The organism is Achromobacter spanius, assembly GCF_002812705.1.
GTDB lineage: Bacteria > Pseudomonadota > Gammaproteobacteria > Burkholderiales > Burkholderiaceae_B > Achromobacter > Achromobacter spanius.
On record NZ_CP025030.1, the window covers coordinates 1,595,793 to 1,651,634 of the forward strand.

Annotated in this window: 54 protein-coding genes and 1 riboswitch (2 of these 55 running past the window's edge); of the genes, 24 read left to right on the top strand and 30 right to left on the bottom strand. The window is 65.8% G+C overall.

The window, feature by feature from the left end; translation table 11 throughout:
- On the bottom strand, positions 1-142 hold the start of the coding sequence (locus CVS48_RS07220; RefSeq protein WP_100853854.1) for a substrate-binding domain-containing protein. The gene continues 671 nt to the left of window position 1, outside the view; the window shows 142 of its 813 coding nt (coding positions 1-142); the start codon lies at positions 140-142; its stop codon lies beyond the left edge, outside the window.
- Positions 143-497: 355 nt separating this feature from the next.
- Between CVS48_RS07220 and lipA the strand changes: the two genes are divergently transcribed.
- Positions 498-1,526: a lipoyl synthase gene (gene lipA, locus CVS48_RS07225; protein WP_100853855.1), complete on the top strand. Its 1,029-nt coding sequence runs from the start codon at positions 498-500 to the stop codon at positions 1,524-1,526.
- An 80-nt stretch (positions 1,527-1,606) separates the two neighbouring features.
- On the opposite strand, the gene CVS48_RS07230 is transcribed toward lipA, so the two are convergent.
- Complete coding sequence (locus CVS48_RS07230) at positions 1,607-2,161, bottom strand: cob(I)yrinic acid a,c-diamide adenosyltransferase (protein ID WP_100857545.1); 555 nt, start codon at positions 2,159-2,161, stop codon at positions 1,607-1,609.
- 199 nt (positions 2,162-2,360) lie between these two features.
- On the opposite strand from CVS48_RS07230, the gene CVS48_RS07235 reads away from it, so the two are divergent.
- Positions 2,361-2,666 (top strand): copper-binding protein, encoded by a 306-nt coding sequence (locus tag CVS48_RS07235; RefSeq protein WP_006216414.1) that lies wholly within the window; start codon positions 2,361-2,363, stop codon positions 2,664-2,666.
- Positions 2,667-2,798: 132 nt separating this feature from the next.
- Here the strand turns inward: CVS48_RS07235 and hslU are convergent, their stop codons facing one another.
- The 5 genes from hslU to CVS48_RS07260 all read right to left on the bottom strand — a co-directional run bounded on the left by hslU (position 2,799) and on the right by CVS48_RS07260 (position 7,429).
- Positions 2,799-4,133: an ATP-dependent protease ATPase subunit HslU gene (hslU, locus tag CVS48_RS07240; RefSeq protein WP_100853856.1), complete on the bottom strand. Its 1,335-nt coding sequence runs from the start codon at positions 4,131-4,133 to the stop codon at positions 2,799-2,801.
- A gap of 84 nt (positions 4,134-4,217) precedes the next feature.
- On the bottom strand, positions 4,218-4,757 hold the full coding sequence (gene hslV / locus CVS48_RS07245; protein WP_006216412.1) for an ATP-dependent protease subunit HslV: 540 nt from the start codon (positions 4,755-4,757) through the stop codon (positions 4,218-4,220).
- 132 nt (positions 4,758-4,889) lie between these two features.
- Positions 4,890-5,354, bottom strand: a complete 465-nt coding sequence (gene dksA, locus CVS48_RS07250) for an RNA polymerase-binding protein DksA (RefSeq protein WP_006216410.1) — start codon at positions 5,352-5,354, stop codon at positions 4,890-4,892.
- A gap of 126 nt (positions 5,355-5,480) precedes the next feature.
- A complete protein-coding gene (locus CVS48_RS07255) occupies positions 5,481-6,602 on the bottom strand; it encodes a CobW family GTP-binding protein (protein WP_100853857.1) in 1,122 nt (373 codons plus the stop codon).
- 323 nt (positions 6,603-6,925) lie between these two features.
- On the bottom strand, positions 6,926-7,429 hold the full coding sequence (locus tag CVS48_RS07260) for a Fur family transcriptional regulator (RefSeq protein WP_100853858.1): 504 nt from the start codon (positions 7,427-7,429) through the stop codon (positions 6,926-6,928).
- A 250-nt stretch (positions 7,430-7,679) separates the two neighbouring features.
- Here CVS48_RS07260 and CVS48_RS29350 point away from each other — a divergent pair, with 250 nt between their 5' ends.
- From CVS48_RS29350 to CVS48_RS07285, 6 genes are all read left to right on the top strand, one after another.
- On the top strand, positions 7,680-7,850 hold the full coding sequence (locus CVS48_RS29350) for a hypothetical protein (RefSeq protein WP_167400960.1): 171 nt from the start codon (positions 7,680-7,682) through the stop codon (positions 7,848-7,850).
- Entirely contained in the window at positions 7,847-8,569 is a 723-nt protein-coding gene (locus CVS48_RS07265; protein WP_100853859.1) for a metal ABC transporter ATP-binding protein, read from the top strand. Before CVS48_RS29350 ends, CVS48_RS07265 begins: the two co-directional genes overlap by 4 nt.
- On the top strand, positions 8,566-9,432 hold the full coding sequence (locus CVS48_RS07270) for a metal ABC transporter permease (RefSeq protein WP_100853860.1): 867 nt from the start codon (positions 8,566-8,568) through the stop codon (positions 9,430-9,432). The genes CVS48_RS07265 and CVS48_RS07270 overlap by 4 nt, the downstream gene beginning before the upstream one ends.
- 19 nt (positions 9,433-9,451) lie before the next feature.
- Positions 9,452-10,441 (top strand): metal ABC transporter substrate-binding protein, encoded by a 990-nt coding sequence (locus tag CVS48_RS07275; protein ID WP_100853861.1) that lies wholly within the window; start codon positions 9,452-9,454, stop codon positions 10,439-10,441.
- Positions 10,402-11,085: a DUF1007 family protein gene (locus CVS48_RS07280; protein ID WP_100853862.1), complete on the top strand. Its 684-nt coding sequence runs from the start codon at positions 10,402-10,404 to the stop codon at positions 11,083-11,085. The genes CVS48_RS07275 and CVS48_RS07280 overlap by 40 nt, the downstream gene beginning before the upstream one ends.
- A gap of 71 nt (positions 11,086-11,156) precedes the next feature.
- Positions 11,157-12,248, top strand: coding sequence for a nickel/cobalt transporter (locus tag CVS48_RS07285; RefSeq protein WP_242001403.1), 1,092 nt, complete (start codon positions 11,157-11,159; stop codon positions 12,246-12,248).
- Between the two features lie 77 nt (positions 12,249-12,325).
- Here CVS48_RS07285 and xerC read toward each other — a convergent pair whose 3' ends face one another.
- Genes xerC through CVS48_RS07310 form a run of 5 tightly spaced genes read right to left on the bottom strand, consistent with a single transcriptional unit; the run spans position 12,326 to position 16,792 of the window.
- Entirely contained in the window at positions 12,326-13,330 is a 1,005-nt protein-coding gene (gene xerC / locus CVS48_RS07290; RefSeq protein ID WP_100853864.1) for a tyrosine recombinase XerC, read from the bottom strand.
- Positions 13,331-13,352: 22 nt separating this feature from the next.
- The gene (locus tag CVS48_RS07295) at positions 13,353-14,030 is read right to left on the bottom strand and encodes a DUF484 family protein (protein ID WP_100853865.1); all 678 of its coding nucleotides are present in this window, start codon (positions 14,028-14,030) and stop codon (positions 13,353-13,355) included.
- Between the two features lie 4 nt (positions 14,031-14,034).
- On the bottom strand, positions 14,035-14,946 hold the full coding sequence (gene dapF, locus CVS48_RS07300) for a diaminopimelate epimerase (protein ID WP_100853866.1): 912 nt from the start codon (positions 14,944-14,946) through the stop codon (positions 14,035-14,037).
- Between the two features lie 28 nt (positions 14,947-14,974).
- Positions 14,975-15,865 carry a lysophospholipid acyltransferase family protein gene (locus CVS48_RS07305; RefSeq protein ID WP_100853867.1) on the bottom strand — a complete coding sequence of 297 codons (891 nt, stop codon included), beginning with the start codon at positions 15,863-15,865 and terminating at the stop codon, positions 14,975-14,977.
- Positions 15,866-15,895: 30 nt separating this feature from the next.
- Positions 15,896-16,792, bottom strand: a complete 897-nt coding sequence (locus tag CVS48_RS07310) for a lysophospholipid acyltransferase family protein (RefSeq protein ID WP_100853868.1) — start codon at positions 16,790-16,792, stop codon at positions 15,896-15,898.
- Between the two features lie 275 nt (positions 16,793-17,067).
- Here CVS48_RS07310 and metK point away from each other — a divergent pair, with 275 nt between their 5' ends.
- Positions 17,068-18,231, top strand: coding sequence for a methionine adenosyltransferase (gene metK, locus CVS48_RS07315; RefSeq protein ID WP_046802994.1), 1,164 nt, complete (start codon positions 17,068-17,070; stop codon positions 18,229-18,231).
- A gap of 353 nt (positions 18,232-18,584) precedes the next feature.
- On the opposite strand, the gene CVS48_RS07320 is transcribed toward metK, so the two are convergent.
- Together CVS48_RS07320 and CVS48_RS07325 are read right to left on the bottom strand one after the other, a co-directional pair.
- The gene (locus CVS48_RS07320) at positions 18,585-20,192 is read right to left on the bottom strand and encodes an amidase (RefSeq protein WP_100853869.1); all 1,608 of its coding nucleotides are present in this window, start codon (positions 20,190-20,192) and stop codon (positions 18,585-18,587) included.
- A 171-nt stretch (positions 20,193-20,363) separates the two neighbouring features.
- Positions 20,364-21,683, bottom strand: a complete 1,320-nt coding sequence (locus tag CVS48_RS07325) for an MFS transporter (RefSeq protein ID WP_100853870.1) — start codon at positions 21,681-21,683, stop codon at positions 20,364-20,366.
- An 81-nt stretch (positions 21,684-21,764) separates the two neighbouring features.
- On the opposite strand from CVS48_RS07325, the gene CVS48_RS07330 reads away from it, so the two are divergent.
- Positions 21,765-22,772 (top strand): Lrp/AsnC family transcriptional regulator, encoded by a 1,008-nt coding sequence (locus tag CVS48_RS07330; RefSeq protein ID WP_100853871.1) that lies wholly within the window; start codon positions 21,765-21,767, stop codon positions 22,770-22,772.
- 128 nt (positions 22,773-22,900) lie between these two features.
- Here CVS48_RS07330 and CVS48_RS07335 read toward each other — a convergent pair whose 3' ends face one another.
- Genes CVS48_RS07335 through CVS48_RS07345 form a run of 3 tightly spaced genes read right to left on the bottom strand, consistent with a single transcriptional unit; the run spans position 22,901 to position 27,489 of the window.
- Positions 22,901-25,393: a branched-chain amino acid ABC transporter ATP-binding protein/permease gene (locus tag CVS48_RS07335; protein ID WP_100853872.1), complete on the bottom strand. Its 2,493-nt coding sequence runs from the start codon at positions 25,391-25,393 to the stop codon at positions 22,901-22,903.
- A complete protein-coding gene (locus tag CVS48_RS07340; RefSeq protein WP_100853873.1) occupies positions 25,393-26,271 on the bottom strand; it encodes a branched-chain amino acid ABC transporter permease in 879 nt (292 codons plus the stop codon). Before CVS48_RS07340 ends, CVS48_RS07335 begins: the two co-directional genes overlap by 1 nt.
- Positions 26,272-26,298: 27 nt before the next feature.
- Positions 26,299-27,489: an ABC transporter substrate-binding protein gene (locus CVS48_RS07345; RefSeq protein WP_100853874.1), complete on the bottom strand. Its 1,191-nt coding sequence runs from the start codon at positions 27,487-27,489 to the stop codon at positions 26,299-26,301.
- 232 nt (positions 27,490-27,721) lie between these two features.
- Between CVS48_RS07345 and CVS48_RS07350 the strand changes: the two genes are divergently transcribed.
- From CVS48_RS07350 to CVS48_RS07360, 3 genes are all read left to right on the top strand, one after another.
- Complete coding sequence (locus CVS48_RS07350) at positions 27,722-28,684, top strand: polysaccharide deacetylase family protein (protein ID WP_172616205.1); 963 nt, start codon at positions 27,722-27,724, stop codon at positions 28,682-28,684.
- An 80-nt stretch (positions 28,685-28,764) separates the two neighbouring features.
- Positions 28,765-29,541 (top strand): GntR family transcriptional regulator, encoded by a 777-nt coding sequence (locus CVS48_RS07355; protein ID WP_100853875.1) that lies wholly within the window; start codon positions 28,765-28,767, stop codon positions 29,539-29,541.
- A gap of 1 nt (position 29,542) precedes the next feature.
- The gene (locus tag CVS48_RS07360; RefSeq protein ID WP_050446162.1) at positions 29,543-30,184 is read left to right on the top strand and encodes a flavin reductase family protein; all 642 of its coding nucleotides are present in this window, start codon (positions 29,543-29,545) and stop codon (positions 30,182-30,184) included.
- Positions 30,185-30,310: 126 nt separating this feature from the next.
- On the opposite strand, the gene CVS48_RS07365 is transcribed toward CVS48_RS07360, so the two are convergent.
- The 3 genes from CVS48_RS07365 to CVS48_RS07375 form a co-directional block, all read right to left on the bottom strand.
- Entirely contained in the window at positions 30,311-31,645 is a 1,335-nt protein-coding gene (locus CVS48_RS07365; protein WP_100853876.1) for a type II toxin-antitoxin system HipA family toxin, read from the bottom strand.
- Between the two features lie 3 nt (positions 31,646-31,648).
- Complete coding sequence (locus tag CVS48_RS07370; protein ID WP_050446164.1) at positions 31,649-31,906, bottom strand: helix-turn-helix domain-containing protein; 258 nt, start codon at positions 31,904-31,906, stop codon at positions 31,649-31,651.
- 72 nt (positions 31,907-31,978) lie between these two features.
- Entirely contained in the window at positions 31,979-32,902 is a 924-nt protein-coding gene (locus tag CVS48_RS07375; protein WP_100857547.1) for a LysR family transcriptional regulator, read from the bottom strand.
- 157 nt (positions 32,903-33,059) lie between these two features.
- Here CVS48_RS07375 and CVS48_RS07380 point away from each other — a divergent pair, with 157 nt between their 5' ends.
- From CVS48_RS07380 to metF, 9 genes are all read left to right on the top strand, one after another.
- Positions 33,060-34,043, top strand: a complete 984-nt coding sequence (locus tag CVS48_RS07380) for a tripartite tricarboxylate transporter substrate binding protein (RefSeq protein WP_100853877.1) — start codon at positions 33,060-33,062, stop codon at positions 34,041-34,043.
- Between the two features lie 70 nt (positions 34,044-34,113).
- The gene (gene leuC / locus CVS48_RS07385; protein WP_100853878.1) at positions 34,114-35,535 is read left to right on the top strand and encodes a 3-isopropylmalate dehydratase large subunit; all 1,422 of its coding nucleotides are present in this window, start codon (positions 34,114-34,116) and stop codon (positions 35,533-35,535) included.
- On the top strand, positions 35,532-36,188 hold the full coding sequence (gene leuD, locus CVS48_RS07390; RefSeq protein ID WP_100853879.1) for a 3-isopropylmalate dehydratase small subunit: 657 nt from the start codon (positions 35,532-35,534) through the stop codon (positions 36,186-36,188). Before leuC ends, leuD begins: the two co-directional genes overlap by 4 nt.
- 21 nt (positions 36,189-36,209) lie before the next feature.
- Positions 36,210-37,097: an alpha/beta fold hydrolase gene (locus CVS48_RS07395; protein WP_100853880.1), complete on the top strand. Its 888-nt coding sequence runs from the start codon at positions 36,210-36,212 to the stop codon at positions 37,095-37,097.
- A 79-nt stretch (positions 37,098-37,176) separates the two neighbouring features.
- On the top strand, positions 37,177-37,413 hold the full coding sequence (locus CVS48_RS07400; protein WP_100853881.1) for a DUF1289 domain-containing protein: 237 nt from the start codon (positions 37,177-37,179) through the stop codon (positions 37,411-37,413).
- Between the two features lie 141 nt (positions 37,414-37,554).
- A complete protein-coding gene (locus tag CVS48_RS07405) occupies positions 37,555-38,613 on the top strand; it encodes a glycosyltransferase family 4 protein (protein WP_100853882.1) in 1,059 nt (352 codons plus the stop codon).
- A gap of 73 nt (positions 38,614-38,686) precedes the next feature.
- Positions 38,687-38,844, top strand: a riboswitch (S-adenosyl-L-homocysteine riboswitch).
- Between the two features lie 100 nt (positions 38,845-38,944).
- Positions 38,945-40,363 (top strand): adenosylhomocysteinase, encoded by a 1,419-nt coding sequence (ahcY, locus tag CVS48_RS07410; RefSeq protein ID WP_100853883.1) that lies wholly within the window; start codon positions 38,945-38,947, stop codon positions 40,361-40,363.
- A 123-nt stretch (positions 40,364-40,486) separates the two neighbouring features.
- Positions 40,487-40,822, top strand: coding sequence for a phage holin family protein (locus CVS48_RS07415; protein WP_050446250.1), 336 nt, complete (start codon positions 40,487-40,489; stop codon positions 40,820-40,822).
- Entirely contained in the window at positions 40,822-41,664 is an 843-nt protein-coding gene (gene metF / locus CVS48_RS07420; RefSeq protein ID WP_100853884.1) for a methylenetetrahydrofolate reductase [NAD(P)H], read from the top strand. Before CVS48_RS07415 ends, metF begins: the two co-directional genes overlap by 1 nt.
- Positions 41,665-41,751: 87 nt before the next feature.
- On the opposite strand, the gene CVS48_RS07425 is transcribed toward metF, so the two are convergent.
- From CVS48_RS07425 to CVS48_RS07450, 6 genes are all read right to left on the bottom strand, one after another.
- The gene (locus CVS48_RS07425) at positions 41,752-42,750 is read right to left on the bottom strand and encodes a tripartite tricarboxylate transporter substrate-binding protein (protein ID WP_100853885.1); all 999 of its coding nucleotides are present in this window, start codon (positions 42,748-42,750) and stop codon (positions 41,752-41,754) included.
- Between the two features lie 313 nt (positions 42,751-43,063).
- Positions 43,064-43,927: a proteasome-type protease gene (locus CVS48_RS07430; protein ID WP_100857548.1), complete on the bottom strand. Its 864-nt coding sequence runs from the start codon at positions 43,925-43,927 to the stop codon at positions 43,064-43,066.
- A 54-nt stretch (positions 43,928-43,981) separates the two neighbouring features.
- The gene (locus tag CVS48_RS07435) at positions 43,982-44,785 is read right to left on the bottom strand and encodes a transglutaminase family protein (protein WP_050446175.1); all 804 of its coding nucleotides are present in this window, start codon (positions 44,783-44,785) and stop codon (positions 43,982-43,984) included.
- 15 nt (positions 44,786-44,800) lie between these two features.
- Complete coding sequence (locus CVS48_RS07440) at positions 44,801-45,775, bottom strand: alpha-E domain-containing protein (protein ID WP_100853886.1); 975 nt, start codon at positions 45,773-45,775, stop codon at positions 44,801-44,803.
- Between the two features lie 2 nt (positions 45,776-45,777).
- Positions 45,778-47,208 carry a circularly permuted type 2 ATP-grasp protein gene (locus CVS48_RS07445; RefSeq protein WP_100853887.1) on the bottom strand — a complete coding sequence of 477 codons (1,431 nt, stop codon included), beginning with the start codon at positions 47,206-47,208 and terminating at the stop codon, positions 45,778-45,780.
- Between the two features lie 219 nt (positions 47,209-47,427).
- A complete protein-coding gene (locus CVS48_RS07450) occupies positions 47,428-48,102 on the bottom strand; it encodes a 5-formyltetrahydrofolate cyclo-ligase (protein WP_100857549.1) in 675 nt (224 codons plus the stop codon).
- 162 nt (positions 48,103-48,264) lie between these two features.
- Between CVS48_RS07450 and CVS48_RS07455 the strand changes: the two genes are divergently transcribed.
- Positions 48,265-50,403, top strand: a complete 2,139-nt coding sequence (locus CVS48_RS07455; RefSeq protein ID WP_100853888.1) for a lytic transglycosylase domain-containing protein — start codon at positions 48,265-48,267, stop codon at positions 50,401-50,403.
- The gene (locus CVS48_RS07460) at positions 50,403-51,533 is read left to right on the top strand and encodes a tRNA nucleotidyltransferase/poly(A) polymerase-related protein (protein WP_100857550.1); all 1,131 of its coding nucleotides are present in this window, start codon (positions 50,403-50,405) and stop codon (positions 51,531-51,533) included. The genes CVS48_RS07455 and CVS48_RS07460 overlap by 1 nt, the downstream gene beginning before the upstream one ends.
- A 9-nt stretch (positions 51,534-51,542) precedes the next feature.
- Here CVS48_RS07460 and CVS48_RS07465 read toward each other — a convergent pair whose 3' ends face one another.
- The 4 genes from CVS48_RS07465 to nhaA all read right to left on the bottom strand — a co-directional run.
- Positions 51,543-52,730, bottom strand: coding sequence for a class I SAM-dependent methyltransferase (locus tag CVS48_RS07465; RefSeq protein WP_100857551.1), 1,188 nt, complete (start codon positions 52,728-52,730; stop codon positions 51,543-51,545).
- A gap of 142 nt (positions 52,731-52,872) precedes the next feature.
- The gene (locus tag CVS48_RS07470) at positions 52,873-54,669 is read right to left on the bottom strand and encodes a DEAD/DEAH box helicase (protein WP_100853889.1); all 1,797 of its coding nucleotides are present in this window, start codon (positions 54,667-54,669) and stop codon (positions 52,873-52,875) included.
- A gap of 278 nt (positions 54,670-54,947) precedes the next feature.
- Complete coding sequence (locus CVS48_RS07475; protein ID WP_100853890.1) at positions 54,948-55,709, bottom strand: uracil-DNA glycosylase; 762 nt, start codon at positions 55,707-55,709, stop codon at positions 54,948-54,950.
- Between the two features lie 38 nt (positions 55,710-55,747).
- Positions 55,748-55,842, bottom strand: partial view of a Na+/H+ antiporter NhaA gene (gene nhaA / locus CVS48_RS07480; RefSeq protein ID WP_100853891.1) — the final stretch only. Its footprint extends 1,135 nt past the window's final position; the window shows 95 of its 1,230 coding nt (coding positions 1,136-1,230); its start codon lies off the right edge, out of view — the gene reads right to left on this strand; it ends in the stop codon at positions 55,748-55,750.

Sequence of the window (55,842 nt, forward strand, 5' to 3'; positions counted from 1 at the left end):
GGTCATGCCAAGGGCCCGCCGTCAGGAAGTAGCCCTCGGGCGCCAGGCGCTGCGCACACGCTTGAATGGCGCGGCTGGCGGGTCCGGCGTCCAGGCGGGGGGCGATCAGGGCGACAAGGCGCGGCGGGGGAAGGAGGGCCATAAGAAGGGAATTCAGCAAATTTGTCAGGCAAGACGATAACCCAGCCGGTCATGCCTCGTGAGGGACCGGTGGGCATCCGTGACCCTTGCGGCGCCTGTGCCATCCGATGAGGTCGGTAGGTATCCGCGACACCTGGGGGGGCCTCGGCCGTTGGGGCAGGAAGCTATCCGCAACACCTGCGGCGCCTTTGTCGGCTTTTGAAGCCGGCAGCCGTCCGGAGCTCCTGCGGGGCTTGCCTCATCCGTTGGGGCAGGGAGCCCTCCGTACCCCCTGCGGCGCACCGGAGCGGCGAAGGGTAAAATGCCATTTTTGTCTCAAACCGGGCCGTCCTGCGCGCCGGTTGCGAAGGTGCCCAATGTCTACGCTCGCCGAGTCCGCTGTTCCCCCGAACGAATCCGCCGCTGCATCCGCTTCCGCCACCGCCTCGGCCACTGCGCAAGCCGTCTACGATCCGACGCAAAAGCAGAAGTCGCAGGCCAAGACGGCACGCATTCCCATCAAGATCGTTCCGGCCGAACGCCTGAAGAAGCCCGAGTGGATCCGCGTGAAGGCCGCCGCGCCCGGCTCGCGCTTCTACGACATCAAGCGCATCCTGCGCGAACACAATCTGCACACGGTCTGCGAAGAAGCCTCTTGCCCGAACATCGGTGAATGCTTCGGCAAGGGCACCGCCACGTTCATGATCATGGGCGACAAGTGCACGCGCCGCTGCCCGTTCTGTGATGTGGGCCATGGCCGCCCCGACCCGCTGGACACCAAAGAACCCGAGAACCTCGCGCGCACCATCGCCGCGATGAAACTGTCGTACGTGGTCATCACCTCGGTAGACCGCGACGACCTGCGCGACGGCGGCGCCGGCCACTTCGTGGACTGCATCACGCACATCCGCGAACTGTCGCCCACCACCCGCATCGAAGTGCTGGTTCCCGACTTCCGCGGTCGCCTGGACCGCGCGCTGACCATCCTGAACGCCGGCCCCCCGGATGTGATGAACCACAACCTGGAAACCGTGCCGCGTTTGTACAAGCAGGCGCGCCCGGGCTCGGACTACATGCACTCGTTGAAGCTGCTGGCCGAATTCAAGAAGCTGCACCCCGAAGTGCCCACCAAGTCAGGCCTGATGCTGGGTTTGGGCGAAACGGACGAGGAAATCCTGCAAGTGATGCGCGATATGCGCGAGCATGGCGTGGATATGCTGACGATCGGACAGTATCTGCAGCCGTCCGAGCATCATTTGCCCGTGCTGCGGTATGTGCACCCGGACACGTTCAAGATGTTTGAACGCGAGGCTTATGCCATGGGGTTCTCGCATGCGGCGGTGGGCGCGATGGTGCGGTCTTCGTATCATGCGGATGAGCAGGCGCATGCGGCTGGGGTGAATTGATCAAACCCATGTTTGATCAATTCAGTTGTGCGTCTTTCAGGGATGCGCCGTGATGGTCCTTTTGGGACGGTAGCGGCGCTTCACTGGCGCGCCTGGGCGCTTGCCCAGAACGTATCCTTCTGACCTTCATGCTGGTTTATATGTCGCGCCAGCACAAACATCAGGTCGGACAACCGGTTCAGATACTGCCGGACCGGCGGGTTCACTGTTTCAACCCCAGCCAGCGCCACCACCGCCCGCTCCGCCCGCCTGCATACCGTCCGTGCCACGTGTGCCTGCGCGGCCGCCCTTGTGCCGCCGGGCAGGATGAATTCGCGCAGTGGCGAGAGCGTTGCGTTGTAGTGCGCCAGCCGGTCGTCCAGGCGGGCGACCTGTGCGTCGCTGACCGCGGTATGTCCAGGGATGCAGAGTTCAGCGCCCATGTCGAAAAGGTCATGCTGAATGGCTATCAGATCGACGGACACCTCGGGCGGCAGGGTCTCGGCCAAGAGCACGCCGAGGACGCTGTTCAGCTCATCCACGTCGCCCAGCGCGGCGATACGCGGGCCGTCCTTGGAGGTGCGGGATCCATCCCCCAATCCTGTGGTGCCGTCGTCTCCCGTGCGGGTGGCAATGACTGATAAGCGGTTGGCCATAGAACGTCCTGATTGGGTGAAGGGGAGTTGCGTCGGGGAGTAAGCATGCCCCGATCGCAGCGCCAGTTCGCAATCAACCGTCAGGATTGTTGCGTTCTGCCGCAGGAACTGTTTCATAACGACGGTATCCTAGCACTGTGGAAAGTAGACCGGGCGGTGCTGCCCGGAGCGGCTTTCGGTGTCAATGGAGGATGCCTGTATGGCTTTTGACCGTAAGTATGCAATGCCCATGGCCGTCGCCACTGCGATGGCCGTTGTGTCGCTGGCGACGCCCCTGGCGTTCGCGCAGCAGGCCGATGCCAGCGGCGAAGTGCGTCGCGTCGACCCGGCCGCGGGCAAGGTGACGATCAAGCATGATGAGATCAAGGCGCTGGACCTGCCGGCCATGACGCTGGTCTATGACGCGGACCCGGCGCTGCTGGCCAAGATCAAGGCGGGCGACAAGGTCCGTTTCACGGCCACGCGCAAGGATGGCAAGTACGTGGTGACGGCGATCACCAATTAAGTGGATGCCGCGCCCATGAAAAAGCCGCTTATCGCGATCAGGCGATAAGCGGCTTTTTTGCCAGTGGGCCCAGTGCAAGGGCGCAAAGGGTATTGCACCCTTTGGCACCCATCGGCCTTTCGGCTCGCTGGCTTACAGCACGTAGCGGGCCAGATCCTGGCTGCTGGCGGCTTCGGCCAGTTGTGAATTGACGTAGGCGGCGTCGATCTTCACGTGCTTGTCCTGGCTGGAGGTGGCGTCGAACGACAGTTCGTCCAGCAGCTTTTCCATGACCGTGTACAGGCGGCGCGCACCGATGTTTTCAGTGGTTTCGTTGACGTCGAAGGCCAACTCAGCCAGGCGGCGCACGCCTTCGTCCGTGAATTCCAGCTGCACGTCTTCGGTGGCCATCAGCGCGGTGTATTGCTTGGTCAGCGACGCATCCGTGTCCGACAAAATGCGCACGAAGTCTTCGGCGGTCAGCGATTCCAGTTCGACGCGGATCGGGAAACGGCCTTGCAGTTCGGGGATCAGGTCAGACGGGCGCGCCAGGTGGAACGCGCCCGACGCGATGAACAGGATGTGGTCGGTGCGGACCATGCCGTAGCGCGTGTTGACGGTGGTGCCTTCAACCAGCGGCAGCAGGTCGCGCTGCACGCCCTGGCGCGACACGTCGGCGCCGCCGGATTCCTGGCGGGCGGCGATCTTGTCGATTTCGTCCAGGAAGACGATGCCGTTCTGTTCGACGTTATTGATGGCAACCGTGCGCAGGTCTTCTTCGTTGACGCGCTTGGCGGCTTCTTCGTCGATGATCAGCTTGAAGGCTTCGCGCACCTTCATTTTCTTGGGTTTCTTCTTGTCGCGAGCCATGCCGGCGAACATGCCGCGCAGTTGCTCGGCCATTTCTTCCATGCCGGGGGGCGTCATGACGTCCATCTGCGGCGCGGCCTGGGACACCTCGATCTCGATTTCCAGGTCGTCGATCTTGCCTTCGCGCAGGCGCTTCCTGAAGGTCTGGCGGGCGCTGTTGTCTTCACCGCGCTCCGGCTCGCCGGAGGCGCCGCGGGCGGGCGGCACCAGGGCGTCCAGGATGCGGTCTTCGGCGGCGTCTTCTGCCTGGGTGCGCACGCGGCGCATTTCCAGTTCGCGCGTTTGCTTGATCGAGTATTCGGTCAGGTCGCGGATGATGGTGTCGACGTCGCGGCCAACGTAGCCCACTTCCGTGAACTTGGTGGCTTCGATCTTGATGAAGGGCGCGTTGGCCAGCTTGGCCAGGCGGCGGGCGATCTCGGTCTTGCCCACGCCGGTGGGGCCGATCATCAGGATGTTCTTGGGGTGGATTTCCTGGCGCAGGGGCTCGGCGACCTGCTGGCGACGCCAGCGGTTGCGCAGGGCGACCGCTACCGCGCGCTTGGCACGGTTCTGGCCGACGATGTATTTGTCGAGTTCGGAGACGATCTCTCCGGGCGTCATGTTGGATGCGGACATGAGGGCGAATCCTTGAAGCGAGAGCGGCGGGCTGGGGAAGCAGCCACGGCGCAGGGAGGTTGCCCGTGCGCCGCGTTGCGGGTGTCAGTCACCCAGCGTTTCGATGACGTGGTTCTGGTTGGTGTAGATGCAGAGGTCGCCGGCGATTTCCAGCGATTGCTTGACGACGGCTTCGGGCGACAGCTCGGTGTTGCGCAGCAAGGCCAGCGCGGCCGATTGCGCGTAGGCGCCGCCCGAGCCGATGGCGGCCAGGCCGTGTTCGGGTTCAAGCACGTCGCCGTTGCCGGTCAGGACCAGCGTGTGCTCGGTGTCGGCCACGATCAGCATGGCTTCTAGACGGCGCAGGACGCGGTCGGTGCGCCAGTCGCGGGTGAGTTCGACGGCGGCGCGCATCAGGTTGCCCTGGTGCTTTTCCAGCTTGGCCTCGAAGCGTTCCTGCAAGGTGAATGCGTCGGCGGTGGCGCCGGCAAAGCCAGCGAGGATCTTGTCGTGGTACAGGCGGCGGATCTTGCGGGCCGTGCCCTTGACGACGATGTTGCCCAGGGTGACCTGGCCATCGCCGCCGAGCGCGACGCGGTTGCCGCGGCGCACACACACGATGGTGGTGGCGTGAAATTGTTCCATGCGTTCCTTCCTTTGAAGGGATTAGCTGGGGGCGGTTCGAAGGAAATCAAGCGGGGCGCGCGGCGGTCAATAAAAAAGGCCATGCTGGAAACCAGCATAGCCTTTCAGGGCAGGGCGCGAAAACGGGACGGATCAGTCGCCGTACAGCTTTTGGCGCATTTCACGGCGCTCCTGCGCTTCCAGCGACAGGGTGGCCGTGGGACGGGCCAACAGGCGGGGTACGCCAATCGGTTCGCCGGTTTCTTCACACCAGCCGTATTCGCCGCTGTCGATGCGGGCGATGGACTGTTGCACCTTCTTCAGCAGCTTGCGCTCGCGGTCGCGGGTGCGCAGCTCAAGTGCGTGTTCTTCCTCGATGGTGGCGCGGTCGGCGGGGTCGGGCACAAACTGCGTTTCGCGCAGGTGCTCAGTGGTCTCGCCGGCGTTGGCCAGGATGTCCTGTTCGAGTTGTTTGAGCCGTTCCTTGAAGAAAGCCAGTTGGCGTTCATTCATATAGTCGGACTCGGGCATGGCCAGCAATTCCTTCTCGCTGGGCAGATCAATCGCCGTATCGCTCGTCGACTTGCTTGATTTTTTAGTTGCTGCCTTGGTAGCCATGAAAACACTCCACTATGAATCGATCCTGGCGCGGGCGTCCTTTCCCGGTTCGTGCTGCTTGCTGACTACGTTACTCGTACCTCACAGTACTGCCTTCGTCGCATCGCGTCACGTCGGGAAGGGGGATTACCCCGCCAGGCACTGCTCCAAGCCCCGGGTGAAAATCTCCTGGGGCAGCTTACGACCAATGAATACCATCTTGGTGGACGGTTTTTCAGCCGCGGTCCACGGCTTGCCGGGTTCGGCGCCCATCATCATGTGCACACCCTGGAACAACATGCGGCGGTTGATGCCCTTCATGTACAGGATGCCCTTGTAGCGCATCAGGTCGGGGCCATAGACCTGCACCACGCCACCCAGGAATTCCTCAAGGCGCGCGGGATCGAACGGCTTGTTGGAACGGAACACGAACGCACCGATTTCGTCGTCGTGCTTGGGGTGGTGATGGTGCGCGTGGTCGCAATGCGCCCCGCAATCGCCGTCGTGGTCATGATCATGATCATGATCATGGTCGTGGCCATGATCGTGCCCATGGTCGTGGGCGTGGCTGTGGGCGGCGTCGGGATGCTCATCGGCCAGGAACTCCGGGTCGATGTCCAGAATGGAATTCAGGTTGAAGCCGCTGATGTCGATGATGGACTTCAGGTCGACTTCGCCAAAATTGACCGGCGTGATCGGCGCGCGCGGGTTCATGTGAACCAGGCGGTGGCGCAGCGCTTCGTAGTCGACTTCGTTGACCAGGTCGCGCTTGGAGATCAGGATGCGGTCGGCGAAACCGACTTGCTTCTGGGCTTCGGGTTGTTCGTCCAGCGTGGACATGCCGTGCTTGGCATCGACCACGGTTACCACCGCGTCCAGGCGGTAGTACTCGGCGATGTCGTCATCCATGAAGAACGTCTGGCAGACGGGGCCGGGGTTGGCCATGCCCGTGGTTTCCAGGATGACGCGCTCGAAAGTCAGTTCGCCGGCTTCGCGCTTGACGCGCAGCTCGGACAGGGTACGCATCAGGTCGCCACGCACCGTGCAGCAGACGCAACCGTTGGACAGTTCGATGATTTCTTCATCGCTGTCTTGCACGAGCAGGTCGTTGTCGATGCTTTCCGGTCCGAACTCGTTTTCGATGACCGCAACGCGGCGGCCGTGGAATTCGGTCAGGATGCGTTTGAGCAGGGTGGTCTTGCCCGCACCGAGAAAGCCGGTGAGGATGGTGACGGGAACCATTTTGTCCAAACTGCGCGGGGTGTTCATGGCGAAGCTGCTAGCGTGAAGTCAAGACTGTGAAGTCAAAGCTGAAGCCCAGGCATTCAACATAGGCCCTAACAGGGTGTTTTGCCCCGTGCGGGATGATGTTTGCCACAGGCTGCGTGGGCCGCCAACAGCGGCCGGACGCAGGATTACAGCACAGTCGGGGGCAGGGGGCAAACCCCGGATCAACCCAGGGGCCGAAGCCGTCCGGATCGCGTCTGTAGGCCGGCAAGTATCCGGCGATATCACTATTTTGGGGCGGTTTTGCGGATTTCAAGTGAGGCCGGTTCCCGCCAGGAATGACAGGCGCCCAGCCACATGCCGCTTCAGTGATGGTGGTGGTGATGCGCAGCGTCGGCGGGCTGCTTTTTCTGGCATTGGGGACAGAGCGCGCGGATCTCGGTCTCGTGCGTGGCCAGGGCGTAGCCCGTTTGGGCGACCCGTTCGGCCAATTGGCGGCTCATGGCGGGGTCGGACACTTCGGCCACCGCGCCGCAGCCGGTGCAGACCACCAATAAATCATGCGGGGCGCCGCCGGCGTCATGGCAGGCGCTCCAGGCGTTGACGGCGTCCAGGCGGTGGATCAGGCCTTCGTCCATCAGGAAGTCCAGCGCGCGGTACACGGTGGGGGGCGCCGCGCCGGGATGCACTTCGCGCATGGCGTCCAGCAATTCATACGCCTTCAGGCTGCGCCCATGGCGCAGCAGCAGTTCCAGCACCTTGCGGCGGATGGGGGTAAGGCGGCGGCCGCGCTGTTCGCACAGCGTCTCGGCGACGCTGAGCTGGGCGCCGACGGTGTCGCTGCGGGGGGAACGGGGCGGAGCGGGCATGGTGGACTTTATCTGAATGAAAGACGCGCGCGACGCGCGCGAGATGCCAGGAAAGTAGCAGAAAACTCAGATATGCGGGCACCCCCGGCCAGATTCAAGTCAGTTTGGTTATGATATAACATTGTAAAAATAAGCCGCGCCAAGTTCAGGCGGTCTCCGCATTTCGAGTCAGCTGTGGTTTCGCTGGCCGGTGCGTGCTTCTTTTCCCTGTCCGCCCTTAGGTCTTTAGCCTTTAGCCAGCCCGCTTTCCATGTCTCACTTCACGCTTTTGCCCCCGCGGCCCGGCGCCGCGCTTCGGCAAGGCAAGATTCCCCGCTCTGCCTTTCTGGTTTCCGCCTGGCGCCGCATGGCCGTCGCCGTGGTGGCGGCCGCCCTGCTGTGGGCGCTGACGGGGTGGGCGCTGGACTGGTGGCCGCGATGAGCAAGGCACCCGTCACCATCGAGTTGGCCGACGCGTCCTTTGGCTGGCATGGCCACCCTGCGTTGAAATCCGTGTCGGGCTGTTTTGCGGCCGGCGGCATGACGGCCGTGGTGGGGCCGAATGGGGCGGGCAAGTCGACCTTGATCAAAGGCATCATGGGCGTGCTGCGCCCCATGGCGGGCAGCGTGCGCATCAGCGGCGGGGGGCGTTCCGAACTGGCCTGGCTTCCGCAGGCGGCCGAATTGGACCGATCGTTCCCGGTCACGGTGCTGGACCTGGTGGCTATGGGCGCCTGGCGGCGGGTCGGCGCGTGGCGCCGTTTTCGCCAAGATGAACTTGAACGCTGCATGCATGCGCTGGAAACGGTGGGCCTGGCGGATGCCGCCGGGCGCGGGGTGGACACCTTGTCGGGCGGGCAGATGCAGCGCACGCTGTTTGCGCGGATGCTGGTGCAGGACGCGCCGGTGCTGCTGCTGGACGAGCCCTTTGCCGCGGTCGACGCCCATACCGCCGACGACCTGATGGCCTTGCTGTGCGGGCTGCACGGCCAGGGCCGCACGGTGATCGCCGTGCTGCATGACCTGGATCTGGTGCGCGACCACTTTCCCGAATGCCTGCTGTTGTCGGGCTCTGTCGTGGCGTGGGGCGATACCGCCAGCGCCTTGAGCGACGCGCATCTGAAGGTGGCGCGGCAATGGCATGCGAGGGCCTACGCATGACGCTGGCGCAATGGGTGGTTTCGCCATTTCTGGACTATGGCTTCATGCGGCGCGCGCTGGCGGGCGCTTGCGCCTTGTCGCTGGGCGCGGCGCCGCTGGGTGTATTCCTGGTGTTGCGGCGCATGAGCTTGATGGGCGACGCCATGTCGCACGCCATCTTGCCGGGGGTGGCGGCGGGGTTCCTGCTGTCCGGGCTGTCGTTGGGCGCCATGATGCTGGGCGGCATCGCCACCGGCTTGGCGGTCGCCTTGCTGGCCGGGGTGGTGGCGCGGTTGACGCCGCTGCGTGAAGACGCCAGCTTCGCCGCTTTCTATTTGATATCGCTGGGGCTGGGCGTGTTGCTTGTGTCCTTGCGCGGCTCGAACATGGATTTGCTGCATGTGCTGTTCGGCACGGTGCTGGGCCTGGACGACGCGGCGCTGCTGCTGGTGACCATCACGGCCAGCGTGACCTTGCTGGTGCTGGCCGCCATCTACCGCCTGCTGGTCGCCGAATGCCTGGACCCGGGTTTCCTGCGGGCCAGCGGCGGCGGGGGCGGCTGGGTCCACATGGGGTTCCTGGTGCTGGTGGTGGTCAACCTGGTGGCGGGCTTTCAGGTGCTGGGCACCTTGATGGTCGTCGGGATCATGATGCTGCCCGCCGCCGCCGCGCGCTTCTGGGTACGGTCGGCTGCGCGGCAGATTCCGCTGGCAGCCGGATTCGGTGTGCTGGCCTCGATCAGCGGCTTGCTGGTGTCCTACCACTTCAACGTGCCCGCGTCGCCGTCGATCATTCTGGCGGCGGGCGCCTGTTACCTGTTTTCCATCGTCGGCGGCCCGCAAGGCGGGTTGCTGCGGGCGCCGCGCCGCATGCGCCAAGCCTGACTTCATAAGGAGATTCGTTATGCGTTCCATTCTGCCGCTGCGTCGCCGCGCCTTGTTGGCAATGGCTGGGCTGTGCCTGTCGGCCGTGTTCGGGGCGTCGCATGCCGCCGAGCCCTTAAAGGCAGTGGCCAGCTTTTCTATCCTGGGCGACATCGTGCGCGAAGTGGGGGGCGATGACGTCAGCCTGACGACGCTGGTGGGGCCGGATGGCGACGCGCACGAATACGAACCCACGCCGGGCGACGCCAAGAAGTTGTCCGCCGCGAAAGTGTTGTTCGTGAACGGCCTGGATTTCGAGACCTGGCTGCCCAAGCTGACGAAGGCGTCCGGCTTTGCCGGCCAGACGGTGGTGGCCAGCAAAGGCGTGACGCCGCGCAAGTTTGCGGAAGCGGGTAGCGATGGCAAGCATGACGAGCATGACCACGATCACGACCATGATCATGACCACGACCACAAGGAAGGTGATCACCATCATCATGGCGACTCGGATCCCCACGCCTGGCAGAACCTGGCCAATGGCGTGATCTATGCGCGCAATGTGGCCGAGGGCCTGGCCGCCGCCGATCCGGCGCACGCCGACGCCTATCGCCAGCGCGCGGGCGCCTATATCGCGCGCCTGGAAGCCGTGGACGCTGCTGCCAAGAAGACGTTCGCCGCCATTCCGGAGGCGCGCCGCAAGGTGGTGACCTCGCACGATGCCTTTGGCTATTTCGGCGATGCCTACGGTGTGTCGTTCATCCCCGCGATGGGCGTATCCACGGACGCCGAGCCGTCGGCCGGTGAAATCGCCCGCATCATCGAACAGGTCAAGCGCGACAAGGTGCCGGCGGTTTTCGTCGAGAACATTTCCAGCCCCAAGCTGGTTCAGCAGATTGCGCGCGAGACCGGCGCCAAGGTGGGTGGTACGCTTTATTCCGATGCGCTGTCCAAGCCCGGACAGCCCGGCGCTACCTATCTGGAAATGTTTGAATGGAACGTACGTCAGCTCGCCGCGGCCTTGCAGCCCTGACCGCCGCGACGGCACTGCTGGCGGCAGGGTCCGCCAGCGCGCACCCGCATATGTGGATCGACGCCCGCGCGGTCATCGATGTCGACGCGCAGCACCGCATCACGGCGGTTCGCCAGGTCTGGTTGTTCGATGAAATGTTCGGCGCCTACGCCACGCAGGGCCTGCCGAAAGGCAAGGGCGGTTCCTTGCCCGCCGCCACCTTGAAGGGCATGGCGGATGACTGGATGAAGGCGCTGGGCGAACCGATTTCGCACTATTTCACCCGGGTCACCGTGGGTGGCAAGACCGCCACGTTCGGCGCGCCGCGCGATGCCAAGGTCGACTGGAACCCCAAGACCACGCGCCTGACGCTGTCGTTCACCTTGCCGTTGGCCACACCCATGCCGGTGGGCGCCGACGGCGCGCAGGTGGATATTTACGACCCTACTTATTTTGTTGCGTACGCTTTTGACGAGAAAGGCGCGGTGTCGCTGGGCGGCCCGGATGCCGCGACTTGTACGTCGGCCTACCGCAAGCCCAAGGAATTGGATTGGAAGACCATGCAGCAACTGGCCGCGATCCCGGCCGACCCGGATGCATTGCCGGACGAACTGTTCGCCATCACCAAGGGGCTGACGCACCGCATCGAGGTGCGATGCCGGTAACGCTGGCTTCCTGGCGCCTTGGCTGGCGGGCGGCGGCGGTGCTACTGCTGCTGTCGCTGCTGCTGGGCGGCATGGGTGTGGCCACGGCGCAGGGCGTGCATCCTTTCGGCGTGCCGGAAAGCGGCACGGGCATGGGCGGGCCGGGCTGGCTGGCCAGTTTCTTCGGGCAAGTGGCCGTCTGGCAAAGCCATTTCTACCGCCAATTGACGGGCGCGGTGCGCGCCTGGCAGGCCGACGGTGGCGCGGCCTGGACCTTGATCGGCCTGTCGTTCGCCTATGGCGTGTTTCACGCCCTGGGTCCCGGGCACGGCAAGGCGGTGATCTCTTCCTATGTGGTGGCCAATCGGCAGACGGCACGCAACGGCGCGCTGCTGGCGCTGGCGTCCGCGCTGATCCAGGCGCTGGTGGCGATTCTGATGGTGGCGGTGCTGGCGCTGGTGTTCAACGCAACCGCCGCCACGATGAACCAGGCGACGCGTTGGCTGGAACTGGCGTCGTATGGGCTGGTGACGTTGCTGGGCGCGTGGCTGGTGTGGATCAAGGCGGTCAGGCCATTGCTGCGGCGTCGGCGTGAGCCGGTCGCGGCGGCGGTGGCGAATGCGCCCATGGCCCCTGATGCGTCCACTGTCCCCAACGTGTCCCATGTCCCAACCGCTCCGACGCCTGCTTCAGCATTGAAGGGCGCGGCTGCGCTGCGCGCCATCGCCGTGCATGCGCCGGTGCCGCATGCCGATGCCGATACGCATCACCACCACCATCACCACGACGATGATTGCGGATGCGGCCATGCGCATGTGCCGGCGCCTGATCAGGTTGCCGGCCAGTTGAACTGGCGGCGCGCCGCGTCGGCCATTCTGGCGGTGGGGCTGCGTCCGTGCAGCGGTGCGCTGATTGTGCTGGTGTTTGCCTTGTCGCAGGGTTTCTTCCTGGCCGGCGTGGCGTCGGCGCTGGCGATGGGGCTGGGCACGGGTTTGACGGTGGCGGCGCTGGCGTGCCTGGCCGTGGCCGCTGGCGGCGCGGCCACGCGCATTGGCCAACGTTTGTCGAGCACGGGCGCGGCGCGCGTGCGCTACGGGGTGGAAGCGCTGGCGGCGGTGGCGGTGCTGTTGCTGGGCGTCATGCTGCTGGGCGGCATGGTGGCCGGAGGCGGCCAGGCTGCCTGAACCTGCCCGAGCCAGGTAAAAAAGCCAAGCCTGCTCAAGCCAAGCCAGGCAAGTGGCTCCCGCTACCTACCCCCGCTTCAGGACTTGCGCCCCGCGCGGGGATGCGCCTGGTCGTAGGCTTTGGCCAGATGCTGAAAATCCAGCCGGGTATAGACCTGGGTGGTCGAGATATTGGCGTGGCCCAGCATTTCCTGAACGGCGCGCAAGTCCTGCGCCGACTGCAACACATGGCTGGCGAAGCTGTGGCGCAGCACGTGCGGATGCACATGCGTGGGCAAGCCCGCTGCTTGGGCAACCTGCGCCAATTGCAATTGCACGATGCGCGGCGAGATGCGCTTGCCGCGTGCGCCCAGGAATAACGCGGCGGCGTCCTCCGGTTGTGGCGCGGGCGGCGCCAATTGCGGGCGCGCGGCTATCCATTTCTGCAAGGCGGCAACGGCGGCCTGGCCCACCGGCACGGCACGGCGCTTGCCGCCCTTGCCCAGCACTTCGACCTCGGCTTCGTCCAGCTTCAACCAGCCGCGCGATTCGTAATCGGCCGTGCGCGTGTAGCGCAGGTCCAAGCCCACCAGTTCCGACAAACGCAGCCCGCTGGAGTACAGCAGTTCGAACATGGCCTGGTCGCGTAGCGCGGCGGGTTCGTTCGCGACCTTGGCGGTGGGCCGGTCAAGCAGGGCTTGGGTCTGCTCCACGGACAAGGCCTTGGGCAGGCCGCGCGGGGCCTTGGGCGCGCGCACGCCGGCCACGGGGTTGCCGGCAAGGTTGATCGCGGGCGCCCACCATTGGTAGAAGCCGCGCCAGGCCGCCAAGGTGCGGGCCAGGCTGCGTGGGCCTCGGCCTTCGGCATGCAGCCGAGCGACAAACTGGCGGATATGGCCGTTGGCGATCTTGTCCAGCGGCAGCCGGGCCCGGTCGGCAAGCTGATTCAGGAAATGCAGCTCGCGACGGTAGGCGTCCAGCGTGTGGGGCGAATAGCGGCGGTTGGTTTCCAGATGGCGCAACCAGGCGCGCATCGGGTCGGGCAAAGCCTCGGCGCCGGGGGCAGGGTCGGGCGGGGGCGCGTCTTGTGTGGTCTGGGTCATTGTCCGCCCGCCCTGGTTTGCGCTAGGCCTTCGGCGACGCGGGATTCAGGCGATGCAATGCCGCCGACGCCAGTTGGCCGATGGATTCCAGAAACGTTGTGCCCATTTCGGGCGTGAAACGTTCGGGGTCGTCGGAACCCAGCACCAGCAAGCCCACGGCGGGGCCGTCGGCCTCCAGCCGCAGCGGCACCAATGCCAGCGACTTGGGTTTGCTGTCGAGCCAGCCCGCGGCTTCAAAATCGGTATCGGTGCCGCAGTACGGCGTCTTCAGGCTGTCGGTGAACGTGCGCACGTCTTGCGAAGTGGGTTCGCCGTAGCCCGTGGGCGGCAGGTCGGACAGGTTCCACAAGCGCAGCGCCACGTGGTTCAGTTCGAACTGTTCGGCCAGGCCCAGCGCGATTTCGCCGGGCACGCGCTGCGCGTCGTTTTCCGACAGCAGGCGGCTGCACCATTTGGCCAGATGCGAGCCGATGCTCTCGTTGGCGGTGGCGTTGCGCACCAGTTCGTTCAAGCGCCATTCCAGTTCGCGGTTGCGCTCGCGCAGCGTCAGGATCTGGCGTTCGCCCAGCGAAATGGCGCGCGAGCCATGCGGGTGCGGCACCTGCATGGTGGCGAACACGTCGGCGTGCTCGTCAAAGAAGCGGGGGTGGTCTTGCAGGAAGGCGGCGATGTCTTGGGCGGTGAAAGCGGTATCAGTCATAGGGTCAGCGGTTCAGCGCCATGGAGAAGACGAGCTTGTCGATGTCGACTTGCCCCGTGAACACGGATTCGGCGGGGCCGGTCATGCGCAGTTGGTCGCCATTCCAGGCAACGGTAAGCACGCCGCCACGGGTTTGCACGCGCACGGGCGATTCCAGCAAGCCACGGCGGATGCCGGCCGCCACAGCGGCGCAGGCGCCCGTGCCGCAGGCCAGCGTTTCGCCCGCGCCGCGTTCGAAGACGCGCAGGCGGACGTTGTGGCGATCCATGACTTGCATAAAGCCGGCGTTGACGCGGCGCGCAAAGCGCGGATGGGTTTCGATCAGCGGGCCTTGGATGGCGACGGGGGCGGTGTCGACGTTGTCCACCACCTGCACCGCATGCGGATTGGAGATGGCCACGGTGGACAGCAGCACTTTGCCGGGCACGCCGGCGGGCGCGTCGATGTCCAGTTCCCAGAGCGTGTCTTCGCCTTCGCGTTGCGAGGCCAAGCCGGTGGTGTCGAAGGGCAGGGCCTCGGGCTCGAAACGGGTGCTGCCCATGTCGACCGTGACTTGTTCGTCGTCGCCTTCATCCAGCACGAGAATGCCGGTGGCGATTTCGGCGCGCAGCGGGTTGCGGTCGGACAGGCCTTGTTCGTGCACGAAGCGCACGAAGCAGCGCGCGCCGTTGCCGCAGTGTTCGACTTCGCTGCCGTCGGAATTGAAAATGCGGTAGCGGAAATCAGCGTCCGGGCGGGTGGCGCGTTCAACTAGGAGGATCTGGTCGGCGCCGATGCCGAAGTGCCGGTCGCCCAGGGCGCGGGCGCGCTCGGGCGTCATTTCGATGGTCTGGCGGACCCCGTCGAGCACGACGAAATCATTGCCCGCGCCATGCATTTTGGTGAAGTTCCAGTTCATCGCTGGATTATCGCCCATTATTCGGGCGCGGGAAGCCAGGGTGGAATCAATAGAGCTTGGCTTCGCCGGGCGGGCGGGTCTTGAAGCGGCGGTGAACCCAGTAGTACTGGCTGGGGCAGCGGCGCACCCAGGATTCCAGCTCGCGGTTCAGGCGGGCGGTGGCGTCTTCCAGGGACGCCGCGCCGGGGAAATCCTCAAGCGGAGGCAGGACGTCTATGTGATAGCGGCCGGTCTCGGGGTTCCAGAAGCCCACGATGGGCAGTACGGCCGCGTTCCATTTCTGGGCAAGCTGGGCGGTGGCCAGCAGCGTGGCGGCCAGCACGCCGAAAAAGGGCACGAACACGGACCCCTGGGGGCCGAAGTCCATGTCGGGCAGGTAATAGACCGGGCGCGGCGCGCGCAGGTGACGGATCAGGTCGCGCACGCCGTCCTTGCGGCTGACCAGAAACACCTCGTTGAAGCGGGCCCGGCCGGCGGCCACGACCGCGTCGATGTGGGGGTCGCTTTGCGGCGTGTACATGGAAGCGGCGCTGGGCACTTCCATGGTCAGGCGGGTGCCGGCGGCGTCCATCGCAATGAAGTGGGGCGCCAGCAAAATCACGGGGCGGCCCTGGGCGGTGAGTTCGTTGATGCGTTCGACGCCGGTCTGCGTGACCATGTCCTTGACGGCCTCGGGGGTGCCGTACCAGAGCACGCCCCGGTCCACGATGGATTGCGCCAAGGCCCGGAAGTGGTCCGCCACCCATTGCTCGCGCACGGATTCCGGCTGGTCGGGAAAGCACAGTTCAAGATTGCGCCGCACGATGCGCGCCCGGGACTTCGCCAGCCGTGGCGCCAGCCAGCCCAGCACGGCGCCGATGCGCAGTCGGGTTGATGGCTTGATGCGGCCGAACCACTTCAACAGGGAAACCAGCGTGCGCGTCTTTGAATTTGTCATTGTTTTGGGGAAAGGGCCGGGCGGGATCGGTCAGCGGGCTTGCCGAACGCTGTCAGCATCGGCATCGGCATCGGCATCGGCGTTGGCGTCAGGGGCCGGAGGCGCCCCGCGCGGCGTTTTGTAGCGGTTGTAGCTCCAGAGGTACTGCTGGGGGCAGCGGCGGATCAGCGTTTCCATCGCGGCGTTGATGAGTGCCGCCTGCGCTTCGGGCTCGGCCGGCAGCGGTTCAGGCACGCGCACGTAGTGGATGCGCCAGCCTTTGCCGCGCGGCAGGCGTTCGCCCGCGGTCAGGATGATGGGGACGTTGGTTTGCGTGGCCAGCTTGCCGGGCAGCGTCATGGTGTAGGCCAGGCGCCCAAAGAACGGGACCCACACGCCGTCGCCCACGCTGGGCGCCTGGTCGGGCAGCATGCCCACCGATTCGCCGCGACGCAGCGCGCGCACGAATTCGCGTACGCCCTGCATATTGGCCGGGACGGCGTTGACGGCGGAACTGTTGCGCGCCGTCTCCAGCAAGGGGGCCAGCACGTCTTTGCGCGGGGGGCGGAACATGACCGTCATGGGCATCTGGCGGGCCAGATAGCGGGCGGTGATTTCAAAGCAGCCCAGGTGCGGGGTCAGGAACAGGATGCCGCGCCCTTCGGCGCGGGCGGCGTCGACCACCTCGTTATCGTCCGACACGACCTGGGCCAGGCTTTCCGCGTTCTTGAACCAGACGCGGGGGTTCTCAAGAATCATTGCGCCAGTCTCGGCCGCGGCCTGGCGCGCGAAGGCCGCGCCCGGGTAGCCGGCCTGCGCGGCATTGGCCTGAAGGCGCCGCCGATACTTGCCGGGCCAGGCGTACACGGCCAGTCCCGCCGCGCGGCCAAGGGCGTGCGCAACCGGTAGTGGCAGGGCGGCGAAAAGTCGGAACAGAGCGAGCAGCATGCGGCAAATAGAAAAGGACGGGCAGGGTTATGCCGGTGTTCGGGAATATGTTCATACCCCCGCCGCGAGCATAAGAACGGCATTTTCGCTTAAAATCCGTCCAGTCGCCGAGTTAACCGACAACTTGCGGGGCGACGGCAAGGGTAAAGCGCTTTGCGCGGCCTTTGCCAAATCCGCTAAAGCGTCGCGCCCAGATAGCGTATGTCATGCAGTCCGGGGTGCAACGCGCCTCGTGAACCTATGCGCCGGCAAGGCCGGACACTAAGGACGCATCTGTGGCCAATAACGATTTTCTCTTCACTTCCGAATCCGTCTCCGAAGGGCATCCCGACAAGGTTGCCGACCAGATTTCTGATTCGATCCTGGACGCCATCTTCACGCAGGACCCCAACGCGCGCGTTGCAGCCGAAACGCTGTGCAACACGGGCCTGGTCGTGCTGGCTGGTGAAATCACCACCACCGCCAACGTGGACTACATCCAGGTTGCGCGGGACACCATCCGCCGCATCGGCTACGACAACACCGAATACGGCATCGACTACAAGGGCTGCGCGGTGCTGGTTGCTTACGACAAGCAATCGCCCGACATCGCCCAAGGCGTCGATCGCAGCTCGGAAGACTATCTGAACCAGGGCGCGGGCGACCAAGGCCTGATGTTCGGCTATGCCTGCGACGAAACGCCCGACCTGATGCCTGCCCCGATCTGGTACGCGCACCGCCTGGTGCAGCGCCAGAGCGAACTGCGCAAGGACGGCCGCCTGCCGTGGCTGCGTCCGGACGCCAAATCGCAAGTGACCTTCCGCTACATCGACGGCCGCCCGGCGGAAGTCGACACCGTGGTGCTGTCGACCCAGCACGCGCCGGAAGTCACGCAAGAGACCATCCGCGAAGCGGTGATCGAAGACATCATCAAGCCGAGCTTCCCCGAAGGCCTGATCACGCCGCAAACGAAGTTCCTGGTCAACCCGACGGGCCGCTTCGTCATCGGCGGCCCGCAAGGCGATTGCGGCCTGACCGGCCGCAAGATCATTGTCGACACCTACGGCGGCGCATGCCCGCACGGTGGCGGCGCGTTCTCGGGCAAGGATCCGTCCAAGGTTGACCGTTCGGCTGCTTACGCGGCCCGCTACGTGGCCAAGAACATCGTGGCCGCCGGCCTGGCGCGCCAGTGCCAGGTGCAGGTCAGCTACGCCATCGGCGTGGCCGAACCGATCAACATCACGGTCTACACCGAAGGCACGGGCGTCATCCCCGACGACCAGATCGCCAAGTTGGTGCGCGAGCACTTCGACCTGCGTCCGAAGGGCATCGTGAACATGCTGGATCTGCTGCGCCCGATCTACGCGAAAACCGCCGCCTACGGCCACTTTGGCCGTTCCGAGCCGGAGTTCTCGTGGGAAGCCACGGACAAGGTTCAGGAATTGAAGAAGGCGCTGTAAAACAGCGGATCTTCATGAAGAACGCCCCTGCCATGAAGAATGGCAGGGGCGTTTTTTATGGGAGACGACCCTCTCCATGAAGCACGTAGGATGGGTGAAGCGCGCCAACCTCTCCACCACTGCGCCAACGCCGATCGCGCGCAACCCATCAACCGCCGATGGCATGACGCCGCACTGGTTAAGAACAATCGCGCATTTGATGGCCCGGCTTAAGAACCCTTGGGCGTTTTCGACGACGCCAGTTCAGAACGCTTGGGTTCTTGGCCTTGTCCATAAGACTCTACCGTTGCTTGATGGGTTTCGCGCGAACCTTGTCGGTTTTCTAATCCCCTGCGTTGCGCGCTGCACCCATCCTACAGGTCCCACGGTGACATATCGGGCGTCTGTCGCGTCGGCGCCAGCACCCGTTCCAGCGTTGCCGCGCAGTCCAGCAGTGGGGCATCGCGGCCCGCGGGGGCCAGTAGCTGTACACCGATCGGCATGCCTTCGGCGTCGAAACCGGCGGGTAGGGTGATGGCGGCCGCGCCCAGGAAATTGGCGGGGCGCAGCAGCTTGCCAAGGCCTACGTGGCGCACGTCTTCGGCGTCCAGCGGCTGCGCACCCTGGTCGCAGGCGGGCATCAGCAGGGCGTCCAGCCCTTGCATGGCGCCGGCAAATGCGGCCATGTCGGCCTGCCGCCGGTTCAGCGCGGCTTCGTAGTCTGCCTGCGCGATCCGGCCGCCCGCCGCGATGCGCGCGCGCACCACTTCCCACAAGGGCGCGGCGGGGTTTTCGGCCAGCGCGCCGAAATAGCGATAGGCCTCGTACGCCAGCACCAACGAGTTGTCGTCCGCCATGCGGGCGAACGACAAGGAGGCGGGCGGATGCCAGGCGGTGGGCCTCAGGCCGGCTTGTGCAAGGCGCTCTTGTGCTTGATGCCAGACCTGCAGGGCGGCGTCGGACAGCGGCGCGGGCCAGGCTTGTGGCGGCAATATGGTGACAGAGATGGGAACGTTTAAGGCGGAGGAGGAGGCGGCAGCAGGGAGGGCAACGTCACCGGAGGCGGCGGAGGAGGCGAGGAAGGCGGAGGAGGAGGAGGCAGAGGAGGAGGCAGTAGGGGGCGTAACAGCACCGGCGGAGGTGGGGGCGGTAGCGGTGGCCGAGAAGGCGAGAGCGTTAGCGGCGACTCGGCGCGCCACGGGATGGCGCAGCGCGGTGACGCAGGAGGCGTGCAGCGCCAAGGTGGCGGCGTCGTCCACATCGGGTCCGGCCAGCACTTGCGCCAGCAGCCGGGCGTCCGCCACGCTGCGGGCGATGGGCCCCAGCACATCCAGCGTGTCCGACAGTGGCAGGCAGCCGGCGCGGCTGATCAGGCCCGACGATGGCTTGTAGCCCACCACGCCATTAAGCGCGGCGGGCGCGCGTACCGAACCGCCGGTGTCGCCGCCCAGTGCGATGGGCGTCAGGCCGGCCGCCACCGCCACGCCCGCGCCGCTGGACGATCCGCCGGGCGCGCGTGCGACCTTGGCGTCCCACGGGTTGCGCGCCGTGCCTTGGGTAGGGTTCTGGCCCGACAGCCCAAACGCGAATTCCGTCATGCGCGTCTTGCCCAGAATCACCATGCCCGCCGCCGCCAGCGCGCGCACCGCCGCCGAGGTTTCCGTGCTGATCACGCCACGCCGCGCCTGCGAGCCGCCGGTGGTGGGCGTGCCCTGCCACTGGATGCTGTCTTTCACCGCCACCGGCACGCCGTGCAAGGGACCCAGCAGCATGCCCGCGTCCTGCAACCGGTCCGCCGCGTCGGCCTGGGCCAACGCGCGTTCGGCCGTGACTTCGCTGAAGGCAGCCAGTGGCGCGGCGCGTTCGATGCGGTCCAGGAAGTGGGCGGTGACCTGGCGCGAGCTCAGTTCACGGTCACGGATGGCGCGAGCCAGTTCGCGGGCGTCTCGAAAATGCAGGTCGGTGGGGTGTTGTGCTGGCATGGCTCTCTTCAAGAAAAGGAAAAGCCTTCCGGCCCTGAGGGGTCCGGAAAGCGTTTATACGGGGCGCGCTGGAGCGATCTCAGAGATGGCTTTCAGCGGCGACTTCGGCAGCGCCTTCAATGATGCGTTCAGCAGCGACTTCAGCAGCGACTTCAATGCTGCTTTCAGCAATTACTTCAGCGTCTGCCCGCGCGTTTCGGGCATGCGGATGAAGGTGATCAACGTGATCACGGCGCCGGCCAGCACGTAGTAGAAGAACCAGCGTTCCATGCCTTTGCTTTGCAGCCAGGTCAGCAGGTAGGGCGTGGTGCCGCCCAGCAGCGCCACAACCAGGTTATACGGTGTGCCGATGCCGACGGCGCGCACGCTGGTGGGAAATTGTTCCGACATGATGGCCGGGGCAATGGCCGTGTACATGGCGTACAGCACCAGGCCGAACAGTTCCACGGCCAGGATCGACCCGAACGACGGGCCCAGCGTGGTCATGAGCGGGTAGAAGAACACCAGGTAGCCGGCCGCGAAGAAAATCAATTGCGGCTTGCGGCCGATGCGGTCGGACAGCATGCCGAACAGCGGCTGCACCAGCATGAAGACAATCAAGGCCACGGTGTTGGCCGCGAACGCGGTCTTGGGGTCGGCGCCCACCTGGCGGATGGCGTAGGTGGGCACGTAGGCCACGAAGATGTAGAACGCAAACGTCGTCAACACCGAAAAGCCCACGATGCGCAGCACTTCACGCGGGTGGTCGCGCAGCAGCGTGCGCAGCGGCTGCTTTTCGATGCCGGCTTGCTTGGCGTGGGAAAACGCTTCGGTTTCGGGAATCGAGCGGCGGATCCACATGCCCGCCAAGCCGCCGAACGCGCCCAGCAGGAACGGAATGCGCCAGCCCCAAGAGGCCATGTCGGCCTTGGTCAGGGTGGACGTCAGGATCCAACCCACGGCGGACGCGGCCAGGATGCCCACGGCGGCGCTGAAGAACACAAAGCTGGAATAGAAACCGCGCTTTTCCGGCGGCGCCATTTCAGCCAGAAAGGTCGTGGCCGAGGCATACTCTCCGCCTAGCGACAACCCTTGCAAGAGGCGCGCGGCGGTCAGCAGCAACGGAGCCGCCAAGCCGATGGTGGCGTAAGTGGGGGTGATGGCGATGATGAGGGAACCGCCCGCCATCATCAGAATCGTCAGACCCAGCGCGGCTTTGCGGCCGTAGCGGTCGGAAAAGATGCCCAGCACCCAGCCACCCACGGGGCGCATGAAGAAGCCCACGGCGAAGATGCCGAAGGTGGCGAGCAGCGCCGTTGTTTCATTGCCTTCCGGAAAGAACTGGCTGGAAAAGAAGATGGCGAACGAGGCGTAGATGGTCCAATCGAACCACTCGACCGCATTGCCTACACTACCGGCCAGAATGGTGCGGGCGCGGGATACGGGCGCCGCGCTGGCGGGCGCGGCGCTTGCCCCTTGCTTGCTGCGCAAGGTCGCGGATGGGCTGCTCATGTCGTCCTCAGGTAAGAGTTTATTTTTGGTCAAAAAAACAGTTTAAATTTGTGTTTTTATCAATGCGCGAACGTTAGATTAATGAATATAGTCACGTCAAGTAAGGGTAAGCCCTTAATGCCAGTGCTGGATGACACCGACCTGGCCTGCCTGATCGCGTTGCAGGCAGACCCCCGCGCGTCCTGGCGCGAGCTGGGCGCGGCCACCGGCATCGCCGAGCGCACCGTGGCGCGCCGCATCCGCCGCCTGATGGAAGCCGATGCGCTGCGCGTCATTGCCGAACCCGATCCGCTGGCCATGGGGCAGGGCGTGGTGCTGCATGCCTGGGTGCGCTGTCGATCGGGCCGGGTGCCGGACGTGGCGGAGCAACTGGCGCGGCTGGACATCAGCCAACTGGTGGTGACGCTGGCCGGCACGGCCGACCTGATGGCCGAACTGACCCTGGCCGACGCCGCCGACATGCCGGACGTGGTGACGCGGGTGTTGCCGTCCATCGACGGCGTGGAACACGTGGAAGCGCGCCTGGTGCTGCGCCCCTTCAGGCGCGCGGGCCAGTGGCGCATCCAGGCGCAGCCGGCCGTGGCCGCCGCCGAGGCCGCACCCGCGCAGCCGCCCGCTGCGTTGAGCGAGCCCGAGCAGCGCATGATGGCGCATCTGATGCGTGACGGGCGCGCCAGCCTGGCCGAACTGGCCGAACACGCCGGCGTCAGCGAACCCACCGCGCAGCGCTTGTTGCAGCATCTGGTTGAGCGTCGCGCGCTGAGCTTTCGGGTGGAAGTTGAACCCGCCTTGGTGGGCTTTCCGTTGGAAGCGGTGATTTCAGTGCAGGTGCGGCCGCAAGCCGTTGACGCGCTGGCCGCGCATCTGGCGCTGGATCCGCACACACGCTGCCTGTTTGGCACCAGCGGCGCATCGCAACTGTTCTGGCACGTGCTGTGCCGCGACAGCCTGCATCTGTGGGAAGTGGTGACACGCAGGCTGGGTGAGCTGGACGGCGTACTCAACAGCGAAGTCGGCGTGGTGATGCGCGCGCACAAGCGTTGCGGCATTGTGCGTGCGGGGGCGCGCCTGGAAGCGGACGCGGCCTAGCGCCCAAGGCCGGCCGGCCCGCGTTCTTGTCTGCGTTCTTGTTGCGGCCGCGCCCGCAGCCGTGGCCGCGGGGCGGGCTTGGTTGCCAGGAACCGCTCGGCGGTTGTTGCCCCGGCGGGGGCATCGCTTCATGCGCCCAGATACGCGCGAGCCAACGCGCCGTCTTGCGCAATTTCCGCCGCCGACCCTTGCGCCGCCACGCGCCCGGACTCCAGCACATACGCCCGGTCCGCCAACGACAGCGCCAGCGCCGCCATTTGATCCACCAGCAGAATCGTCATGGATTCGGCGCGCAGGCGGTCCAGCGCTTCGAACAGCTCGTCGATGATCTTGGGCGCCAGGCCCAGCGACGGTTCGTCCAGCAACAAGATCACCGGCTTGGACATCAGCCCGCGCGCAATCGCCAGCATCTGCTGTTCGCCGCCCGACAAGAGGCCGGCGCGCTGATGCAGGCGTTCGCGCAGGCGCGGAAAGCGCGTCAGCATTTCTTCGACGCGGGCCTCGCGGTCCTGGGGATGCAGGAAGGCGCCCAGCCGGATGTTGTCCAGCACGCTCAAGCCGGGAAACACTTGCCGCCCTTCGGGCACCAGCACCAGACCGCGCGCCACGATGCGGTCTGCGGCCAAGTTGTTCAGTTCCATCCCTTGCAAATGCATGCCGCCTTGCGCGGGCCGATGCAGCCCGGCCAGCGTGCGCATCAAGGTCGACTTGCCCGCGCCATTGGCCCCCAGCAGCGCCACCATCTCGCCCTGGCGCACTTGCAGGTCGATGCCGTGCAGCACGGGGTTCGCGCCGTAGCCGGTGACCAGGTTGCCCACGCCCAGCACCTCGGGCGCCACGGGCGCGCCCTCCGGACGTTGCCGCGCGGCCGGCGCGCGCCGGGCGCTGTCGTCGCCCAGATACGCCTGACGCACGGCGGGCGACTGCTGGATTTCGGCCGGGTTGCCCTTGGCCAGTTCGCGGCCCGCGTCGATGGCCACGACGTGATCGGACACGCCCATCACCAGCGCCATGTCGTGTTCGACCAGCAGCACGCCCGCGCCCGCTTCGGCAATGCGCCGCAACAGGCCGGCCAGGCGCGTCTTGTCTTCGCGCGACAGGCCGGCTGCCGGTTCGTCCATCAGCAGAATGTCGGCGCCCGTGGCCAAGGCCCGCGCAATTTCCACCAGCCGTCGGTCTACGTGCGGCAGGTCGGCGGCGGGCACGTTCAGCGCGCCTTCATAGCCGCAGAAGGCCAGCAGCGCACGCGCGCGTTCGCGTACGTCCGGCGCCAGATAGCGGCGCGATCCCAGCAACCCGCCCAGGCGGCCGCGCACCATGCCCAGCGCCACGTTGTCTTCCACGGTCAAGGTGTCGAACAACTGCGAGGTCTGATAGGTGCGGGCAATGCCGCTGCGCGCCACGCGGTAGGCGGGCAGGGCGGCCAGCGGCGTGTCACCCAGCGACACCGCGCCGCTGGTGGGTTGGTAGTAGCCGCTAAGCATGTTGATGACGGTGGACTTGCCCGCGCCATTGGGGCCGATCAACGCCGTGACGGCGGCGGGCGGCACGTTGAACGACACGGACTGCACGGCTCGCACGCCGCCAAACGTCATGGTCAGCGCATCGGCGCGCAGTACGCGCCCGGCGCGTCCGCCCATCGACATGCCGCCGCCATGGCGCGGTGCAAGCGCCTGGCCCGCCGCGTTGCGACGCCAGCGCGACAGCAAGCCGGCCACGCCGTCCGGCGCCGCCCACAGCACCACGAGCAGGAACACGCCGAAGAACAGCAGGCGGTATTCCTCCAGGCTGGACAGCAGTTCGGGCAGCAGGCCCACCACCACCGCGCCCAGCAAGGGCCCGGCCAGGGATCCCGCGCCGCCCAGCGTCACCGCCAGCACGAACAGGATCGACTGCATGAAATTGAAGTTGTGCGGCGTGATCATGCCGGTCTGCGGCGCGTAGAGCCCGCCCGCCAGGCCCACCACCGCCGCCGACACCATGAACGCCACCGTCTTGACCATCAAGGGATTGATGCCGATGGATTCGCTGGCGGTCTCGCTGTCTTTCACCGCGCGCATGGCGGCGCCCCAGGTGCCGCGCGACAGCAGCGCATATGCCGCCAGCGCCACGAACACGGCCACGATCGCCAGCATTGCTACGCCCCGGTCGCCGCCGATGCTGCCCAGCGAGGGCTGCGCGATGCCCATCAGGCCGTTCTGCCCGCCGGTGATGTCGCCGCCTTCGATCAGCGCGTGCTCCACGATGAAGCCAAAGGCGATGGTGATCATCGCCAGGTACGGACCCTTCACGCGCAGCGCGGGCAGGGCCAGCAGCAGGCCGAAGGCGCCCGCCACCAATGCGGCCATGGGCCACGCCAGCCAGAAGCTCCAGCCCGCCTGGCCGGTCAGGATGGCCACGGTGTAGGCGCCGATGGCGTAGAAGCCCGCGTGGCCGAATGACATCTGCCCGGTCAACCCCAGCAGCACGTTAAGGCCGATGCCGGCCAACGCCAACAGCGCCACGTTGCCCAGCACGAAGACGTAATAGCCGTTGACGGTAGCCGCCAGAACCAGGGCGGCCACGGCCAGCAGCGCGTAGAGCGCCAGCCACAGCCGGCGCGATGCAAGTCGCTTATTCATCAGACCTTCCTGACATCGGCGCGGCCGAACAGTCCATTCGGACGCACGGCCAACATGACGATCACCAGCGTGAAGCTGATGATGTGGGTGTACCCAGAGCCCAGGTTCACGGTGATCAGCGCTTCGACCACCCCAAACAGCAGGCCCGCGATCATCACGCCCCAGGCGCTGGTGATGCCGCCCAGGATGGCCACCACATAGGCCTTCAAGCCGAACAGCGTGCCCATGTCCGCCTGCACGTTGAACAGCGGCGCCACCAGCGCGCCGGCCACGCCCGCAAACAGCGTGGACACGGCGAAGGCGGCCATGATGGCGCGGCGCACGGGGATGCCCATGAGCCGCGCGGCGTTCGGGTTCTGCACCACGGCCAGCAGCGCCACGCCCCAGCGCGTGCGGCGCGACAGGGTGTGCAGCGCGGCGGCCAGCGTCAGTCCGACCAGCGGAATCAGCAGTTGCAGCGGGTAGACGCCGAGCCCCAGGCCGCCGATTTCAAGCGGGGCTTGGGCCAAAGGCGAAGGCAGGCTGCGCGGTTCCTTGCCGAAGGTGAACATCACCACGTTGTCCAGCACGATGCCCAGCGCCACCGTCGACATCAGCCAGGCGTTGGAGCCCCGGCTGGCAAACGGCCGCACGGCCAGCCGCTCGACCACCAGCCCATACAGGGCGCAGAGCGCCAGCGCCACCAACAGCGCGGGCGCCAGCGGCCAGCCCAAGGTCTGGACGAACGTGTAGGTCAGTACGGCGCCCAGCATCATGGAACTGCCCTGGGCGAAATTCACCGTTCCCGACACGGCGTAGGTCAGGTAAAAGCCCAGGGCCATCAGCCCGTACATGCTTCCCAGACCCAGGCCGCTGACGATGGCGGACATCAACAACATGCGCGTCTCCCGCGTGATTCAACCGGTTTACTGCGTGCCCTTGACGGGCAGGATGCGGTTGTCGATGAAATGCGTCCACACGTAGTCGTTTTCGCGCAGCGCGTCGTGCGACGTGGGGGTGAAGGGCTGTTCGTAGGTCTTGATCAGGCCGTCATACTTGCCGATCTTGTAGAAGCCCTGGCGCACCGCGTCGCCATCGGTCGAGCCGGCCTGCGCGATGGCCAGCGCGGCCAGTTGCATGCCGTCATAGGCGTTGGCCACGCCCACCGCCGGCGTGATGTCTTGCGGGCCCTTGATGTCGGAATACTTGGTCTTCAGCGCCTGCAAGACCTTTTCGCCCACCGGCCCTTGCTTGCCGAAGAAGCTGTAGGTCTGCACGAAGTGCACGTTCTTGGCGTTGGGGCCGGCCAATTCGGTAAAGCGCCCGCCTGCCGGACCCCAGTGCGACACGATCGGCACCTTCCAGCCCATGCGGTCCAGCGACTTCACCACTTGCGCCGACGGGCCCACGTTGCCCACCATGAACAGCGTGTCCGCGCCCGCCGCCTTCAGGCGGCTCAGTTGCGGCACCACGTCCAGGTCGTTGGGCTGGAATTTCTCGGTGCCCGCCGCCGTGATCTTGGCGGCGGCCATCGCCACGTTCAGCCCTTTCTCGTTGGATTCGCCCCAGGGGTTGTTCACCAGGATCAGCCCCGGCTTGGCGGTTTGAAACGTCTTTTGCGCGTACTGCACCATCGCGCTGTCAACAATCTCGTCCATGGCTGACACGCGGAACACGAAGTTGGGGTTGCCCTTGTTGTGCGTGATGGCCGTGCCGGCGGCCCAGGGGCCCATGAACGGCACTTTCTCCTGGTTCACGATGGGCACGATGGCCATCGACACCGGGGTGTCCAGGCCGCCGAACAGCACCGCCACTTTCTCTTTGAAGATCAGCTCGCGCGCGGCGGCCATGCCCTTGGCGGGGTTGCCTTCGTCGTCGCGGCGCACCAACTCGATCTTGCGGCCGCCCAGCAGTCCGCCCTTGGCGTTGATCTCGTCGATGGCGATGGTCATGCCGCGCGTCAGCGCTTCGCCCGCGCGGGCGGATTCACCCGACAGCGCGGTGATCAGGCCGATCTTGATGGGGTCGGCGGCAAGCGCCGGTTGCAGGGCGAGGCCGGCCGTGAAGAGGGCGGCGGCGGTGGCGCGAAGCATGAAGGAACGGCGGGTCGGGACCATCGAGACACTCCTGAAAAAAGTGGAACGGATCTTGCATGGGAATAAGTGCTGCTTCCCTACCCCATGCAAGATCCATGCCACCTGCGTTCACGGCATTGCTGATTGCCTGGATCGCGCTGCCACCAGGGGAGATGTGGCGTCTTTGGGCGTGGTTTGTATGCGTCAGAACCGAGTTTTGTTTCCAAAGAACCAAGAATTTTGTTAACAATCATGCATCAGGATTTGCACCAAAATGAACCCAACCTTGCTTGCAGGCACTAATCCGGGGCGTGACGACGCCGCTGCCTGGACCCCCGAGGCCCTGGCTTGCCACGGCCGCTTCGCCTATCAACCGATTGCCGGTCGGCCGGACTACACCTGGCCGAACGGGGCGCGGCTGGCCGTGTACCTGGGCTTCAACATTGAGCATTTCGCCTTTGGCGAAGGGCTGGGGGCGGAACTGGGACCGGCCTCGCCGCATCCGGACGTGCTGAACTACGCCTGGCGCGAGTACGGCAACCGCGTGGGGGCGTGGCGCTGCCTGGAATTGTTTGACGAACTGCGCTTGCCCGCGGGCGTGCTGATCAACACCGCGCTGTATGACCATTGCCCCGACCTGATCGACGCCTTCCTGGCACGTGGCGACGAACTGATCGGTCATGGCTACAGCAACGCGCATCGGCAGGGCGGCTTGCCCGAAGCCGAGGAAAGCGCGCTGCTGGCGCATTGCCGCGACCGCATTGCCCAGCACGCCGGCCAGGCGCCCGCGGGTTGGCTGTCACCCTGGATATCGGAAAGCCGCGCCACGCCCGACCTGCTGGCCGAAGCCGGCTACCGCTACACGCTGAACTGGTGCCACGACGACCAGCCCATGCGCATGCGCACGCGCGGGGGCGAACTGTGGGCCATTCCGTACCCGCAGGAACTCAACGACATCCCGATGATCATGGGCCGCAAGATGGACGCGCGCGACTTTGCCGATATGATTCTTGACCAGTTCGAAGAGATGCGCGCGCAGGCGCTGCGCCAGCCGCTGGTGATGGGCATCGCGCTGCATCCCTATATCGTTGGGCAGCCATATCGCTTGCGGCATCTGCGCCGGGCGCTGGCGCCCCTGGCGGCCGCGCGCGACCGGGGCGAGATCTGGTTCACCACGCCCGGCGAAATCTGCCGTCACGTGGACAGCCTGCCGCCCGGCGTGATCGCCGCGCTCTGACGGTCGAACGTCCGTCCGAACCGCACCGACGCCCTTATTGCCTGTAATGCCCGTCTTGCACGTTTACCACCGAGCCCAGCATGCCAACCCGTAGCCCCGCAACACCCCGCGCCAAGCCCGCTGCCCGTAAACCGATTGCCGTCGAACCCGCCGTGGCGGGCGCCGCCAGCGCTGGCGACGGCTCGCCCGACAGCGACATGGAACGCCGCATCTGCGAAGCGGTATATGAAAGCGTGATGAGCCAGCGCCTGACGCCCGGCACGAAGCTGCCCGAGGCCGCGATCTGCGAGCTGTTCGGCGTGTCGCGCTCGGTGGCGCGCAAAGCCTTGCAGCGCCTGGCGCACGAGCACGTGGTGGACTTGCACCACAACCGGGGCGCCGTGGTGGCCGAACCCACGCCCGAAGACACGCGCCAGATCTTCCAGGCGCGCCGCGCGCTGGAAGCCGCGCTGCTGCCCTTGGCCATGGCGCGCGCCACCAAGGCCGACTATGCGTCGCTGCGCAAACAGTTGCGCGACGAGCACGCCTTGCTGCATCGCGCCGGCCAGCCCGCGTGGGCGCGGCAGGCCAGCGCATTTCACGTGCGGCTGGGCGAGCTTTCCGGCAACGCCATCCTGCACGGCTACCTGGCCGAACTGGTGTCGCGCTGCTCGCTCATCGTGGCGCTGTACGAACCGCCCGGCAACGCCGCGTGCGAACACGACGAACACGTGCTGATCGTGGACCTGATGGAACGCGGCGACGTGGCCCAGGCCGTGAAGATCAATGACAACCACTTGGCGGACCTGGAGCGGCGCATCAGCCTTGAGCGCCCACAGCCCGCGCAAACCCTTGCCCAGATGCTGGGACTGGCCTGATATGGAAATCGACTTCGACGCAATCACCGAATACCAGCGCTACAAGCTGATGGCCAGCCTGATCGTGCCCCGCCCGATCGCGCTGATCACCACCTTGTCCGAAACCGGCGTGGTCAACGCGGCGCCGTTCAGCATGTTCAACATGCTGGGCGAAGACCCGCCCATCGTCATGGTCAGCATCAACCGCCTGGAAGATGGCGGCTTGAAGGACACGGCGCGCAACATCGCGCGCGACAAGGAATTCGTGGTGCACCTGACCGACGAAGCCATGGCCGAAAAGATGCATCGCTGCGGCGACCGCCTGCCCGCCGACGTCAGCGAACTGGCCCACGCCGGCCTGGACGCCGCGCCCAGCCACCACGTCAAGCCGCCGCGCATCGTGCAGGCCCCCGTCGCGTTCGAATGCACGCTGTACGAAACCATGGAAACCGCCAGCCGCCAGATCTTCATCGGCCAGGTGCGCTGGCTGCACGCGCGCGACGGCCTGATCGACACGGAAACCTGGCGCGTGCGTTTGCAGGATTACTTCCCGGTGGGCAGGTTCGGCGCAAGCTTCTACGTCACCACGCGCGACCGCTACGCCATCGGCGCGGGCGACGCGCCGGCGGGCACGGCGGCGAGCACGGCGATTGATGAGATTTAACGTCCGAGGGCTAGCTGTGGATCGACGCGGCTATGCGTGCTTGGGCGCGGCCGGCTAGGCGCGGCCGGCCAGGCGCGGCCGGCTAGGCGCGGCCGGCTTAGGCGCGGCCGGCTCAGGCGCGGCCGGCTAACGCGCGGCCAGCCCTTCGGACCGTCCGATGACGCGGGATGTGTCCAAGGGTGCGTCGGCGGCTTCGTAGCCTGCCTCGGAAATCGCGGCGTCCAGGCTACGGTACCGAGCATCAAGTTTCGAACTCCGCAGCCCGCACATGCCGTCGTTCCAGGCATGCACCATTTGCTTGGCAATCCAGCGCCACTGCGGTTCGTTCTTCGCTGCCTCGATCACCTCGCGTCCCACTTCGACTGCCGATTCGCATAGCTGTTCGACCATCGCCTGATACTGCTTTGAATTGATGCCAAGCCTGGCCAGCATGAACTTGGCCAGCGTGCTGCCGGGAACCCATGTCTTGCGTCCGTCAACGGACAGGGCGGGCGCACTGTTGCTGAATTCGGGGTAGGCCTGGGTCGTGACGATGTCGTAGACAGGCGTGTACGCGATGTCGGCGCGCGATGTGTAATACAAGGCGATGTTCTTGGCATGGCAATCCGCGTTGCGGACCACGTAGTTCGTAAGCAGATGCCAAGCGAAGTGCAGGTTTTGCGCACGCAGCGATGCCGAAGGAATGTACTCGCGGGTGGCCTTGTAGAGGCGCTCGGTGGTCGTGGCGTACTTTTCGTGCGGTGGCAGGCCGAGCAGGCTGCAAGCGTCTTCCACACCGCTTATCGGCTGGCCGGCAGCATCGACGTCGAAGCGGTCAACGACCAGCACACGGCCATCGTCGGACATCTGGGCATTGACGACGGGCACGACATTCAGGCGCCGCAATACGCGCAGCGTGAAGAACTCGTTGAATCCCAAATAGGGAGTCCTCTCGTCGGACCCTTTGATGATGTGTTGCGGGGTCCGCAACGTGGCTTTTTCCGGGTCGGCGGCGCCTTGGCTACCCCCGTCGGGAGCCAGGAACTTGGGCACCACGCCTGAGATGGCGCTGCGTGCATACGCGCGCACCAGCGCGTCGAAGCGGGGCGCCGTGTTCTCGGCCGTCAACAGGTCCTTGATATTCAGAGGCGGTAACGGCACGCCAGGAGTTGCGCCTTCCGCTGTAACGGCTACGCGCCCAATACCGGATGCGCCGACGACGGCAAGCAGGGATAAGTCCGTGCCATCCATGAGCGGGCCAAACAGCTCGCGGATTACGCCAAGCAGATGGCCTTCAGGCAAGTTTTGGCGAAAAAACGGGTGCAAGTCGCGGGGCCATCGCCACGCCGCCTCGCGCACTGGCATCGTAAGACTGACGAAGGCGTCGTCGGGGGCGTCAGGGACATAATCGAGAACGTATTCGTCTGCCTCGCGATAGAGCTTGGCGACGTGGCGTCCGAGAACGTGGACGTCCAGTTTCATGGCTTATTCCCCACGCCGTTGTTCGGCCAAAATGTCTTCCAACGTCCGCTGGTGGCCAGCTTTGACAACTTTGAGGTCATAGCCGGCTGCGTCCAGCAACCGCACCAGCGCTGATACGCTCATGTCGTTGCGTGCCAAGTTTTCCATGCGCGTCAGCGTGGTTCGGGCGACATCCGCGCGCCGGGCCATTTCCTCTTGCGACAAGCCGCTTTCCTTGCGGGCCGAGCGCAGCATTTCCGCGACATCGCCAAGTGTGGTCATTTTGTAGCCCCTGGGCATCAGAATTGGCTAATTCTAGCTAATTTGTAGCCCTGAGGCTACATCGAAGATCAATTACCAGCCCGCATTTCCGCCGCCCGGCCCCTTCAAATACCGCGCGAAGCGCTGTGACAGGAAATCCACGAAAGCCACCGTCTTGGCCGGCAGGTTCAGGCGTTCGGGGTAAAGCGCGTGGATGTCGGCGGCGGGCGTGCGCCAGTCGGTCAGCACTTCGCGCAGTCGGCCGTCGCGCAGGTAGGCGGCGGTTTCCCATTCCGAGCGCATGACGATGCCGTGGCCGTCCAGCGCCCATTCCAGCGCGCTTTGGCCGTCGTTGGAACTGACCGGGCCGCGCACTTTCACGGTTTCGGCGCGTTGGCCGGATTCCAGCCGCCAGGTGCCGTAGGCGACCTCGTTTTCGCGCACCACGATGCAGCGGTGGCGTTGCAGTTCGCCCGGGGTGCGGGGTTCGCCGTAGGTGTCCAGGTAGCGGGGCGATGCGCACAGCAGCCGCCGGTTGGACGCGATCTTGCGAGCCGTCAGGCGGGCGTCGGGCAGGTCGCCGAAGCGCACGGCCACGTCGAAGCCTTCTTCGATCAGGTTCAGCGGCCTGTCCGTCAGCCGCATCTGCACTTCCACATCGGGATACTGGCGCGCGAAATCCGAGACGGCCGGAACGATGTGTGCGCGGCCGAAGCCGAACGTGGCGTTCAGCCGCAGCAGCCCCTGGGGTTGCGCGCGGGCGCTGGACACCGAGCGTTCCAGCGCTTCAAGGTCAGCCAGGATGCGGCCACCTTCGGCGAGATAAAGCTCGCCTTCCTGGGTAACGCTGACGCGCCGGGTGGTGCGGTTCAGCAGCCGCACGCCCAGGCGCTGCTCCAGCCGGGCCAGCCTGGCGCTGATGGCGGGCGGCGTCAGGCCCAGTTCGCGCGCCGTGGCGGACAGGTTGCCGTGTTTGACCACCAGCGAAAAGAAAGCAAGATCGGAAAGGGCGTCCATGGCAGTCCCCAAGGCGGTGGCCATTTATAAATTAAATCTAATAAAGATTTAGTTTTTCCGCGAATTATAAAGACCCAAGCGGCCTATAAACTGGCCGCTCCACTATAGAGCCGCAGTGCCACTGCGCCACCACGCGGCCAACCGAGGAGACATCCGCATGACCATCAAACCCGTAGCCGGCGCCTTGTGCGCGGCCCTTGCCGTTGCAGCCTGTTGGACCGCGCCGGCCGCTGCCGCCGACGCTTTTCCTGATCGGGCGATCACCCTGATCGTGCCGTTTGCGCCTGGCGGCAGCGTGGATATCGCCGCGCGCCTGATCTCGGAGGCCTGGGGCCGCGCGCTGGGGCAAAGCGTGATCATCGAAAACCGGGCCGGCGCGTCCGGCAACATCGGCATGTCCGCCGTGGCGCGCGCCCAACCCAACGGCTACACGCTGGGCATCAACACCATGTCGCTGGCCATCAACCCGGCGCTGTTCAAGACCATGCCGTTCGACACGGGCAAAGACCTGCGCTCGGTGGGCACCGTGGGCACGTCGCAGCACGTGCTGACGGTGACGAACGCCTTGCCCGTGGCCAACGTCAGCGAACTGCTGGCCTATGTGCGCGCCCGCCCCGCGAATGACCTGAGCTTTGGGTCGGCCGGCACCGGCAGCACCTTCCATATGGCGGCGGAATTGTTCAAGTCCGTGTCCAAGACGCAGATCCTGCATGTGCCGTACAAGGGCGGCGGCCCGGCCATGGTGGACACCATCAGCGGCCAGGTGCAGATGAGCTTTCCGGTGTTGTCCGCCGCCAAGCCCCAAGTCGACGGCAAGAAGCTGCGCGCCCTGGGCGTGACCGGCACGACGCGCTCGCCGCTGCTGCCCGATGTGCCGACCATCGCCGAATCCGGCCTGCCGGGCTACGAGTTCAACACCTGGTTTGTCGTCAGCGCGCCGGCTGGTACGCCGCAACCGGTGATCGACACCTTGAACGCCAAACTGGCCGAAGCGCTGCAATCGCAGGAGCTCAGCACGCGCATGCAGAAAGAGGGTTTCGAGCCGCTGGTGTCGTCGCCCGCGAAGGCGGACGACATGGTGGCCGCCGAGATGACGCGCTGGGCCAAGGTGGTGAAGGACGCTGGAATTCAGGCCAACTGATTGGCCGATTGAAGCCATTGCAAGACGCGCCCGCGCCCGCCGCGGGCGCTCAAATTCAAGGAAGCAAGACATGCCCCGCATGACGCTGTACGACAAACTGGTGGCCAGCCATGAGGTGGCCCGCATCGACGACGAGCACATTCTGCTGTACGTGGATCTGCACATCATGAACGAATACACCAGCCCGCAAGCCTTCAGCGGTCTGGCCGCGCGCGGCCGCGACGTGTTGCGGCCGGGGCAGCAGATGGCGGTGGTGGACCACATCATTCCCACGCATCCGGTGCCGTCGGCGCTGCGCGTGATTGCCGATGAGGCGTCGTCGCGTCAGGCCGTGAACCTGAAGCGCAATTGCGACGAGCAGCACATCGCGCTCTTCGATACGACCGACCCGTTGCAGGGTATTGAGCACGTGATCGCGCCCGAGCACGGCATGATCCTGCCCGGCATGGTGGTGCTGTGCGGCGACAGCCACACCACCACCTATGGCGCGTTGGGCGCGTTGGGCTTCGGCATCGGCACGTCGGAAGTCGAACACATACTGGCCACGCAGACGCTGGTGTACCGTGTGGCGCGCAATATGCGCGTGCGGGTCGACGGGGTGCTGGGCACGGGCGTGTCCGCCAAGGACCTGGTGATCTACCTGGTGCATCGCATGGGCGCGCAAGGCGCGCGCGGCCACGCGGTGGAGTTCTGCGGCGAGGCCATCGACGCCTTGTCGGCCGAGGCCCGCATGACCCTGTGCAACATGACGGTGGAAGCCGGCGCGCGCGCCGCGCTGATCGCGCCGGACGCCACGACCGACGGCTACGTCACTGCGCACGCGCCGCAGTTGCAGGGCGACATGCTGGCACAGGCACGCGCGTACTGGGCCACGCTGCGCACCGATGCCGACGCGGTGTTCGACGCCGAACACGTGTTTCATGCCGCTGACATTGCGCCGTTCGTCACCTGGGGCACCAGCCCCGATCAAGCGGTGCCGGTCACCGGTTGTGTGCCCGACCCGCAAGCCGAACCTGATCAACTGGCCCGGCTGGCGCTGCAAAAGGCCATGGACTACATCGGCCTGGTACCCGGCGCGCCGATCGCCGGGGTGCCGGTGGACCGCGTGTTCATTGGGTCCTGTACCAACGGGCGTATTGAAGACCTGCGCGTGGTGGCCGGGCTGGTGCGGGGCAGGAAGGTGGCGGCGGGCGTGCGCGCGATGGTCGTGCCGGGTTCGGGCGCGGTGCGCGCGCAGGCCGAAGCCGAAGGCCTGGCGGCGTTGCTGATCGAGGCGGGTTTCGAATGGCGCCAACCGGGCTGTTCGATGTGCCTGGCGATGAACGACGACGTGCTGCGCCCGGGCGAGCGCTGCGCGTCCACCACCAACCGAAATTTTGAAGGACGCCAGGGGCGGGCAGGGCGCACGCACCTGATGAGTCCGGCGATGGCCGCCGCCGCCGCGCTGGCCGGCCGCATCGTGGACGTCCGCGACTGGAGCCAAACCAAATGAATCCGTTGATTGAAGGCATCGCCGCGCCGTTGCCGTACTCCAACCTGGACACCGACCAGATCATGCCCAAGCAGTTCTTGCGCATCATCGACAAGGCGGGGCTGGACCAGGGCCTGCTGTATGACCTGCGCTTTGACGAGCATGGCGCACCGCGCGCGGATTTCGTGCTGAACCAGGACGCCTACGCGGGCACGTCCGTGCTGGTGGCCGGCCCGAACTTCGGCTGCGGATCCAGCCGCGAGCACGCGGTGTGGGGCTTGCAGCAGTTCGGCATCCGCGCGGTGATCGCGCCCAGCTTTGGCGAGATCTTCTACTTCAACGCGGTCAACAACGGCTTGCTGCTGGTCAGCCTGCCACCCGCCGATGTCGACGCTTTGCTCGCGCGGGTGTCCAATACGCAAGCGCCCGGGAACAACTGCCTGGCCATCGACGTGATGGCGGGCCAGGTCCGCGCCGCCGACGGCTGGACGGCGGGCTTTGCCTTGCCGGAGCGGCATCGCCGCATGTTCGCGCAAGGCCAGGACCTGGTGGGCGCGTCGCTGTTGCAATTGCCCGAGGTGGAGCGGTTCGAAGCCACCCACTGGGCGCGGCATCCGTGGATGAAGGATGTGGCGCGCACGGTGCGCGACCGCCTGGATTCCGCTCGACAATAAACGCACAAGGAGACCCCACCCATGACCGCATTTTTCGACCTGCCCGTGCGCCGCATCCCGGCCAATGGCATTGAGATCGCCGCGCGCATCGACGGGTCGGGCCCGCCCTTGCTGCTGCTGCACGGCCATCCGCAAACGAATGCCATCTGGCACCGCGTGTGGCCGGAGCTGACTCGGCATCGCACCTGCGTGGCGGCCGACTTGCGCGGCTATGGCGACAGCACCAAGCCCGCGGCCACGCCGGACCACGCCGCGCATGCCAAGCGCGAGATGGCCGCCGACATGCTGGGCTTGATGCGCGCGCTGGGCCACGAGCGCTTCGAGGTGCTGGCGCATGACCGTGGCGCGCGCGTGGCGCATCGGCTGGCGCTGGACCATGCCAGCGCCGTGTCGCGCATGATGCTGCTGGATGTTGCGCCGACGCTGGACATGTACGAAGGCACCACGCGCGCGTTCGCCCAGGCCTACTTCCATTGGTTCTGGCTGATTCAGCCCGCGCCCGGCCCGGAAACCATGATCGAGCACGACCCCGTTTTCTACCTGCGTTCGGTCATGGGTGGACGCCCCGGCGGCCTGGCACATTTTTCGGCCGAGGCGATGGCCGAATACGAATGCGCGGCCCGCCTGCCCGGTTGGGCCACGGGCCTGTGCGAAGACTATCGCGCGTCGGCCACGATAGACCTGGAGCACGACCGCGCCGGCCGCGCCTCGGGCGAGCGGCTGCGCATGCCGGTGCGGGCGCTATGGGGCGAGCGCGGGGCGGTAGGCAAGAATTTCGACGTGCTGGCGCTATGGCAGGCGATTGCCGACGAGGTCTCGGGCGGCCCCTTGCCGGGGGCGCATTACCTGGCCGAAGAATGCCCCGACGCCGTGCTGCAAGAGGCCGGCGCGTTCTTCGGATGGCGCTGAACGGCCGCCGTCAAGCTAGCCTTGGTGGGCGATAGGGCTATCCAGAAAGGGACACAACCCGGGTGGTAACCTTCGCCCCATGAATCGTTACTTCGCTGATCTTTCCGAACTGCCCGACCCTGACGACGCCCAGCGCGTCTTCAAGGCAACCGACTCCCCCTGCGTGGCCGTGTGCTCGACCCTGTTCGACGACATCTGCCGAGGCTGCGGCCGCACGGCCATGGAAGTCGCCAACTGGGTGTTCATGTCGGAAGAGGAAAAGCGCGACGTCTGGGTGCGCATCAAGGCGCAGGGGTACCCCCGGCGCAACAACTAAGGCGGGGCGGGCCGGGTCTACCGGCCATTTTTTTCCCCGCTGTTTCGGGTCTGGCCAACGTGGCCTGGTGTCGTGGCCCTGTCACATGGCACGGGCTAAATCGCGGTATCGCCGCAAACGCGGCGCACTTCCGGCCCTATCATGCGCATCGTCCTGGTTACGGATGCCTGGCATCCGCAAGTCAATGGCGTCGTCCGCACCTGGACGACCATGCGGCAGATTCTGCATGAATGGGGCCACGAGCTGATCGTGGTGAGCCCGGAGGGCAGCCGAACCGTGCCGGCGCCGTCCGAGCCCGATCTACGTCTGTGCCTGCAACCCGGGCGGCAGTTGCGCCGCATCCTGGGCGACACCATTCCCGACGCGCTGCACATTGCCACCGAAGGCCCGCTGGGGCTGGCGGCGCGCCGCATGGCGCTGTCGCGCGGCTGGCAATTCACGACGTCATTCCACACCATGTTCCCCGACTACCTGCAAGCGCGGATGGGCATTCCCGCCGCCTTGCCGTGGCGCTACCTGCGCTGGTTCCACCGGCCTTCGCAATGCGTGCTGGTGCCCACGCCCACGGTGCGCGATGTGCTGGTGCGTCGTGGCCTGGGCAAATTGCAGGTCTGGTCGCGCGGGGTGGACGCGCGCAAATTCCAGCCGGCCCGCAGCCAGGCATTCGCGCATCTGCCTCGCCCCGTTTTCCTGAGCGTGGGCCGCGTGGCGCGCGAGAAGAACCTGGATGCCTTTCTGTCGCTGGACTTGCCGGGCAGCAAGGTGGTGGTGGGGGCGGGCCCGGACGAGGCGCGGCTGAAAAAGCGCTTTCCCGATGCGGTCTTCCTGGGCATGCAGCAGGACGACGCGCTGCCCTCGTTCTACGCCGCGGCCGATGTGTTCGTGTTTCCCAGCCTGACCGACACGTTCGGCCTGGTGATGCTGGAGGCGATGGCTTGCGGCACGCCCGTGGCGGCGTTTCGCAGCGAGGCGCCGCTGGCGGTGGTGAACCAGGGCGTCACCGGCTGCCTGGACGACGACCTGGCCCAAGCCTGCCGCGCCGCGCTGCCGCTGGACCGTGACGCAGTGCGGGCGCATGCGCTGACCCGCAGCTGGGACACGGTGGCGACGAGCTTGCTGGATGCGCTGGTGCCGCTGGTGGCCGTGCCGCCGCAAGTGCCGGCATCCCCTTCCCGGACCGCGTCGGCGCGGGCGGAATGATGAACTGATCTTTCCCTGGTTTTTTTCAGGGACGGAATTCCGCGCGCCGTGCCGAACCGGTACAATGCCCGGCAATCCTGAGGAGCGTTGCGACGACCCAGCGGTTCCCGCCTTGCACGGTAAGTGCAACGGCAATGTGCAATAGCACGTGGACCCCGGCTCGCCAGGCTCAGGAATCCTTGTTCAAGCGCCGCGCCTTGCGCGTCGCTACAGCAACGGCGCTCACCTTTGTCGCATATGGCGGGAAAGGCGAGCACTCGACTGTCGTGGTGTATTCGCGTTGTCCGGCCATATCGTGCGCCGTTCGATATTCACGTGGAGCCTACACACCATGAACGCTGTTACTGATAAATCCTTCTCCGACTACTTGGTTGCCGACCTGTCGCTGGCTGGCTGGGGCCGTCGCGAACTGGCCATCGCCGAAACCGAAATGCCCGGCCTGATGGCCATCCGCGAAGAATTCGCCGCCGCGCAGCCGCTCAAGGGCGCGCGCATTGCCGGCAGCCTGCACATGACCATCCAGACCGGCGTGCTGATCGAAACGCTGGTGGCCCTGGGCGCCGAAGTGCGCTGGGCCTCGTGCAACATCTTCTCCACGCAAGACCACGCCGCCGCCGCCATCGCCGCGTCCGGCACGCCGGTCTTCGCCGTCAAGGGCGAAACGCTGGAAGAGTACTGGCAGTACACCCACAAGATTTTCGAATGGCCCAATGGCCAGCACGCCAACATGATCCTCGACGACGGCGGCGACGCCACGTTGATGCTGCACCTGGGCACCAAGGCCGAGAAAGACATCTCGGTGCTGGCCAATCCGGGCAGCGACGAAGAGCGCATCCTGTTCGCCGCCATCAAGGAAACGCTCAAGCGTGATCCGAAGTGGTATTCCACCCGCCTGGCGCAGATCAAGGGCGTGACGGAAGAAACCACGACCGGCGTGCATCGCCTGTACCAGATGTCGCAAAAGGGCGAGCTGGCCTTTGCCGCCATCAACGTCAACGACTCGGTCACCAAGTCCAAGTTCGACAACCTGTACGGCTGCCGTGAATCGCTGGTGGACGGCATCAAGCGCGCCACCGACGTGATGGTCGCCGGCAAGATCGCCGTCGTGGCCGGTTACGGCGACGTGGGCAAGGGCTGCGCCCAGGCGCTGGTCGCCTTGCGCGCCCAAGTCTGGGTTACCGAAATCGACCCGATCTGCGCCCTGCAAGCCGCGATGGAAGGCTTCAAGGTCGTGACGATGGAAGAAGCCGCCGTGCACGGCGATATCTTCGTCACCGCCACCGGCAACTACCACGTCATCACGCGCGAACACATGAACGCCATGAAGGACCAGGCGATCGTCTGCAACATCGGCCACTTCGATAACGAAATCGACGTTGCCGGCCTGGCCGATTGCCAATGGGAAGAAATCAAGCCGCAGGTTGATCACGTGATCTTCCCGGACGGCAAGCGCATCATCCTGCTGGCCCAAGGCCGCCTGGTGAACCTGGGTTGCGCCACCGGCCACCCGTCGTTCGTGATGTCGTCGTCGTTCGCCAACCAGACCATCGCCCAGATCGAATTGTTCACGCGCAACGAAGCCTACAAGTCGGGCGAAGTCTACGTGCTGCCCAAGCACCTGGACGAAAAGGTTGCCCGCCTGCACCTGAAGAAACTGGGTGTGAAGCTGACGACGCTGCGCAAGGATCAGGCCGACTACATCAACGTGCCGGTCGAAGGCCCCTTCAAGCCCGAGCACTACCGTTATTGATGGGTTGAAAGCACAATAGGAAATGCCGCGCCATGTTGGCGCGGGTTTCCAAGCCGCGGGCGAACCTGGTTTTCACCCAGTTAAAACCAGGCCGCGGCGCGTCAACACAGGAGTTCGAACATGGTGGCACTGATACTCGTCTGGATCCTGAACGCGGTGGCCCTGCTGGCCGTCGCCTACCTCTTGCCCGGTATCGTCGTGGCCAGTTTCGGTTCAGCGCTGATCGCGGCGTTGGTGCTGGGCCTGGTCAACATGCTGGTCAAGCCGGTGCTGGTGTTGCTTACCTTGCCCATCACGATCGTCACGCTCGGGCTCTTCCTTATCGTCATCAACGCCTTGTTGTTCTGGTTCGTCGGCTCCGTGCTGAAGGGCTTCCAGGTCAACGGGTTCTGGTGGGCCGTGGGCGGTGCCATTCTGTACAGCATCATCTCTGGCCTGCTTACCAAACTGATCCCCTAATGTCTGACTCGACTTCCCCTGCTTTCAGCCTGGAGTTCTTTCCTCCGCGCGACCTGGCCGGCCAAGAGCGGCTGGTGCGCGCGGCCAAGCAGATGCTGGCCATTCAGCCCAAGTACGTCAGCGTGACCTTCGGCGCGGGTGGTTCCACGCGCGCCGGCACGGCCGATGCCGTGCGCACGTTGCGCAACCTGGGTTGCGATGCGGCGCCTCACTTGTCTTGCGTGGGCGCCACGCGCCAGGATCTGCGCGACATACTCCAGACGTACAAGAGCGAAGGCGTGCGGCGCGTGGTCGCCCTGCGCGGCGACCTGCCCTCGGGCATGGGCGGCGACGCGGGCGAGCTGCGCTACGCCAGCGAACTGGTGTCGTTCATCCGCGAGGAAACCGGCGACTGGTTCCACATCGAAGTGGCCGCCTATCCCGAAATGCACCCGCAAGCCGCCAACCCGTCGGCTGACCTGGATCATTTCGTGGCCAAGGTGAACGCCGGCGCCGATGCCGCCATCACGCAGTACTTCTTCAACGCCGACGCCTACTTCGACTTCGTCGACCGGGCCCAGGCCAAGGGCGTGAACGTGCCGATCGTGCCGGGCATCATGCCCATCACGAACCACACGCAACTGCTACGTTTTTCGGAAATGTGCGGCGCGGAAGTGCCGCGCTGGATCCGCCTGCGCTTGGCGGAGTTTGGTGACGACAAAGCGTCCATCCGCGCCTTTGGCGTGGATGTGGTGACCGAGTTGTGCCAGACCCTGCTGGACAACGGCGCCCCGGGTTTGCATTTTTATACGCTGAACCAGGCAGAAGCACCGCTTGCGGTGTGGAAGGAACTGGCGCTGTAAAGCTTGCGTAGGATGGGTGAAGCGCGCGCGACCCGGCAAAAGAACGCGATGCCGCGCCGCGCGCAACCCATCATTCACGGTCTGGGTTTAATCCGCGTAGACGCCTGCCTTGCGGATGACGACGCCCCATTTGTTGATTTCGGATTGCAGCCAGGTTTGCAGGCCTTCTGGCGTCTGCTTCGATTCCGGCACGATGTCGGCGCCCAGTTCTGCCATTTTCTGCGTGAACGTCGGGTCTTTCAGCGCCGCGCGCAGCGCCGCGTTGAACTTGTTGATGGCTTCGGGCGGCGTGCCCTTGGGCGCATAGACGCCGTGCCAGACCTTTACCTCGAACCCCTTCAAGCCGGCTTCCTGCAAGGTTGGCGCGTCAGGCAGTGTCTTGATGCGGTCCAGCGTGGTGACGCCGAATAGCTTCACGCGGTCGGCCTTGATCTGCGGGATGGTTTGCGTGGTCTGGTCGCACAGCACGTCCACCTGGCCGCCCAGCAGTGCCGTCATGGCGGGGGCCGTGCCGGCATAGGGGACCGTGGTGAATTGCACGCCCAGCGCTTCCTGCAGCAGCATGCCGCACAACTGCGATACGGCGCCCAGCCCGGCGTTGGCCAGGTTGACCTTGTTGCCGTTTTCGCGCGCGTACTTGATAAAGCCCGTCATGCCGTCGGCCGGCAAGTCCTTGCGGCCCAGCAAGGTCATGGGCACGTCCGCCACCTGGCCGACGTAGGCGAAGTCCGTCAGCGGGTTGTACGACAGCTTGCGGTATAGCGCCGGGGCGGTCGCCATGCCGTTGTGGTGGATCAGGAAGGTGTAGCCGTCGGGCGCGGCGCGCGCCACGTGCTGCGAGGCCAGCGTGCCGCCCGCGCCGGTGCGATTTTCGATCACGACACTTTGCCCCAGCGTCTTGGCCATGGACGCGCCCAGGCTGCGCGCGACCACATCGGTCGGCCCGCCGGCCGCGAACGGCACCACCAGCGAAATGGGGTGGTTGGGATAGGCGCCCTGCGCGCTGGCGGATCCCCAGGCAAGGCATGACAGGGCCAGCACGGGCCAGGCTGCGCGCGTTGCCGCGCGCCCGAAGTAATTGGGCATGTCTCGCTCCTTGTGGTTTTTCTACAGGCAGCAAGCAGTGTGGCCCGTGTAGCCAAGGATGAGAATTCGCCGTTTCACAAGCCGGGTTTCAGCAAGTGGAAAGGGGGGAAAACGTGGGGGGAAATGCCGTGGGAGCGTGCCCGAAGGGAAATGCCAGGGAGATGCCGCGTGAAACGCGGCGAGCGCTGGGGCTTGTCGCGGCGGTGTTCAACGCAATGCTGTTAACAGGGCGGCGAGACGGCGAGACGGCAAGACGGCAAGACGGCGAGACGGGCCACGCAAGTCTGCGCGTCCCAGAAACCGCCGCCTGGATTCAATTCGCCTGATCCTTGCCCGAATCTTGCGCCAGCACCTGCGGTGTGGGGTAGCTGGGTTCGGGCGCGTTCACCGGCTCGATGCGCAGCGGCTGGTGCACGCGGCTCAAGGGCACCAGTGAGCTGGGGTCGTCGGGGTTGGTCCACAGCGGGTCGGGGATCTCGGCGAAAACCTGGCGCAGGCGTTCGCCCCAGGTGCCGCGGATCATGCGGAAGTATTCGTTGTTTTCGTCGATGCTGGCAAAGTGCGTCACGCGCAGGGCGTTGGTGTCATACACCAGCAAATCCAGCGGCAGGCCCACGGAAATGTTCGACCGCAAGGTCGAGTCCATGGAAATCAGCGCGCACTTGGCGGCTTCGTCCAGTGACGTGTCGGGTCGCAGCACGCGGTCCAGGATGGGCTTGCCGTACTTGGCTTCGCCGATCTGGAAGTACGGGCATTCCTGGCCGGCTTCAATGAAATTGCCGGCCGCGTAAACCTGGAACAGGCGGCAGCGTTCGGCGCCGATCTGTCCCCCGAAAATGATGCTGACGTTGAAGTCCACGCCTTGCTCATGCAGGGCAGGGGCTTCGCGCTGGTAGACCTCGCGCACGGCGGCGCCCACGCAGCGGGTGGCCTCGAACAGGTCGGTGGCGGTCCAGATGGTGTCGCCGCCTTCCTCGTGCTGGCGGGCCAGGGCATGCAGCACGGCCTGGCTGACCGCCAGGTTGCCGGAAGTCATCATGACCATGACGCGCTCGCCCGGTCGTTCGAAGACGGTCATTTTTCGGAAGACGCTGATCTGGTCGACGCCCGCATTGGTGCGGGAGTCAGAGAGAAATACCAGGCCAGCGTCAAGGCGGGCGGCTACGCAGTAGGTCATGATCGAAAATTTGGAGAAACCACGCCGCATTGTATTGCGGCGCGGGCGCGGCGGTTATTGCTGGCCGGACGTCTGCACCTGCACGCTGATCTCCATGGATTCCTCGCCGCCGCCGCTGCGCACGCCGCGCACCGGCGAGGCCGAGTCATAGTCGCGCGCCACGGCCAGGCGGCAATGGCTGTCCGAGGCGAACTGGCGGTTGGTGATGTCGACGCTGGTCCAGCCGATATCGGCCAGCCATACGTCGGCCCAGGCATGGCTGGCCGAGTGTTCGGTGGTGGTGTGCACGTAGCCGCTGACGTAGCGCGCGGGCACGCCCAGGCCGCGCACGCAGGCCAGGAACAGGTGGGCGTGGTCCTGGCATACGCCGTGGCCCATCGCCAGGACCTGGTTGGCGGCCGTGGTGACGTCGGTGGTGCCGGGCTCGTAGGCGACCCGGTCGCTGATGGCGTTGGCCAGCGCCAGGATGTCGTCCGGGGTGGTGATGCCGTTGGGCAGCACGCTGCGCACAAAGGCAAGAATGGTGTCGTCGGCTTGCGTCAACGAGGTCTGCACGCAATAGGCGTGGACGGGCAGGCGGCTGTCTTCGCCGCCCAGCAGGCCGCGCGTCAACGGCGCCACCTGCACCTGCCCCACCACGCGCAATTCAATATCGGTGTGGGGCCGGTTCAAGGTCAGCGTGTGCGTGATGTTGCCGTAGGCGTCCACCTGCTTTTCCAGCGCGCCCGGTGCTTCGATGTTCCAGCGCAGCAGGCGCTGGTGCTCGTCGTCGCGCGGGGTCAGGCGCAGCGTCTGGATGCTGTAGGTGACCGGCGCGGTGTAGCGGTAGTGGGTGATGTGCGTGATGAACTGTTTCATGGTGCTGTCTCCAGGTTATGCCGACAGCGGAACCAGGAAGTCCTGGCTGATCCGGTTGCCCAGGTCGTTGATGCGGTCCAGGAAATGGTCCAGGTATTGGTGCAGGCCACTATCCAGGATGTCTTCGACGCGGCCGAATTGCAGCTCGGCGCACAGCATGCCCGCGCGCCGCTGGGTTTCGGTCGAGCGCTGGTTCGATACGCGCGCCAGGTCCTCGGACACCGCGCGCATCGACGCCAGCAGCGATCGCGGCATGTCGGGGTGCAGGATCAGCAGCTCGGCCACGCGATCGGGCGTGATGACGTCGCGATACACCTTGCGGTAGATCTCCAGCCCGGACACAGAACTCAGCAGCGCCGACCAGCGATAGAACTCGCTTTGCAGCGCGGCGGTGCCGGAGGGTTCGCCGCGGGACTCCATCGTGCCGTTGCTGCCGCGTTCATGGAACTTCACGTCCAGCATGCGGGCGGTGTTGTCCGCGCGTTCCAGATGCATGCCGATACGCAGGAAGTACAGCGCCTCGTCTTCGAGCATGGTGCCGATGGTGACGCCACGCGCCAGGTGCGAACGGAACTTCACCCATTCGAAGAACTCGCCGGGGTTGCGTTCCAGCAGGCCGGTATGCAGGTGCTTGAGCAGCTCCAGCCAGGTGGTGTTGTACGTTTCCCAGACTTCGGTCGTCAGGCTGCCGCGCACGGCGCGCGCGTTCTCGCGGGCGGCACGCATGCAGGAATAGATGGACGAGGCGTTTTCCGGGTCGCGCACCATGTACTGCAGCACGTCGTGCGGCGAGATGGATGCGTACTTGCTTTGATATAGCCCTTGCAGTTCAGAGATGCGCAGCACGCCCAGCCACGAGCCTTCGCGCGTTTGCGTGTCTTGCGGCAGCAGCGACATCTGCAGGTTCACGTCCAGCATGCGCGCGGTGTTTTCGGCGCGCTCGATGTAGCGGCACATCCAGAACAGGTTGTCGGCGGTACGGCTCAGCATGTTCAGTCCTCCAGAACCCAGGTGTCTTTGGTGCCGCCGCCCTGGCTGCTGTTGACCACCAGCGAGCCTTCGGTCAGCGCCACGCGGCACAGGCCGCCGGGCACGGTGCGGATGTCTTTGCCGCACAGCACGTAGGGGCGCAGATCCACGTGGCGCGGCGCCACGCCGGATTCCACGTAGGTGGGCACGGTGGACAGCGCCAGCGTGGGTTGCGCGATGTAGTTGCTGGGGTTGGCGCGCACGCGGTCCTTGAAGGCGTCGATCTCGGCATGGCTGGCGGACGGGCCCACCAGCATGCCGTAGCCGCCGGCGCCGTGCACTTCCTTCACCACCAGCTCGTGCATGTTGGCCAGCACGTGGGAAAGTTCGCTGGGCCGGCCGCAGCGCCAGGTCGGCACGTTGGACAGGATGGGTTCTTCGCTGAGATAGAACCGGATCATGTCGGGCACGTAGAGATAGGTGGATTTGTCGTCGGCGATGCCGGTGCCGATGGCGTTGGCCAGCGTGACGCGGCCGGCGCGGTACACCGACAGCAGTCCAGGCACGCCCAGGGCCGAGTCGGCGCGAAACGACAGCGGGTCAAGAAAGTCGTCGTCCAGCCGGCGGTAGATCACGTCCACCTTGCGCGGGCCTTGCGTGGTGCGCATGTAGACGGTGTTTTGTTCGACGAACAGGTCTTGTCCTTCGACCAGCTCCACGCCCATCTGCTGCGCCAGGAAGGCGTGTTCGAAGTAGGCCGAGTTGTACATGCCGGGCGTCAACACCACCACGGTGGGGTCGTCGCCGCCATGTGGGGCCACTTCGCGCAGGTTGTCCAGCAACAGGTCGGGGTAGTGCGCCACGGGTTCGACCTTGATGCGGCTGAAGGCGTCGGGCATCAAGCGCATCGACATCTTGCGGTTTTCAAGCATGTAGGACACGCCCGACGGCACGCGCAGGTTGTCTTCCAGCACATAGAACTCGCCCGCGCCGGCCCGCACGATGTCCACGCCTGCGATGTGGCAGTAGATGTCCTCGGCCACATCCACGTCCTGCATTTCAGGGCGGTACTGGGCGTTCAGGAAGACCTGTTCGGCCGGCACGATGCCGGCGCGCACGATGTCGTGGCCGTGATAGATGTCGTGGATGAACATGTTCAGCGCGCGCACGCGCTGCTTCAGGCCGGCTTCCAGGTGCCGCCATTCGTCGGCGGGAATGATCCGGGGGATCAGGTCGAACGGGATCAGGCGTTCGGTGCCGGCGGCGTCGCCCGCGACCGAAAAAGTAATGCCGACCCGGCGAAAGCTCAGGTCGGCTTCCAGGCGGCGCACGGCCATGGCTTCAGCCGATTGCTCTTGGTGCCAGCGTTCGAACGCCTGGTACTGGGAGCGGATGCCGCCTGCGCCTTGGCGCATTTCGTCATAAGCGGCGGGACGGGATGTTCTGTCCTTCATGGCTCCTCCGATGCTGTGCTTGCTGCCGGCTTGTGGGTGGCCGGCTTGCACGCGGTCAACCCGGCCAATGCTCGGCCGGTCACAAACTAATAAGCAACCCGCGTGCCAGCTTTTGGGGACACGCCTTTGGGGAAATATCCTCTCAAGGGCGCTGAAACACCATCCCCTCGGCGGTTGATGGCACCGCTTTGGTGCGCGCCGCCGGGCGGTTCTGGTGCGTCAGTTCATGCGGAACGTATGCAGGGTGGTGCCGCCCGTGGTTCCTTGCGAAAGTGGCGCTTCCGGCACCCAGCCGTCCTGGGTCAGCACGGCGTCCAGCGGAAAGTCGTGCGGGGCGGCCTGGTAGTCGGCGTCCAGCTCGCCGCAGCTCCAGGCGATGCCGATGGTGATGAAGGGATGGCCGCGGTCGCGCAAGGCGGCCAGCGTGCGGTCGTAATAGCCCGCGCCATAACCCAGGCGGTCGCCGTGTTCCGTGTAACCCAGCGTGGGCACCAGGACCACGTCCGGCAGCACGTTGGGGCCGGCCACGGGTTCCTGGATGCCGTACGGGCCGGCGCGAAGCTCGGCATCGGGGGTCCAGGGCAGGAAGGCCAGCGGGGCATTGCGCTCGCGCACCACGGGCAGCGCCACGGCCACGCCGTTTTCCACCCATTGCGTCAGCAGCGGACGCAGGTCGGGTTCGCCGTCCAGGGGCCAGAAGGCGGCCACGGTGGCGGGCGCCGCGCGACCCGCGCGTACGGCCTCGTCGCGGGCCACATTCAGCCAGGTGAACAGCCGCGCGCGCATCAGCAAACCGCCGCGGCTGCGCTGGTCTTCGGGCATTTCGGCACGCAGTTTCCGCAATCGCGTACGGTGCTGGACTGCGGTATCCTCTGGAGTATTTTGCGTAGTCATGCAGTGGCTGTAATGGGGGTGGACAATGAAGGCGAAGATGAAAGCGAAGCTGCTGGCATCGGACGTGCAAGGCGGCGTGCAAGGCGCCCTGCGAAGCAGCGTGCCGATGTGCATACAGGCGTGCGGCAAGGCCTGGGTATGACGGTAAATGAGGGACGCGGCATGACACAAGCGCAGCAATCTGGACGGTATCAGAAAACTCGCCGGAAATCCCCGCAAGGCGCGTTCGCGCCGGACCCCCGCGCTGGCCTGCGCCGTTGGTTGCCCTTGCTGGCGCTGTTCACCGCCGCCTGTGCGCCGGTTGATGCCCAGCAGCGCAACGCCGCCATCAGCGCGCAAGCCCAAACCGCCGCCCAAACTTCCCAACCCGCCCAACCCGTCATTGCCGTGCCGCCCGCCGTGCTGGCCGGCCTGCCGCCCACCGCTGATACGCCCGCGCTGACCGCCGTGGTTGCCGCGCGCGAGGCCATGACGCGCAAGCAATGGTCCATCCTGGGCGCGCTGGTGCCGCAGGCCAAGCCCGACATCCTGGGCATGTACCCCGAATACTGGCTGCTGCGCTATCAACTCTGGACGGTGCCCGCCAGCGGCCGGCCCACGGCCGACCTGCAACGTTTCATCAGCAGCAACGGCGACGCCTATCTGGCTGACCGCCTGCGTGGCGACTGGCTGCTGGCCGCCGCCCGCAGCGGCGACTTCGACACCGTGCGCAAGCTGGCGCCCGTGAAGAACAGCAACGCCCAGATCGAATGCGCCATCCTGGACGCCAAGCACATGAGCGGCCAGCGTGCCACCGCCGAGCAGGCGATGTCGGCGTTCGCGCCGGGCAGCGCCTGCTGGGCGCTGTACGACCAACTGGTGGCGGATGGCGTGCTGGGGTGGGAACAGTTGGAACCGCAGTTGCGCGACGCCATCGAGGCCGACAAGACGTCCGACGCGCGCAAGCTTGTGCAATACATGTTCGAGCCGCGCGATCTGAAAACCTACGACGTCCTCATGAAGGACCCGATGAAGTGGCTGACCCGCCAAGACCGCATGCCGGTGGGCCGCAACGAGAAAGAGCTCGTGACCATCGCGCTGGCCCGCTTGGCGCGTTCGGACGTCAGCGTGGCCGATTCCTACCTGCGCCGCGAATGGGCCAAGTCCATGTCCAAGCCGAATCTGGCCTGGGTGCGCGGGCAATATGCGCTGGTCGCCGCGCTGCGGATGGATAGCCGCGCCGATGATTGGTACCACGAGGCCGGCCACATCCGCATGACGGAATACAACGCCGGCTGGAAGGTGCGCGCCGCGCTGCGTCAGCCGAAGATTGACTGGAAGTGGGTGATTGCCTCGATCGACGAGATGCCGGCGTCGCAGCGCAACGACCCGTCGTGGGTGTACTGGAAAGCGCGCGGGCTGGCGGCCACGGGCCGCAAGGACGACGCCAACGCCCTGTACGCCAGCATTGCCGACCGCTTCGATTTCTACGGCCAGTTATCGTCCGAAGAGTTGGGCCGGCGCATCAACGTGCCGCCGCGCCCGGCGCCCATCACCGACAGCGAAATCGCCGAAGCGCGCGCCAACCCCGGCTTGCAGCGGGCCGTGCAATTGTTCCGCCTGGGCTGGCGAGGCGAGGCGGTGCCCGAATGGAACTTCACGCTGCGCGGCATGAGCGACCGCCAACTGATGGCCGCCGCCGAACTGGCCCGCGCCGAGAACATCTACGACCGCGTGGTCAACACGTCTGACCGCACGGAAAAAGAGTTCGACTTCACCCAGCGCTTCATCGCGCCGTTCGAAGGCCGCGTCACCGCCAAGGCCAACGCCATCGCATTGGACCCAGCCTGGGTCTATGGCCTGATCCGCCAGGAATCGCGCTTCATCATGGATGCGCGTTCGCACGTGGGCGCGTCCGGCCTGATGCAGTTGATGCCGGCCACGGCGAAGTGGGTGGCGGGCAAGATCGGCATGACGGATTTCACGCCGTCCAGCGTGAACGATTTCGACACCAATACCGTCCTGGGCACCAACTACCTGAACATGGTGCTGCGCGATCTGGATGGGTCGCAGATGATGGCCAGCGCCGGCTACAACGCGGGGCCGCGGCGTCCGCAGAATTGGCGTTCCACCTTCTCGCATCCGGTTGAAGGCGCCATTTTTGCCGAGACCATCCCGTTCAACGAAACCCGCACCTACGTGAAGAACGTGATGTCCAACGCGGTGTACTACGCGGCGATGTTCAGCGGCCAGTCGCAGTCCCTGAAAGAGCGTCTGGGCAGCATCACGCCGCTGGGCGCCGAGAGCACCGCGGCCCGATGATGCCGGGCCCGACGCAAGACCCGGCCATCGACGGCTTGCAGGTGTATATCGTGGGCGGCGCGGTGCGTGACGCGCTGCTGGGCCTGCGGCCCGGCGACCACGACTGGGTCGTGGTGGGCGCCACGCCTGAAGACATGGTGCGCCGTGGGTTCATTCCCGTCGGCGGCGATTTTCCCGTGTTCCTGCACCCGCGCACCAAAGAGGAATACGCGCTGGCGCGCACCGAACGCAAGTCCGGCCGGGGCTACAAGGGCTTTACCTTCTATACCGGCGCCGACGTGACGCTGGAAGAAGACCTGCGTCGCCGCGACCTCACCGTCAATGCCATCGCCCAGACGCAAGACGGCGAATTGGTCGACCCGCTGGACGGCGCGGCCGATGTGCGCGCTCGCGTGTTTCGCCACGTGGGGGAAGCGTTTCAGGAAGACCCCGTGCGCATCCTGCGACTGGGCCGCTTCGCGGCGCGTTTCGATGATTTCACCGTGGCGCCCGAAACCCTGGCGCTGTGCCAGCGCATGGTCCAGGAAGGCGAGGCCGACGCGCTGGTGGCCGAGCGCGTCTGGAAAGAACTGTCGCGCGGCCTCATGGCGAAGAAGCCGTCGCGCATGCTGGACGTGCTGCGAGATTCCGGCGCGCTGGCCCGTGTGATGCCCGAACTGCAAGGGGTCAGCGAAGCTGGCGCCAACGTGGACCGGGCGGCGGAGCAGGGCTTGTCGCTGGCGGGGCGCTACGCCTTGCTGTGCCGCCTGACGCCCGAGCGCGAGGCGCTGGGCCGGCGCATGCGCGTCCCCACCGAATGCAACGACTACGCGCGTTTGTTGCCGGAGGTGCTGACGGGTCTGGATGCGGTGGAACGTGATACAGACGCGGACATGGCCAGTGACGAGTCCACGGAAGCGCAGTTGGCGTTGATGGAGCGCGCCGATGCGCTGCGCAAGCCTGACCGGTTTTTTGATCTGTTGAAGACGGCGTCGATCTTGCGGCCCGTGGACATGGCCGTGTGGCAGTCGCGGGTGGACGCCGTGCGCGGTGTGGATGCCGGCGCCATCGCCAAGGCCTGCGCCGGCGACCCGGCCCGTATCAAGAGCAGCGTCCGGCGCGCGCGGCTGGACCGGCTGCGCGCCGGCTGAGGCCGGCGGCTACAGCTTGCCCAGGCGGTCGCCGCGCGAGAATCCGGCCAGCGGTTCCGTCATGCCTCGGCCCACGGCCAGCACCTTGAAGAGTTCGCCCATTTCGGCTTCGGACAGCAGCTTTTGCACCGGCGCCACCGCCTGCGCGTATTGCTGCGCATCCGACGGGTCCAGTTGCGCCAGCAGATCCATCAGCCCGGCGTTCATCAGAAAGCGCGCCTGGGATGTGTAACCCAACACCTGCAAATTGGCCTCGAGCGCCGCATCCGCCATGGCCGTGAAATCCACGTGGGCGGTGATGTCCTGCAACCCCGGCGCGGTGAAGGGATCCCCATGCGCGTGATGGCGCAAATGGCACATGAGCGTGCCGCCCGCGCGTTGCGGATGGTAGTACTCGCTGCGCGGAAAACCATAATCCACCAGCAGCGCCGCGCCGCGCTCCAGCCAGCTACCCATGGCGGCGATCCAGGCTTCGCCCTGCAGATTGATTTCGGACACGTACCCGGGCAACGCCGGCATGCGCGCCGCCACGGCCTGCGCCAGTGCGGCCGGCGCGGGCCGGTCGCTCCAGACAAAGCCTTGCTGCGCATCCAACGCCACGCCGCGCTCCAGCACGGCGCCGTCTTCGCTCCAGCAGAACAGGGAAACGGGCATGGCGTCCAGCACCTCGTTGGCCAGCACGCAGCCCGCGAACGCGTCGGGCAGTGAATCCAGCCATTGCACGCGGTTGCCGAACGACGCCAGCCTTTCGGCCTGACGCGCGCGCAGGTCGGCCGACACTTCCAGGATCAGGTATTGCGTCTGGTCCAGCCCCAGCGCGTCCAGCTCGCGCAGCACGCCTTCAGCCAGTGCGCCGGTCCCCGCGCCAAATTCCAGCACCGTTTGCGTTTGGGTTTGGCGCAGCACCTGGGCCGCCTGGCGGGCGATGGTGCGGGCGAACAGCGGAGTCAGTTGCGGCGCGGTGACGAAGTCGCCGGCAGGCGTCTTGGCGCCGTCATCCGTATCGGCCAGCTTGACGTTGCCGGCCGCGTAGTAGCCCAGCCCGGGCGCGTACAGCGCCTCCGCCATCCAGTGATCGAACGGCAACCAGCCGCCATTGGCGGAGATTGTCTTGCGCAAGTGCGCGGCGGTGGCGTCGCTGTGCGCCTGGGCGGCGGGGGACAGGGGGGGGAGGTTGGCGGGCGCGGGGCGTTGCATGGTCGAGGAAGGCGTGGTCATGGGCGCATTTTCCCAAAAAAAGAACGGCGACGCTGGGCGTTGTTGGGCGCTTCAGTTTGGGGCCGCCCCAAAAACAAACCCCGCGACAGGCGCGGGGTTTGGTGGGGATCAAGCGGGCGAATTAGCCGCGGCGATCAGCCGGCTTGGCGAAACGCTTGGCGGGGCCGCCGGGGCGCTTGTCAAACGAGGGCTTGGCGCGGAAGCCGCCTTCCGGACGGTCACCGCCACGGAAGCCGCCTTCACGAGCGGGACGATCGCCGAAGCTGGGGCGGGCGTCACGGTCAGCGCCGCGGAAACCGCCTTCACGGGGAGCGCGTTCGCTGAACGGGCGGGCATCGCGCTGGGGGCGGTCGCCAAAACTGGGACGGTCGCCGCCGAAGCTCGGGCGGGCATCACGGTCACCACCACGGAAGCCGCCTTCACGCGGGGGACGGTCGCCGAACGGGCGATTGCCCTGGTAGCCGCCTTCGCGTTGGGGACGATCACCGAAGCTGGGACGATCGCTGAACGAACGGGCCGGACGGTCGCCGAAGGGGCGATTGCCTTGGTAGCCGCCTTCGCGCGGGGCGCTGTCGCGGTTGCCTTGGTAACCACCTTCACGCGGCTTGAATTCGCCACGGGGAGCGGCGCCTTCACGCGGGCCGCCAAACGAACGGCCTTCGCGGTTGCCTTGGTAGCCGCCGCCTTCATGGCGCGAACCACCAAAACCGCCAGGACGCTTGCCGAACGGCTTGCCGCCGCGCGGGGCGCCGCTGCCGCCGGCCGACGGACGCGGCGTGCGCTTGGGTTCCAGACCGGCGATGGTTTCCGGCGTAATCGTTTGGCCGATGTAGTGCTCGATACGGCGAACCTTGTGGCGCTCGGAGTGCGTGGCCAGCGTGAACGCCAGGCCGCTGCGACCGGCGCGGCCGGTACGGCCGATACGGTGCACGTAGTCTTCGGCTTGCATCGGCAGGTCGAAGTTGACGGCGTGGCTGATGCCTTGCACGTCGATGCCGCGGGCGGCAACGTCGGTGGCAACCAGAATGCGCAGTTGGCCGCGTTGCAGTTGCGACAGCGTACGGGTGCGCTGGCGCTGGTTCATGTCGCCATGCAGGGCAGCGGCGGCAAAGCCTTGGTCGGCCAGGCGATCGGCCAGGTCGTCAGCGCCACGCTTGGTGGACGTGAAGACGATGGCTTGATCCAGCTTGGCGTCGCGCAGCACGTGATCCAGCAACTGCATCTTGTGGCCGGCGTCGTCCGCGTACAGCAGGCTTTGCGTGATGTTGGTGTGCTTTTCCTTGGCGCCGGCCATCTCGATACGCTGCGGGTCGCGCATCATCTTCGCGGCCAGCTTGGCAATCGTGCCGTCCAGCGTCGCCGAGAACAGCAGCGTCTGGCGGTCTTCCGGCAGGCGGCTGACGATGGTTTCGATGTCTTCAATGAAGCCCATGTCCAGCATGCGGTCGGCTTCGTCCAGCACCAGCGTGTGCACGGTGTTCAGCTTGACGCGACCCGATTGCAGGTGATCGATCAGGCGGCCGGGGGTGGCGACCAGCACGTCAACGCGACGCGACAGGGCCTTCAATTGGGCGCCGTAGGGCATGCCGCCAACGACAGTGGCGGTGCGCAGGTCAGCCAGCTTGCGGCCATAGGTGGCCGTGGCTTCGGTGACTTGCAGGGCCAGTTCGCGGGTCGGGGTCAGCACCAGCACTTGCACGCCGACGCCCTTGTTGGCGGGCATCTGGGCAATACGGTGCAGGGCGGGCAGCATGAAGGCGGCGGTCTTGCCGCTGCCCGTTTGCGAGGACACCATCAGGTCGTGGCCGGCCAGTGCTTGCGGAATGGCGGCAGCTTGGACCGAGGTGGGGGTATTGAAGCCAGCTTCTTGAACGGCCGACAACAGAGCGGGTGCAAGACCCAGGTTTTCGAAAGACATTACTTTCCCTTGCCGCAGACAATGCGACGCAGTGCTTGGTCGGGCCAGGGGATTAGGCGGCCGGATCCAGGCGACGGTTGATGGAGCATCGTGCCGACCGAATCAACCGTGCGCGTGGCGCGTTCTCTTGTACAGATTGGAACGCAGGGCGAAAGGAAAGGAGGTCAGGAATCGATGATAGTTCGGCATGGGGCCGGGGCTAGGTTGCCCGGCAGACTGCAAAAAATGCCGCTAAATCAAAGCGGTAAATGCCGAACTCGTTTTGTGCAGTGCGGCGATCATAACCTGATTTCGCCCTGCAAGGGAATTACTTTTTTGTCCAGCCCCCAATCAATAGGGTTTTTCCCTTGGTTCACCAGCCATGCGTTGGTCATCTGAAAGTGCCCGCAGCCCAGGAAAGGCACGGGCGGCCTGCGGGCGGACAGTGGCGAGGGGTGGTTGGACATCAACACCAGGTGGCGATTGTTGTCCGGCAGCAACAATCGCTTGGCCTGCGCATGGGCGCCCCACAGCATGAACACCTTGGGTGCGGGGTCGCGCGCAACCAATGAGATCAGCGCATCGGTCACCGTTTCCCAGCCGCGCTTGGCGTGCGAGGCGGGCTGGCCGTCTTCCACCGTCAGGCAGGTGTTCAAGAGCAACACCCCCTGTTCCGCCCAGGGGCTGAGGTCATTGCCGGCGGGAATGGCGGTGCCGGGGTATTCCTGCGCGATTTCGTTGAAGATGTTGCGCAGGCTGGGCGGGCGCTTGCAGTCATCGGGCACCGAGAACGCAAGCCCTTGGGCTTGGCCGGGGCCATGGTAGGGGTCTTGTCCCAGGATCACCACGCGCACATCCGAAGGCGCCAGGCCGTGCAGGGCGCGAAACGGCGTGGCCGGGTACACGACCGCGCCGTCTGCAAGGCGCTTTTCCACGTGGGCGGTGGCCGAGGCCAGCGCATCGGCCACGACGCGTGGCGCGAAAGCCGCAGCCCAGGCGGCGGGAAGTTCAGCCGTCTGGGCGGCAAGGGCGTTGGGAGTCAGGCGGTTATCAATCGGCATGGGCGCGATTTTGGCATAGCGCGCGCCAGCCTCGGGGCTTAACGCGCGGCCTCGGTCGCGGTAACTTCCGCTGCCGGCGCACCGCTCATGCGCAGCAGCAGGAAGCCCAGCACGGCGGAAAGCAAGGAGCCGG

Coding starts and splice junctions, on each gene's coding strand:
- lipA (WP_100853855.1), top strand. CDS start 498: ATGTCTACGCTCGCCGAGTCCGCTGTTCCCCCGAACGAATCCGCCGCT.
- CVS48_RS07230 (WP_100857545.1), bottom strand. CDS start 2,161: ATGGCCAACCGCTTATCAGTCATTGCCACCCGCACGGGAGACGACGGC.
- CVS48_RS07235 (WP_006216414.1), top strand. CDS start 2,361: ATGGCTTTTGACCGTAAGTATGCAATGCCCATGGCCGTCGCCACTGCG.
- hslU (WP_100853856.1), bottom strand. CDS start 4,133: ATGTCCGCATCCAACATGACGCCCGGAGAGATCGTCTCCGAACTCGAC.
- hslV (WP_006216412.1), bottom strand. CDS start 4,757: ATGGAACAATTTCACGCCACCACCATCGTGTGTGTGCGCCGCGGCAAC.
- dksA (WP_006216410.1), bottom strand. CDS start 5,354: ATGGCTACCAAGGCAGCAACTAAAAAATCAAGCAAGTCGACGAGCGAT.
- CVS48_RS07255 (WP_100853857.1), bottom strand. CDS start 6,602: ATGAACACCCCGCGCAGTTTGGACAAAATGGTTCCCGTCACCATCCTC.
- CVS48_RS07260 (WP_100853858.1), bottom strand. CDS start 7,429: ATGCCCGCTCCGCCCCGTTCCCCCCGCAGCGACACCGTCGGCGCCCAG.
- CVS48_RS29350 (WP_167400960.1), top strand. CDS start 7,680: ATGTCTCACTTCACGCTTTTGCCCCCGCGGCCCGGCGCCGCGCTTCGG.
- CVS48_RS07265 (WP_100853859.1), top strand. CDS start 7,847: ATGAGCAAGGCACCCGTCACCATCGAGTTGGCCGACGCGTCCTTTGGC.
- CVS48_RS07270 (WP_100853860.1), top strand. CDS start 8,566: ATGACGCTGGCGCAATGGGTGGTTTCGCCATTTCTGGACTATGGCTTC.
- CVS48_RS07275 (WP_100853861.1), top strand. CDS start 9,452: ATGCGTTCCATTCTGCCGCTGCGTCGCCGCGCCTTGTTGGCAATGGCT.
- CVS48_RS07280 (WP_100853862.1), top strand. CDS start 10,402: ATGGAACGTACGTCAGCTCGCCGCGGCCTTGCAGCCCTGACCGCCGCG.
- CVS48_RS07285 (WP_242001403.1), top strand. CDS start 11,157: ATGGGTGTGGCCACGGCGCAGGGCGTGCATCCTTTCGGCGTGCCGGAA.
- xerC (WP_100853864.1), bottom strand. CDS start 13,330: ATGACCCAGACCACACAAGACGCGCCCCCGCCCGACCCTGCCCCCGGC.
- CVS48_RS07295 (WP_100853865.1), bottom strand. CDS start 14,030: ATGACTGATACCGCTTTCACCGCCCAAGACATCGCCGCCTTCCTGCAA.
- dapF (WP_100853866.1), bottom strand. CDS start 14,946: ATGGGCGATAATCCAGCGATGAACTGGAACTTCACCAAAATGCATGGC.
- CVS48_RS07305 (WP_100853867.1), bottom strand. CDS start 15,865: ATGACAAATTCAAAGACGCGCACGCTGGTTTCCCTGTTGAAGTGGTTC.
- CVS48_RS07310 (WP_100853868.1), bottom strand. CDS start 16,792: ATGCTGCTCGCTCTGTTCCGACTTTTCGCCGCCCTGCCACTACCGGTT.
- CVS48_RS07320 (WP_100853869.1), bottom strand. CDS start 20,192: ATGCCAGCACAACACCCCACCGACCTGCATTTTCGAGACGCCCGCGAA.
- CVS48_RS07325 (WP_100853870.1), bottom strand. CDS start 21,683: ATGAGCAGCCCATCCGCGACCTTGCGCAGCAAGCAAGGGGCAAGCGCC.
- CVS48_RS07330 (WP_100853871.1), top strand. CDS start 21,765: ATGAATATAGTCACGTCAAGTAAGGGTAAGCCCTTAATGCCAGTGCTG.
- CVS48_RS07335 (WP_100853872.1), bottom strand. CDS start 25,393: ATGAATAAGCGACTTGCATCGCGCCGGCTGTGGCTGGCGCTCTACGCG.
- CVS48_RS07340 (WP_100853873.1), bottom strand. CDS start 26,271: ATGTTGTTGATGTCCGCCATCGTCAGCGGCCTGGGTCTGGGAAGCATG.
- CVS48_RS07345 (WP_100853874.1), bottom strand. CDS start 27,489: ATGGTCCCGACCCGCCGTTCCTTCATGCTTCGCGCCACCGCCGCCGCC.
- CVS48_RS07350 (WP_172616205.1), top strand. CDS start 27,722: ATGAACCCAACCTTGCTTGCAGGCACTAATCCGGGGCGTGACGACGCC.
- CVS48_RS07355 (WP_100853875.1), top strand. CDS start 28,765: ATGCCAACCCGTAGCCCCGCAACACCCCGCGCCAAGCCCGCTGCCCGT.
- CVS48_RS07360 (WP_050446162.1), top strand. CDS start 29,543: ATGGAAATCGACTTCGACGCAATCACCGAATACCAGCGCTACAAGCTG.
- CVS48_RS07365 (WP_100853876.1), bottom strand. CDS start 31,645: ATGAAACTGGACGTCCACGTTCTCGGACGCCACGTCGCCAAGCTCTAT.
- CVS48_RS07370 (WP_050446164.1), bottom strand. CDS start 31,906: ATGACCACACTTGGCGATGTCGCGGAAATGCTGCGCTCGGCCCGCAAG.
- CVS48_RS07375 (WP_100857547.1), bottom strand. CDS start 32,902: ATGGACGCCCTTTCCGATCTTGCTTTCTTTTCGCTGGTGGTCAAACAC.
- CVS48_RS07380 (WP_100853877.1), top strand. CDS start 33,060: ATGACCATCAAACCCGTAGCCGGCGCCTTGTGCGCGGCCCTTGCCGTT.
- leuC (WP_100853878.1), top strand. CDS start 34,114: ATGCCCCGCATGACGCTGTACGACAAACTGGTGGCCAGCCATGAGGTG.
- leuD (WP_100853879.1), top strand. CDS start 35,532: ATGAATCCGTTGATTGAAGGCATCGCCGCGCCGTTGCCGTACTCCAAC.
- CVS48_RS07395 (WP_100853880.1), top strand. CDS start 36,210: ATGACCGCATTTTTCGACCTGCCCGTGCGCCGCATCCCGGCCAATGGC.
- CVS48_RS07400 (WP_100853881.1), top strand. CDS start 37,177: ATGAATCGTTACTTCGCTGATCTTTCCGAACTGCCCGACCCTGACGAC.
- CVS48_RS07405 (WP_100853882.1), top strand. CDS start 37,555: ATGCGCATCGTCCTGGTTACGGATGCCTGGCATCCGCAAGTCAATGGC.
- ahcY (WP_100853883.1), top strand. CDS start 38,945: ATGAACGCTGTTACTGATAAATCCTTCTCCGACTACTTGGTTGCCGAC.
- metF (WP_100853884.1), top strand. CDS start 40,822: ATGTCTGACTCGACTTCCCCTGCTTTCAGCCTGGAGTTCTTTCCTCCG.
- CVS48_RS07425 (WP_100853885.1), bottom strand. CDS start 42,750: ATGCCCAATTACTTCGGGCGCGCGGCAACGCGCGCAGCCTGGCCCGTG.
- CVS48_RS07430 (WP_100857548.1), bottom strand. CDS start 43,927: ATGACCTACTGCGTAGCCGCCCGCCTTGACGCTGGCCTGGTATTTCTC.
- CVS48_RS07435 (WP_050446175.1), bottom strand. CDS start 44,785: ATGAAACAGTTCATCACGCACATCACCCACTACCGCTACACCGCGCCG.
- CVS48_RS07440 (WP_100853886.1), bottom strand. CDS start 45,775: ATGCTGAGCCGTACCGCCGACAACCTGTTCTGGATGTGCCGCTACATC.
- CVS48_RS07445 (WP_100853887.1), bottom strand. CDS start 47,208: ATGAAGGACAGAACATCCCGTCCCGCCGCTTATGACGAAATGCGCCAA.
- CVS48_RS07450 (WP_100857549.1), bottom strand. CDS start 48,102: ATGACTACGCAAAATACTCCAGAGGATACCGCAGTCCAGCACCGTACG.
- CVS48_RS07455 (WP_100853888.1), top strand. CDS start 48,265: ATGACACAAGCGCAGCAATCTGGACGGTATCAGAAAACTCGCCGGAAA.
- CVS48_RS07460 (WP_100857550.1), top strand. CDS start 50,403: ATGCCGGGCCCGACGCAAGACCCGGCCATCGACGGCTTGCAGGTGTAT.
- CVS48_RS07465 (WP_100857551.1), bottom strand. CDS start 52,730: ATGCAACGCCCCGCGCCCGCCAACCTCCCCCCCCTGTCCCCCGCCGCC.
- CVS48_RS07470 (WP_100853889.1), bottom strand. CDS start 54,669: ATGTCTTTCGAAAACCTGGGTCTTGCACCCGCTCTGTTGTCGGCCGTT.
- CVS48_RS07475 (WP_100853890.1), bottom strand. CDS start 55,709: ATGCCGATTGATAACCGCCTGACTCCCAACGCCCTTGCCGCCCAGACG.